Source organism: Kitasatospora sp. NPDC058190 (genome assembly GCF_042883685.1).
Taxonomy (GTDB): Bacteria; Actinomycetota; Actinomycetes; order Streptomycetales; family Streptomycetaceae; genus Kitasatospora.
This window is the reverse complement of record NZ_JBHVVI010000028.1, coordinates 1-57,082: the sequence shown is the minus strand read 5'-3', so window position 1 is coordinate 57,082 and position 57,082 is coordinate 1. Positions and strand designations below refer to the sequence as shown.

Here is a 57,082-nt window from a genome sequence, read left to right as displayed (position 1 = left end):
GCACCGACCTCGGCCCGGTCGCCGAGATCGCCGCCGGGCACCGCCCGCCCGACCTTCCGGGACAGGTGCAGTCCGCCGGGCTGCGCTGGGCCGGCCCGGTGCACAGCGCCGTGGTCAGCGCCAAGCCCTCCCCGCACGCCGTCCTGGCCGGGGCCGGAGTGCTCCGCTGGGACCTGGAGGTCCAGCCCGGCGCCCGCTGGTCGGTCGAGCTGCGTGCCGAACTGGAGAGCGCCCCCGGTGGCCCGCGCCCGCCGGGTGGGCGCGGCACCGGCGTCCCGCTGCCCTGGGCCGAACCGGAGGTGCGCAGCGACGACGTCCGGGCCGCCCTGCTGGTCTCCCGTTCGCTGGACGCCCTCGGCGGGCTGCTGTTCGCCGACCCGGACCGCCCGACGGACCTCTACCCGGCTTCCGGGGCGCCCTGGCGCTTCGGCCTCGCCCCGGCCGACGCGCTCTGGGCCGCCCGGCTGACCCTCCCGCTCGGCACCCGGCTCGCCGCCGGCACCCTGCGCGCGCTGGCCCGCCGTCAGCAGCTCGCCCCTGCTCCCGGGCGGGTCGAGGGCCTGCTGCCCGGCGCCCTGCGACACGGCGGCCCGGAGCTGCCGCCCACTTGCACCGCCACCGAGGCCACCCTGCTGTTCGTCACCGTGCTGGCCGAGGCCTGGCGCTGGGGGCTGCCCCGAGGGGAGGTCGCCGACCTGCTCCCGGCCGCCGAGCGGGCCCTGGCCACCCTGCGCGAGGGGCTGGTCGACGGCTTCGTCACCGACCTGAGCCGCCCGGTGGAGGACCGCGCCGCCCACCCGGTGGCCGCGCGCGCGGAGGTCCAGGCGCAGGCCCACCGCGCCGCCCTGCACGGGGCCGAGCTCCTGGAGGCCTTCGGCCGCACGGGCGCCGAGGACTGGCGGAACTGGGCCGCCGGGCTGCGCGTCCGCTTCCGCGAGCGGTTCTGGATCGACGACCTCTCCGGCGGCCGCCCCGCCGCCGGACTGGCCCCGGGCGGTCAGCCGCTGCCGGCCGTCGCGTCCTCCCTGGTGCACCTGCTCGACACAGGCCTCGCCGACGACGGCGGGCGGCACGAGAGCCTGCTGGACCGCGAGCAGACCAGGCTGCTCGCCCAGCGTCTGGTCGCGCCGGAGCTCGACAGCGGCTGGGGCCTGCGCACCCTCAGCGCCAAGTCCCCCCGCTTCAACCCGCTGGGCCATCGTGGCGGCGCGGTGCGGATCCACGAGACGGCGCTGGCGATCGCCGGACTCGCCGAGGCCGGCCACGAGAACGAGGCCGGCACTCTGCTGGAGGGCCTGCTCGCAGCGTCCGCCCACCTCGAGGGTCGGCTGCCGGAGATGTACGCGGGGGAGCAGCGCACCCCCGGCTGCCCGCCGGTGCCGCACCCCGCCGCCTGCCGTCCGGCGGCGGTCTCCGCGGCCGGAGCCGCACACGCGGTGTTCGCGCTCGCCGGGGTCCGGCCCGACGTTCCGGGCGGCCGCGTGCTGGTCCGCCCGGCCAGCACCGCTCCGCTCGGCGAACTGGAGCTGACCGGTCTGCGGGTGGCGGGTGAGCCCTTCTCGGTCAGGGTCAGCCGGATCGGCGTGGCGATGGTGGAGGAGGCCTCAGCGGACCTTCAGCTGGTGGCCCGCTGACACCGGGCCCGACCGCGCGGGCCTGTCGGCCCCGGGCCTGCCTGTCGGCGCCGTGCCCGCCCCGCCAGCACCGCGCCCGCCCGTGCGCGAACCGTGTCCGGGCGGGCGCGGTCGACGGCGCTGCGCAGCCCGTGTACGGGCCTGTGCTTATCGTCAGAGAGACGACTATGATCGTCGGCATGTCGCGTTACGATCCGTCGGCCTTTCCCCCATTCGCTGTCACGGTTGACCTGGTGGTGCTGACGGTGCGCGACCACTCGCTCTGCGCCCTGCTGGTCAGACGGGGCGAGCCGCCCTACCAGGGGTACTGGGCGCTGCCCGGCGGCTTCGTCCGCCCGGACGAGGGCCTGGCCGAAGCCGCCTCCCGTGAGCTGGCCGAGGAGACCGGCCTGCGCGCCCACTCCGCCCCCGGCCACGACGCGGTCGGCCCCGGTGCGGCCGGCGCCCACCTGGAGCAGCTCGCCACCTACGGCCACCCGCAGCGCGACCCCCGGATGCGCGTGGTCAGCGTCGCCTACCTGGTGCTCGCCCCCGACCTCCCGACACCCCGGGCCGGCGGTGACGCCAGCAGCGCCCGCTGGGCCCCAGTCGGCGAACTCCTCGGCGAGAGCCCGGTCGACGGCGTCCCGCTCGCCTTCGACCACGGCCTGATCCTGGCCGACGGCGTGGAACGCGCCCGCTCCAAGATCGAGTACTCCTCGCTCGCGACCGCCTTCTGCCCGACCGAGTTCACCGTCGGCGAGCTGCGCCGCGTCTACGAGGCCGTCTGGGGTGTGGTCCTCGACCCGCGCAACTTCCACCGCAAGGTCACCGGCACCCCCGGCTTCCTGCTCCCCTCGGGAGGCACGACGACCCGTCAGGGCGGCCGCCCGGCCCAGCTCTTCACGGCGGGCGGCGCGACCGTCCTCAACCCGCCCATGCTCCGCCCGGAGTCCTGAGCACCCTGGGGCCCCGGAGCCGTCTCCGCGCGGGGCCGCCGAACGGCCCCGGTCCGGAGGCCGATGCGGTGCCGCCGACGCACAGTGTCGGTGGACGCTTCGGTCGCCGGACCGGAGGACTTTGGACCCAGGGAGCCCCGTGATGGCCGCCGAGGATATCTGTGCCAGACAGCGAGCAGGCATCGAGAGTTTGGTGGCGGACCGCAAGAGTCTCATCGCGACCACCAGCAGAACCGAGCGGCAGCTGGCCGCCCTGAAGGCCGCGCATGCCGATCCGGCGACGATCGCCTCCGTGCAGGAGACGCTGAACGCCGAGCAGGAGCAGTTGGCCGAGATCGCCGTCGCGGGCAAGGCCGCCGTCGAGGAGTACCAGGGGGAGTGCCTCGACCAGCCGCTCCCGACGGGAGCCTCGGACTTCCTGTGACGGCCACGGCCACGGCCACCGGCCGGGGCGCCGACGGCCGCGGCCCCCGGAACACGCGCGCCCGTGAATCGCAGGATCGGATTGTCCCCTGATCGGGTGAGGCGGGCGGCCGGTGGGCCCGTGGCGGTTCGGTAATGCCCGGAATCGGCGGTGCTGACCCCTAATGTGCTGGCGTCGAGCAGGTCGGCCGAGGGCATGGGAGCAGCCAGCGATGATCCAGATCACCGGACTGACCAGGGTGTATCGCAAGGGCTCCCCGCCCGCCGTACTCGATCTGACCTTCGACGCCCGGCCCGGCATGGTGACCGTTCTGCTGGGTGACGAGGGGGCGGGCAAGTCCACGGCCCTGCGGCTGATGCTCGAACTGGAACGCGGCCAGGGCATCACGCTCTTCAACGGCCGCCCCTACCGGCGGATCCGCCGTCCCGAGCGCGAGGTCGGCGTGCTGCTGCCCGGGCCGGGGGAGGGGGCCGCCGCAGTGGCCGGGCACCCGGGGCGCAAGGCGTCCGGCCACCTGCGGATGCTGGCCGCGGCCGTCGGTGTCCCCGCGCGACGCGCCGACGAGCTGCTGGAGCAGACCCGGCTGGCCGCCGTCGCCGGGCGGCGGCTGCGTATCTTCTCGCCTGGCATGCACCGCCGGCTCGCCTTGGCCGCCGCGCTGCTCGGCGATCCCGGCACACTGCTGCTGGACGCGCCGACCGAGGGCCTGTCGCCGCGCAACGTCGAGTGGTTCCACTCCTTCCTGCGCTCCTTCGCGGTCGCGGGCGGGACGGTCCTGGTGACCACCCGAACCCCGCAGGAGGCCGCGCGGCTGGCGGACCGGGTGGTCACCCTGGACCGCGGCCGTCTGGTGGCCGACCAGCCGGTCTCGGAGTTCTGCCGGACCAGGCTCAGCCCCGAAGTCGCCGTCCGGGGTCCGCAGATGGCGCGGCTGGCCGATCTGCTGGTCAGTCACGGCGCCGAGGTGCGCCGGGACGGCGGCGCGGGCCTCGCGGTGGCGGGCATCGAGCGTACCGAGATCGGTGAACTCGCCTACCGCCACGGGATCCTGCTGCACGAGTTGGCCGACCGGGTGGTCGAGCAGCTGGCGCCCCGAGCCGCCCTGCCGGCCCCCTCCGGGCGCTCCGGCCGGCTCCGCCTCCGGCAGACGGCCGAACCTGCCCCCGAAGCGGAGCCGAGCCCCGAGCCCAGTGCGGACCGGCACCCGGAGCCGCACCCCGACCCGCATGCTGAGTCGCACTCGGACCCGCACCCCGACCCGCATGCTGAGTCGCACTCGGACCCGCACCCCGAGCCGACCCACCACCCCGAGGTCGCCGAGCCCGCTACTCGGGGCCGCTCCCGGGACGACGCCTCCCTGCCCACCCGCGCGCTGCCCGTCGCCGCTGTGACGGCCGCCCTCCCGACCCTCGGCGCGGTCGCCGCCGACCGGGCCGACCCCGCCCCCACCGTCGCCCTGGACCGGCTCGTCCGCGACCAGCCCGCCCCGGCGCCGGACCCCGCCCGGGCGAGCACCGCCGCCCCGACAAACGCCACCGCCCGGGCGAGCACCGCCGTCCCGGCAAACGCCACCGCCCGGGCGAGCACCGCCGCCCCGGCAAACGCCACCGCCCGGGCGAGCACCGCCGTCCCGGCAAACGCCACCGCCCGGGCGAGCACCGCCGTCCCGGCAAACGCCACCGCCCAGGCGAGCACCACCGCCCCGACCGGCACCACCGCCTGGTCAGACGACTCCGCCCGCATCGAGGCCCAGCCCTCGCGCCGGCGCCAGAGCGCCGCCGACCTGCTCACCGACGACACCGTCCGCCTCGGCCGCCTCACCACCGGCAAGGCCCCCACCACCCCCGACGACCACCGGAGCGAGTGAACCGTGCGTGTCCTGGCCTACGAGCTGCGCCGCCTGCGCGGCCTGCGTTCCACCTGGCTGCTGCTCGCCGCCGTACTGCTCTGCGACGCCGTCGTGGCCGCCGTCCTGGCGAGCCAGGCCCCGCCCGGCCAGCTGGCCGGGCGGGCCGGGGTGCGGCTGCTGACCGCCGCCGTCCCGCTGATCCCGCTGCCCTTCGCGGCGCTCGGAGCCGGCGTGCTGGGCGCGCTCTCGTACGGCCACGAGGTGCGCCACCCGGGGCTGGCGGCCTCGCAGGTGGCGTACTCGCGCCGGGTGCGGCTGCTGCTGGCCAAGCTGCTGGTGGTCGCCCCGGTGGCTGCGCTGTTGGCGCTGGCCACCCTGCTGCTCGACACGGTGGCCGTGCACCTCGCGCTGCCGGCCGGGGTGACGGTGGCGGCCTGGTCGGACCCGGCCGCGCTCTCCGGGCACGCGTCCGGGGCGTTGGCCGCCGCCGGGCTGAACGCCCTCGGTGACCTGCCGGGGGTGTTCGCCCCGTTGGCACTGTTGGCCGGGCACGGGGTGCCGGCCGCGCTGCTGGCCTTCGTCCTGCTGACCGTGGTGGCGGGCTGGACCGGTGTGCTGACCGCCTCGTTGACCCGCAGCGCCGCCGCCGGGGTGCTGCTGCTGTGCGCGCTGCCGCCGCTGCTGGAGTCCGGCGTGGTCCTGCTGCTGCGTTGGACCGGTCGCCCGTGGCCGGGCCGGGGGGCCGAGCTGCTGCCGTTCCAGTCCGGCATCGAGTGGGCCTACGGCTTGGTGTACGGGGCAGCGCGCGGGGCGGCGGTCGGCAGCCCGGTGTTGACGGACCCGGTGTTTCTCGCGGCGGTCGTGGCCCCGCTGGCGGCCCTGCTGCTCGCTGCCCTGATCGTCCAGGCCCGCCGCCGCGCGCTGTAGCGCCCGCAGCGGGACCGCAGGCGGCGCAGGCACCGTGGGCAACCGGCCGACCGCCCCGAACCACCAAGATCGACCAGCAGTGACCGCAATGTGCGGTTCTTCCTGATAAGAAGTCAATTATCCAGTCACGGTCGATCACCCTTTCGTGTGCTTTTCACGAGAATTCTCAAGCTGCGCCTGCCGATCGCCGACAAAGGAGGCGTGAGTACCCTTGCGCACCCCACCATGACCCCCGCCCGTTCCGCCGAAGGGCCCATCCCCGGCTCCGGCGACCTGGACCGCTTCTCGTACGCCGACCGGCCGACGCCGCCGGCGCCCCGCTGGGAGGGCGCCGAGTCCGACATCGCCCGGGTCGGCCGCAAGACCACCAGCAGTCGCGGTCGCGGCCTGCACGGCCAGCTGGTCCAGCAGCTCGGCCAGATGATCGTCTCCGGCGACCTCGGTGCCGACCGTCCGCTCGTGCCCGAGGAGATCGGCCAGCGGTTCGAGGTGTCCCGGACCGTCGTCCGCGAGTCGCTGCGCGTACTGGAGGCCAAGGGCCTGGTCAGCGCCCGTCCGAACGTCGGCACCCGGGTCCGCCCGGTCAGCGACTGGAACCTGCTGGACCCGGACATCATCGAGTGGCGCGCCTTCGGCCCGCAGCGCGACGAGCAGCGCCGGGAGCTGTTCGAGCTCCGCTGGGCGATCGAGCCGCTGGCCGCCCGGCTCGCGGCCGGCCACGGCCGGGAGGACGTCCAGCAGCGGCTGGTCGAGCTGGTCGAGATCATGGGCCACGCCGCCGCCCAGGCCGACCTGTCCACCTACACCCGGGCCGACGCCGAGCTGCACGGCCTGGTCCTGCAGATGGCCGGCAACCGGATGCTGGAGCACCTGTCCGGGATCGTCTCCTGCGCCCTGCAGGTCTCGGGCGGCCCGGCGATCTCCTGTGAGCGGCCCTCCGAGTCCTCGGTCAGCCTGCACGCCCGGCTGGTCGACGCGCTGGGCGCCGGCGACGGCACCGCCGGCGAGGCCACGATGCGGGCGCTGCTCACCGTCCACCCCGAGATGGAGCCCTCCGTCCCCGCGCCCCGGGAGCACTGAGCGGGCTGTTCTCGACGAGCGGGCACGCCGGGCGCGGCCCGCTCCTCCAGGGCCCTCCGGCCGCACCGTGCGGCGCAGCCGGAGGGCTTCTGCGCAGCGGTGGCGGTCCGAGGGCCCGCGACGGTCACCCGGCCCCGGCCTCGCCGTCCGGGCCCGCGGGACGACGGCCCGGTCCCGCGCCGTCGCAGCCCTCCGACCACATGCCCCGTCCATGACAATCAACTGCGGAGCGAGTGCGCGATGATGGATCCAGGCCCCCGGGCCGTGGGCGCCGAGCGGTGTGACCCGCGACACGAAGGCCATGCGTAACACTTGACGAGTAGCAGCGATGTGTCCTGAGCGGAAGCAGCTCCGGAATACTCCAACATGTCAGAATGCTGTGTTGGTCCGCGGCGCTGCTGCCGTCCTGCAAACCCAGTCCTCAAGCCCGAGTCGGTCGGAATCGACACCGCGCGTCCGGCGCGCGATCTCCTTCCCCGCCCGCTCGGGCGGCCGGTACGGGTTCGAGTCCACTCATCGTCCGAGAGGTTGTTCGTGTCGGCCAGCACATCCCGTTCGCTTCCCCCCGAGATCGCCGAGTCCGCGGCTCTGCTGGCGCTCATCGAGCGGGGCAAGGCCCAGGGGCAGATCGCCGGTGACGACGTGCGCCAGGCGTTCGAGGCGGACCAGATCCCGGTCACCAAGTGGAAGAACGTCATGCGCAGCCTCAACCAGGTGCTGATTGAGGAGGGGGTGGACCTCATGGTCAGCGCGGCCGAGCCGGCCGGCGCCAAGCGCAAGAGCGTTGCTGCCAAGAGCCCCACCAAGCGCACCGCCACCAAGGCTGTCACCACCCGGACCCCGGCCGCCCCGTCGGCCCCGACCAAGCCGCCCGTGCGGATCGCCCCCGGCGCGCCCGTCGCGGCTCCGGCTGTCGCGGCCGCCGCCGCGGCCCCCGCCCCCACGGTCTCCGCCGAGATCACCGTCGACGAGGCGACCGGTTCGGTCACCGAGGTGAAGGCGGCTCCGGCGAAGAAGGCCGTCCCGGCCAAGAAGACCGTGGCCAAGAAGACCGCCGCGCCGGCCAAGAAGGTCGCCGCCAAGAAGACCACCACGGCCAAGGCCGGCAAGGGCGGCGACGAGGAGCTGCTCGGCGACGAGGAGCTGCTCGAGGAGGTCGCGCTGCCGGGCGACAAGGCCGAGGCCGAGGGCCCGGAGGAGGAGTCGGAGGGCTTCGTCCTCTCCGACGACGACGAGGACGACGCGCCGGCCCAGCAGGTCGCCGTCGCCGGTGCCACCGCCGACCCGGTCAAGGACTACCTGAAGCAGATCGGCAAGGTCCCGCTGCTCAACGCCGAGCAGGAGGTCGAGCTCGCCAAGCGCATCGAGGCCGGCCTGTTCGCCGAGGACAAGCTCTCGGCCGCCGACAAGCTCGCCCCGAAGCTCAAGCGCGAGCTGGAGATCATCGCCGAGGACGGCCGCCGGGCCAAGAACCACCTGCTGGAGGCCAACCTCCGCCTGGTGGTCTCGCTGGCCAAGCGCTACACCGGTCGCGGCATGCTCTTCCTGGACCTGATCCAGGAAGGCAACCTCGGTCTGATCCGTGCGGTCGAGAAGTTCGACTACACCAAGGGCTACAAGTTCTCGACGTACGCCACCTGGTGGATCCGTCAGGCGATCACCCGCGCCATGGCCGACCAGGCCCGCACCATCCGCATCCCGGTGCACATGGTCGAGGTCATCAACAAGCTGGCCCGCGTCCAGCGCCAGATGCTCCAGGACCTGGGCCGCGAGCCCACCCCGGAGGAGCTGGCCAAGGAGCTCGACATGACCCCTGAGAAGGTCATCGAGGTCCAGAAGTACGGCCGTGAGCCGATCTCGCTGCACACCCCGCTGGGCGAGGACGGCGACAGCGAGTTCGGTGACCTGATCGAGGACTCCGAGGCGGTCGTCCCGGCCGACGCGGTCTCCTTCACCCTGCTCCAGGAGCAGCTGCACTCGGTGCTGGACACCCTCTCCGAGCGCGAGGCCGGCGTGGTCTCGATGCGCTTCGGCCTGACGGACGGTCAGCCGAAGACGCTCGACGAGATCGGCAAGGTGTACGGGGTCACCCGTGAGCGCATCCGCCAGATCGAGTCGAAGACCATGTCGAAGCTGCGCCACCCGTCGCGTTCCCAGGTGCTGCGCGACTACCTGGACTGATCGGCCGTACGACGGCGCTCGCCCACGGCAGGCGGAGCGAGCGCCGCGAGCACAGCGCGCAACGAAGGCCCGGGGCCGCACGGTTCCGGGCCTTCGGGCTGTTCGGCGCCGGCTTCGTCAGCGTCCGAGTGGTGCTTGTCGCTCGTCCGGGTGGCGGCGTCACCGGAAGCGGTCGCGTACCGTAGTCGGTCACCTACGCTGTGCCGGTTGCCTGCTGCCGAGCCTTCTGGAGTCACGGTGCTGACCGACCCGGACCGCGCTGATCTGCCGACCCCCGCCCCGCCCCGGGCCGACCCGGCCGCCGCCCGGACGGGCCGTCGCCGCCGACGGGCCGCCGCGCTGGCGCTGCTCGCCACCGTGCCCGTCCCGCTGGTCGCCCTCGGTGCGGCCGGCCCGGCCGAGGCGCAGCGCCGGGTGGTCGGCGGCAGCACCGTGAGCACCGCCGACCATCCGTGGATCGTGGCGCTGGCCAGCCGCCAGCAGTTCGGCAGCGGGCGCTCCGGCCAGTTCTGCGGGGGAGCGCTGGTCACCCCGACCAAGGTGGTGACGGCGGCGCACTGCTTCTACGACGAGGCCAAGGGGCGGGTGGACCGGCCAGGGCTCAAGGTGATCGTCGGCCGGGACGACATGCGCGGCTCGGCCGGCCACGAGGTGGCCGTCCAGTCGGTCTGGGTCCACCCCGACTACAACTTCGCGGCGAACATGAACGACATCGCGGTGATCACCCTCGCCGACTCCCAGGGCGCCCGGCCGGTGGTCGAGCTGGTCGGCCAGGGCGAGAGCGCGCCGTACGCGGCCGGGACCAGGGCGCAGGTGTACGGCTGGGGCGACACCAGCGGGCGGGGCGACTACTCGCCGGTGCTGCGCGGGGTGGACGTGCCGATGGTCCCGGACCAGACCTGTGCGCACGCCTACCCGGGCGGGCCGGACGGCAAGTTCGACGCCCGCGGCATGGTGTGCGCGGGCGAGGAGAAGGGCGGCAAGGACGCCTGCCAGGGCGACAGCGGCGGCCCGCTGATCGTCGGCGGCAGGCTGGTCGGCCTGGTGTCCTGGGGGACGGGCTGCGCCGAGGCGGGCCACCCCGGCGTCTACACCCGGGTGTCCTCGGTCACGGACGCGGTGCGCTCGGCGCTGTGAGCGTCGCCGCGAGTGATGGCGCGGTGACGTTCTGACGCCGTTTCGGGTCCGGCCGACTCCGCGGCGGTGCTCCGGGGGCGAACGCGGGAGAAGCGTCCGGAGAACAGCTGAGCCGGGTGGCCGACCCCCGAAGGGTCCGGCCACCCGGCTCACCGGTCGCGCGCGGTGCGCGATCGGACACAGCTCGACGCTGGCTGCTGGTTACGGCGCCTGGGATCAGCGCTCGTCTTCTGCGGCCGTGGCGGTAGTGCTGGTGAGACGGCCGCTCTCGTCCTGTATCTCCACGGCGATCTTCTTGAGCTCGGGCTCGAACTTCCGGCCGTGGTGGGCACAGAAGAGCAGCTCTCCGCCGCTCGCGAGTACGACGCGCAGGTAGGCCTGGGCGCCGCAGCGGTCGCAGCGGTCAGCCGCGGTGAGCGGGCTCGCAGGTGTCAGAACAGTAGTCACGTCGCCTCTTCTCTAGCTCGACGAGCTGTCGTACCAGGGTCAACATCCAACCAGGCCGAAAACGTTCCCGCTCGTGGCTTTTCTTCTCTGAGGATTCTGCTGTGTTGATGAGGACGTGCCCCGGGCGTCGGTGGTTCATGCGTGCCGAATCCCGGGATCCGCCCGTCGCTCGAACGCCCGATCGGGATCGGGTCCGAGGTCCGCGTAGCATAATCCTCTGCCGGGTTGGAGCATAAGCCCCGTCCCGGGCCCCGGTAGCCTGCATAACGGCAGTTCCGGAGGCTGCGCCGGACCCCACGATCCGCCAGGACCGGTGGTACCGGGAGGAGATGGCGCCCCCGGGGCCCACACCCGGGCGCGGTCCTTGTTCGCGCAGCGCGTACAAGCTGCGCGGGACCGGCCCGCCGTGCTGTGCACCCGGCGCAGGGGTGTGAGCACACAGAGCGACGACTGTCGGTGCGGCGTGCTGCACTGGCGGTTGGTCCGGATGCGTCCGGATGTGACCGATGAGACAGAACTTCACCGAGGAGAGTGCCGCGTGAGTGCCGAAACGACCGTGCCGTCCGCGCTGCTGGCCGGCGACGACGGTTCCAACTACACCGCGCGGCACCTGCTCGTCCTGGAGGGCCTGGAGGCGGTCCGCAAGCGCCCCGGCATGTACATCGGCTCGACCGACAGCCGCGGCCTGATGCACTGCCTCTGGGAGATCATCGACAACTCCGTGGACGAGGCGCTGGGCGGCCACTGCGACCACATCGAGGTCGTGCTGCACCCGGACTCCTCGGTCGAGGTCCGCGACAACGGCCGCGGTATCCCGGTCGACGTCGAGCCCAAGACCGGGCTGTCCGGCGTCGAGGTCGTGATGACCAAGCTGCACGCCGGCGGCAAGTTCGGCGGCGGCTCCTACGCGGCCTCCGGCGGTCTGCACGGTGTCGGCGCCTCCGTCGTCAACGCGCTCTCCGCCCGCCTGGACGTCGAGGTCGACCGCAGCGGCCACACCCACGCGATCAGCTTCCGCCGCGGCACCCCCGGCATCTTCACCGAGGCCGGTCCGGACTCGCCCTTCGAGCCGGCCAACGGCCTCAGCAAGAGCCGCAAGGTGCCGAAGACCCGCACCGGCACCCGGATCCGCTACTGGGCCGACCGGCAGATCTTCCTCAAGGACGCCAAGCTCTCCCTGGAGAACCTGCACAACCGCGCCCGGCAGACCGCCTTCCTGGTCCCCGGCCTGACCATCGTCGTGCGTGACGAGCGGCTCACCGAGAGCGAGCAGGTCGAGGAGTCGGTCTTCCACTACGACGGCGGCATCGCCGAGTTCTGCGAGTTCCTGGCCCCCGACAAGCCGGTCTCCGACGTGCTGCGGCTGCACGGCGAGGGCACCTTCAAGGAGACCGTGCCCGTCCTGGACGAGCTCGGCCACATGACCCCCACCGAGGTCACCCGCCACCTCGGGGTGGACATCGCGCTGCGCTGGGGCACCGGTTACGACACCACCCTGCGTTCCTTCGTCAACATCATCGCCACCCCCAAGGGCGGCACCCACGTCACCGGCTTCGAGCGCTCGCTGGCCAAGACCGTCAACGAGGTGCTGCGCGCCAGCAAGCTGCTGCGCGTCGCCGAGGACGACATCACCAAGGACGACGCCACCGAGGGCCTCACCGCGGTGGTCACCGTCCGGCTCGCCGAGCCGCAGTTCGAGGGCCAGACCAAGGAGGTGCTCGGCACCTCGGCGGCCAACCGGATCGTCGCCGCCGTCGTCGCCAAGGAGCTCAAGGCCTTCCTCACCTCGGCCAAGAAGGACCAGAAGCTGCAGGCCCGGGCCGTGCTGGAGAAGGTGGTCGCGGCCGCCCGCACCCGGGTCGCCGCCCGCCAGCACAAGGAGGCCCAGCGCCGGAAGACCGCGCTGGAGACCAGCTCGCTGCCGGCCAAGCTGGCCGACTGCCGCAGCGACGACGTCGAACGCAGCGAACTGTTCATCGTCGAGGGCGACTCCGCGCTCGGCACCGCCAAGCTCGCCCGCAACTCCGAGTTCCAGGCGCTGCTGCCGATCCGCGGCAAGATCCTCAACGTGCAGAAGGCCTCGGTGAGCGACATGCTCAAGAACGCCGAGTGCGCCGCGATCATCCAGGTCATAGGAGCCGGCTCGGGCCGCACCTTCGACATCGACCAGGCCCGCTACGGCCGGGTCATCTTCATGGCCGACGCCGATGTCGACGGCTCGCACATCCGCACCCTGCTGCTGACCCTCTTCCACCGCTACATGCGGCCGATGGTCGAGCAGGGCCGGGTCTTCGCCGCGGTGCCGCCGCTGCACCGGATCGAGCTCACCAACCCCAAGCGCGGCCAGGAGAAGTACCACTACACCTACTCCGACGCCGAACTGCGCTCCACCCTGCTGGAGTTCCAGCGCAAGGGGATGCGCTGGAAGGAGCCGGTGCAGCGCTACAAGGGTCTGGGCGAGATGGACGCCGACCAGCTGGCCGAGACCACCATGGACCCGCGCCACCGCACGCTGCGCCGGATCAACCTGGGCGACCTGGAGCAGGCCGAGAGGATCTTCGACCTGCTGATGGGCAACGACGTCGCCCCGCGCAAGGAGTTCATCGTGGACTCGGCGGCCACCCTGGACCGCTCGCGCATCGACGCCTGATCCCGGGCAGTGCGCGAGGGCCCTCCACCCACGGGTGGAGGGCCCTCGCGTTCCGGGTTCCACCCGGGGTCCACCCCGGCTCCGATCAGCGGGAACCGTCGGATCCGTAGCGTCGGAGAGGTCAGCAACAAGCCTCTCCTCGGGACGGAGAACTCCGATGAGCTCCCTCGCCAACCTCCTCGTGATCGCCGCGGTGGTGGTCCTGGTGGTCCAGCGCCAGATGCGCGTCCAACGCCTGGACACCGAGCGCCGGTTCTGGCTGCTGCCGCTGATCCTGGGCGTGCTCGCGCTGCGCGATCCGCAGATCATCGACCACCAGCACACCGTGCTGTCGGCCGCCCTGCTGGCCGTCGGGCTGGTCGCCGTGCTCGCGATGGGCACCGTCTGGGGCTGGACCGTCCGGATCTGGCGGGCCGCGGACGGTGCCGTCCTGGTCAAGGGCACCAAGGTCACCCTGGCCGCCTGGGGCGGGATGATCGCCATCCGGATCGGCCTGTACGCGATCGGCTCGGCGCTGGGCGTCCACCAGGCCGGCAGCTCGCTGATGCTCGGCATGGCGGTCCTGCTGCTGGTCCGTTCGCTCGTGGTCAACTGGAGGGCCCGGACGCTGGAGCCCGCGCAGGTGACCGCCGTCCTGCACTGATCCACCGCCGTGAGCACCGAGGAGGAACCCTTGCCCGGGTGGTACTGGACCCGCTGGCAGTCCCGCGAAGGGCTGGAGCGCGAGGCCGAGAGCCGGCCGCGGCGGGTCCTCGCGATGTTCGGCCGGACCGTCCTGCTGGTCGTCATCGGCTGGGGCACCTTCTCCGGTGGCAAGTACTCCGGCTGGGCGGTGGCGGCCGCGGCGGCCGGACTCGCCGCGGCCGTCGCACTCTGTGCGCTGTACCTGCGGGCAACCCGGGAGCAGCGCCCGGCAGCCTCGTACCTGCTGGCCGTCGCCCTGGTCGGAGCCGCCTGGCTCGCCAACTGGGGACTGGCCTACACGCTGGCCGACACCCTCTGGATCGGGCTGGCCGTGACGGCCCTGATCCGGCTGCCGCCCGCGCCCGCGCTGCTCGCCGCGGCGGCCGCGCTGGGCTCCTACGCGATGGCTTCCCCGGCGAGCTGGCTCAGCATCTCCGCCACCGTCGGCGGTTCTGTCCTGGTCGGCTTCCTGCTGCGGTTGGACATCGAGGCGCGCGGCACCGCCCGCAGGCTGCTCGCCCAGGAGCGCGCCGCGCGGGCCGCCGAGGCGGAGAGCGCGGCGCTCGCCGAACGGGCCAGGATCGCCCGGGAGATCCACGACGTGCTCGCCCACAGCCTCTCCGCGCAGCTGGTCCACCTGGAGGCGGCCCGGCTGATGCTGGACGCCGGGACCGACCGCGAGCAGATCCGCGAACGGGTCGTCGCCGCCCGGCGGATGGCGCAGGACGGCCTGGCCGAGACCCGGCAGGCGCTGTCCGCGCTGCGCGGGGAGTTCACTGCGGTCGGCGAGTTCCTGGTGGAGCTGACCGAGCGCGAGCGGGCCGTGCTCACCGTCAGCGGTACGCCCCGGCCGCTGGCCGCCGAGGCCGGACTGGCGGTGCGGCGCACCGCGCAGGAGGCGGTGACCAACGTCCGCAAGCACGCGCCCGGTGCCCGGTGCACCGTCGAACTGCGCTACCTGGACGGGGCGGTGGAGCTGGAGGTGCGCAACACCCGGGCGCCGCGCGGCGAGTCCTCCGGAGAGCTGGCCGACAGCGGCAGCGGGTACGGTCTGCTGGGGATGCGCGAACGCGCGGAACTGCTCGGCGGCACCCTGCTGGCGGGCCCGGAGGACGGAGGATGGCGCGTGCTGTTGCGGGTGCCGGAATGAGTGAGCGCGGCGAACCCATCATCGGGAGGTGCGGATTCCGCGATGCGACCGCCGGGCGCTGTGAGGTGGGCGCGTGAGCGAGCGTAGCGAGGTGGGCGCATGAGCGGGACGGTCACCAGGGTGCTGGTGGCGGACGACCAGACCGTGGTGCGCGAGGGCATCGTGATGCTGCTGGGGCTGCTGCCCGGCATCGAGGTGGTCGGCGCGGCGGCGGACGGGGAGGAGGCCGTGGCCCTGGTGGAGCGTCATCACCCGCACGTGGTGCTGATGGACCTCCGGATGCCGCGGGTGGACGGTGTCGAGGCGACGAGGCGGATCCGGGCCGCCCACCCGGAGACCGAGGTCGTGGTGCTCACCACCTACGCCGACGACGACTCGCTGTTCCCGGCTCTGCAGGCCGGTGCGCGCGGCTACCTCACCAAGGACGCCGGCGGTGAGGAGATCGCCAAGGCCATCGCGGACGTCCGCGCGGGTGCGGCCGGTCTCTCCCCACAGGTCCAACTCCGCTTGCTGGAACGGCTTTCCGAGAAGCCGGCCCAGCCCGCGCCGACCGCCGAGCGGCCCGCCGCCAGGTCCGGGGAGCGGCCCGCCGCCCGGTCCGGGGAGCTGCCGGACGGGCTGACCGTGCGGGAGGCCGAAGTGCTCGCGCTGATCGCCGAGGGGCTCTCCAACACCGAGATCGCCCAGCGGTTGTTCGTCAGCCAGGCCACCGTGAAGACGCACATCAACAACCTGTTCGCCAAGACGGCGGTGCGGGACCGGGCGCAGGCCGTCGCGTACGCCTTCCGCCACGGAATCACCGGTATGCAGCAGTAGTCGGATGAGCGTCCGTCAGATGATCGACCACCTCATCGGGTGAACGTATCTGCGATGGTCAGGGGCGGTGTCCGGTGGCCTCCATGATGGTTCGGGTCAGAACGCCCGGCCCGGCCCAGGAGCAGCAGTGCCACAGCAGCAGACCAGCAGTCCCGGCCAGGGGCAGCGAACCGACTGGTGGGCCGCTCCGGCCGCCGCCACCGCGTCCGAGTCGGCTGCCGCACCCCGCCGAACGGCCGTACCGGCCCAGCCGGTGCCCACCCGTACGGCCGCCGCCCAGTCGGCCGCCGCCCCCGAGTCGGTGGCCCCGCCGCTCGCCCCGGCCGTCGTGCCGCAGGGTCCGTCGGCGCCACCGAGCACCACCGACAGCACCGAGGTCTACCGGTCGGTCCAGGCCAGCGCGGCCTTCCAGGACATCCGGCGCAGCTACCGGGTGTTCGTCTTCCCGGTCAGCGGCGCATTCCTCGGCTGGTACCTGGTGTACGTCGCCGCCGAGGCCGTCGCCCCCGGCGTGATGCGCAGCCGGGTGGTCGGCCCGCTCAACGTGGCCTGGCTGCTCGGTCTGCTGCAGTTCGCCACCACCTTCCTGCTCACCTGGCTCTACGCCCGCAACGCCCGGACCAAGCGCGACCGCGCCGCCCTGGGCCTGCGCTGGGACACCCAGGACCAGCTGCGATGACGACCCTGATGAACGCGGTGACGACAGCCGCCACCCCGCCGCCCGTCGCCCCCACCGGCGACCACCACGACCTGGCGATCGTGCTGTTCGCCGTCATCGTCCTGGTCACCCTGGGCATCACCCTCTGGGTCGGCCGCCAGGGCAACGCCGCCGAGGACTTCTACGTCGGCGGCCGCGACTTCACCCCGCTGCAGAACGGCTTCGCCCTCTCCGGCGACTACCTCTCCGCCGCCTCCTTCCTCGGCGTCGCCGGACTGATCGCCCTGTACGGGTACGACGGCGTGCTCTACAGCATCGGGTTCCTGGTCGCCTGGCTGGTCGTGCTGATGCTGGTCGCCGAACTCGTCCGCAACGCCGGCCGGTACACCCTCGCCGACGTGCTCGCGTTGCGGCTGCGCCGCCGCAGGGTGCGCGCGGCCGCCGGCGGTGCCAGCGTCGTGGTCACCCTGCTCTACCTGGTCGCCCAGATGGTCGGCGCCGGCTCGCTGGTCGCCCTGCTGCTCGGCACCAACAGCTCGCAGGCCCGGACCTGGACCATCATCGCCGTCGGCGCCCTGATGATCGTCTACGTCACGGTCGGCGGGATGCGGGCCACCACCTGGATCCAGATCGTCAAGGCCTTCCTGCTGATCGCCGGCTCGGTGCTGCTCACCGTGCTGCTGGTGGTCCGCTTCCACGGCGACCTGTTCGAGCTGATGCGCCAGGCCGCCCAGCACAGCGGCGCCGGGCACCGCTACCTCGAACCGGGCCTGAAGTACGGCGCCACCTTCACCAGCCGGCTGGACTTCTTCAGTCTGGGCCTGGCACTGGTGCTGGGCACCGCCGGCCTGCCGCACATCCTGTCCCGCTTCTACACCGTGCCCACCGCGCGGGCCGCCCGCCGCTCCACGATGTGGGCGATCGGGCTGGTCGGCGGCTTCTACCTGATGGCCATCGCGCTCGGCCTCGGTGCCTCCGCACTGGTCGGCTCGGCCGAGGTGCGGCACGCCAACCCGGCCGGGAACACCGCCGTCCCGCTGCTCGCCCTGGTGCTCGGCGGTGGCAACGGCAGCACCGGCGGGGTGGTGCTGTTCGCACTGATCTCGGCGATCGCCTTCGCCACCATCCTCGCCGTGGTCGCCGGGCTGACCCTGGCCTCCTCGGCGGCCTTCGCCCACGACATCTGGGCGGGCGCCTGGCGCGGCCACCCGCGTCGCGGCCGTGCGGCCGAGGTCACGGAGAAGCCCAGCGAGCAGCAGGAGGTGGTGGTCGCCCGGTTCGCCGCCGCCGGGATCGGCGCGGTCGCGATCGTGATCAGCCTGTATGCCCAGCAGATGAACGTCGCCTTCCTGGTCGGTCTGGCCTTCGCGGTGGCCGCCTCCTCCAACCTGCCGGTGCTGCTGTACAGCCTGTTCTGGTCGCGGTTCACCGCCCGGGGCGCGGTCTGGTCGGTGTACGGCGGTCTGGTCCCGGCGATCGTGCTGGTGTTCTTCTCGCCGGTGGTCTCCGGTTCCACGGCGGCGCTGTTCCCAGGCGTCGACTTCCACTGGTTCCCGCTGGAGAACCCCGGCATCGTCTCCATCCCGCTCGGCTTCCTGGCCGGCTGGCTCGGGACGCTCACCTCGCCCGAGCCCGCCGACGCGGACCGCTTCGCCGAGCTGGAGGTGCGTGCCCTCACCGGTGCGGGCGCGGCCTAGGGCTTGCCCTGAGCGTCGCGCCCGGGGAACCCCGGCGGGCCTGGGGCCGCCGGGGTTCCCCGGTGTCCGCGTGCCGGGCTACGCCCTGGCGGCCAGTCCGTAGCGGTGCTCCGGGCGGCCGGTGTCGCCGTAGCGGAGGGTCAGCCGCAGCCGGTTGTCCCGTTCCAGCTGCTTGAGGTAGCGCTGCGCCGTCGAGCGGCTGAGCCCGGTGGCGTCGGCGACCTCCTGGGCGGACAACGGCCGGCCCGCCCGGCGCAGCACGCCCAGCACCAGGTCGGTGGTCGGCGCCGAGTGCCCCTTCGGCAGCGCACCGGCCGGGGCGGAGACGCTGCGCAGGGTCGCGAACAGCCGGTCCACCTCGTCCTGGCCGGCCTCCCGGGCCGGTGCGGTCAGCGCGTGCCGCAGCTGGGCGTACGAGACCAGCTTGTCCCGCAGCCCGGCGAAGGTGAACGGCTTGACCAGGTACTGCAGTGCGCCGTGCTGCATCGCGGCGTGGACGGTGGAGACGTCCCGGGCCGCGGTCACCATCATCACGTCGCAGGCCACCTGGCGTTCCCGCAGGCGCCGGACCAGGGCCAGGCCGGTCTCGTCCGGCAGGTGGTGGTCGAGCAGCAGCAGGTCCACCGGGCGGCGCTCCAGCGCGGCCAGCGCCTCCCCGGCCGAGTGCGCGGTGCCCGTGACCCGGAAGCCCGGGACCTTGGCCACGTACGCGGCGTGCACGTCCGCGACCCGGAAGTCGTCGTCCACCACGAGTACGTCGATCATCACGCCTCCACGAGCTGAGTGGTGAGCAGGGCCTCGGGCAGCTCGACGGTGAACCGGGCGCCGCCGAGCGGGCCGGTGTCGAGCACGATCCGGCCGCCGGTGCGTTCGACCAGCCGCCGCACCATCGCCAGGCCCAGCCCGCGCGGACGGTGCGCGGGCGCCTCCTTGCTGGTCCACCCCTCCTCGAAGACCTGCTCGCGCAGCTCCTCCGGTACCCCCGGGCCGCTGTCCGCGACCTGCAGCAGCAGCGTGGAGCCGGCCGCCGCCAGCGTCACCTCCACCTGCCCGCCCCCGGCGGGCGCCAGGGCGTCCACCGCGTTGTCGACCAGGTTGCCGAGCACCGTCACCAGCGCCCGGGCGTCCACCACCGCGTCCGGCAGGTGGGTTGCCGGGGCCAGCACCAGCCGCATCCCGCGCTCGCCGGCCACTGCCGTCTTGCCCGCCAGCAGGGCCGCCACATGGGGGTCCTGCACCTGTTCGGCGATCTTGGCGGCGACCACGGCGTGCGAGCCGGACTGCTCGGAGATGAACGCGACCGCCTGCTCGTGGCGGCCGAGCTCCAGCAGGCCGAGCAGGGTGTGCATCCGGTTGGCGTGCTCGTGGTCCTGGGCGCGCAGCGCCTCGGTCAGGCTGCGGGTGGTGTCCAGCTCGCGGACCAGCGACTCCAGCTCGGTGCGGTCGCGCAGCGTCACCACCGCGCCGCCCTCGGGCCCGCCCGAGGCCGTGGCCATCCGGTTCACCACCAGCACCCGGTCGTCCCGGACGGCCGGCAGGTCGGTGCCGGTGATCCGGCCGGTCAGCACGTCGGTCAGCCGGCCCGGCGGCAGCACCTCGGCGATCGGGCGGCCGGTGCAGTCCTCGGGCAGGCCGAGCAGCCGGACGGCCTCGTCGTTGGCCAGCCGGATCCGGCCGCGCTCGTCCAGCGCCACCATGCCCTCGCGGATGCCGTGCAGCATCGCCTCGCGTTCGACCAGCAGCGCGGAGATGTCGGCGAGCGCGATGTTGTGGGTACGGCGCTTGAGCCGGCGGGCCAGCGCGAGGGTGGCGACGGTGCCGGCGGCCAGGCCCGCGCCGGCGCACAGCAGGATGCCGGTGAGCATCTTCAGCAGACGGCGGCGGATCGAGTCGTCGCTGATGCCGACCGACACCTCGCCGACGATCCGGCCGTCCGCCATCCGCAGCGGCACCTTGCCGCGGGCGGTGCGGCCCAGGGTGCCCTGCTGGATCGCGGTGACGCTGCGGCCGCTGAGGGCGGGCTCCGGGTCGGTGCTGACCCGGTGGCCGATCCGGCCCGGGTCGGTATGCGAGAGGCGGATCCCGTCCAGGTCGGTGACCACCACGAAGCTGGCGCCGGTGGCCAGCCGGATCTGCTCGGCGTTGCGCTGGGCGGTGACCACGTCGCGGGCGGCGGCGGCCCGGGCGATGGTCTCGTCGGTGGCGGTGGCCTGGGCGATGGACAGCGCGCGCTGCATCGCGTCGTGGTCCAGCTCGCTGCTGACCGGGGCCAGGAACAGCCCGGCCGTCACCGTGGTGACGCCGACGGTGACGACGGTCTGGCTCAGCAGCAGTTGCGCGAAGACCCGGCGGGGCCAGCGGGGGAGCTTCATCCGGGCCTCCTCTCGGCGGCTGCGGGTGGTGCGGGCGGGGTTGGGACACCCTATGTTTCCGCCGTGTTTCTGTCAGCCGCGTCCCCGCAGTTGTAGCGGAAGCAAAACGAGCAGAACACCCCTCAATGCGGAGAAGCCGCACTACGCGAAGAAGGCTCCCGCCGGGGCCGGGCCCGCTCCTACCTTTCCGGGGCAAGCACTGACCCGGGAGGCAAAGCATGACCAACACCCCGGCGATCGAGCTGACCGGCGCGACGAAACGCTTCCGCACCCCCTCCGGGGCCCTGCACACCGCCGTCCGCGATCTCGATCTGACCGTCGCCCAAGGCGAGTTCGTCGCCGTCGTCGGCCCCACCGGCTGCGGCAAGTCCACCACGCTGACCCTGGTCAGCGGCCTGGAGGAGCCCACCGAGGGTGAGGTCCGGGTGCACGGCGAGCCCGTGCGCGGGATCCACTCCCAGGTCGGGTTCGTCTTCCAGCAGGACGCCGTCTTCCCCTGGCGCACCGTGCTGTCCAATGTCATGGCCGGCCCGCGCTTCCGCGGCGTGCCGACCGCCGAGGCCAGGGAGCGGGCCCGGGACTGGCTGGGCCGGGTCGGCCTGGCCGCCTTCGAGGACCGCTACCCGCACCAGCTCTCCGGCGGCATGCGCAAGCGGGTCGCGCTCGCCCAGACCTTCGTCAACGACCCGGCGATCCTGCTGATGGACGAGCCGTTCTCGGCGCTGGACGTGCAGACCCGCGCCCTGATGTCCGACCAGCTGCTGGAGCTGTGGGCGGGGACGGGCTCTTCCGGGGACGCAGCCTCCAAGAGCGCGGCCTCGGTCATCTTCGTCACCCACGACCTGGACGAGGCCATCGCGCTCGCCGACCGCGTCGTGGTGATGACCGCCGGGCCGGCCACCGTCAAGGAGGTCTTCACCGTCGACCTGCCACGACCGCGCACCGTGGAGGCCGTCCGGCTGGAACCGAGGTTCGTCCAGCTGTACCGCGAGATCTGGGCCTCGCTCGGCGAAGAGGTGCGCATCACCCGGGAGAGAGGAGCGGGTCGTGCCGCTTGAGAGCGTGTCCGAGACCGCGTCGGCCGTGGCGGGGAAGTCCGCGGCCGTCACGACGAGAACCGAGGCCCGTGAACGGGCCGCCCGCAACCGGAAGTTGGGCGTCTACGGAGCCCGGGTCGGGGTGCTGATCGCCTTCCTCGGACTGTGGGAGGTGTGCGCCCGGACGAACGTCATCGACCCGTTCAACTTCTCACAGCCGTCGAGGATCTGGGACCAGATCCGGCAGTGGGTCACCCACGGCACCGCGCAGGGCTCGCTCGGCGAGCAGATCGGCTACACCCTGTACGAGGCCCTCACCGGCTGGGTGCTGGGCGTCATCGGCGGTGTGCTGCTGGGCATCGCGCTCGGCCGGATCCGCTTCCTGGCCGATGTGTTCGGGCCGTACATCAAGGTGCTCAACGCCATCCCGCGGATCGTGCTCGCCCCGATCTTCCTCATCTGGTTCGGCCTCGGTCCGGCCTCCAAGGTCGCCTCCGCGGTGGTGCTGGTGTTCTTCCCGGTGTTCTTCAACGCCTTCCAGGGCGCCCGCGAGGTGGACCGCAACCTCGTCGCCAACGCCCGCATCCTCGGCGCCGACAACCGCAGGGTCACCCTGCAGGTGGTCATCCCCGCCGCCACCACCTGGATCTTCACCAGCCTGCACGTCAGCTTCGGCTTCGCGCTGATCGGCGCGATCGTCGGCGAGTACATCGGCGCCACCAAGGGCCTGGGCCTGATGGTCGCCGCCGCCCAGGGCACCTTCAACGCGGCCGGGGTGTACGCGGCCATGACCATCCTCGCGGTCGTCGCCCTGGTGACCGAGGGGCTGTTGACCTACGCCGAGAAGAAGCTGTTCCGCTGGAAGCCCGCGGACGCGGGCGACGGCCGCTGACCCCCTTTCCCGTCCGTAAGAGAGGCACCCCCACCCATGCGCCCGAACCCGACAGGCAGAGCGGCGGTCGCCGCCCTCGCCGCCGTGCTGCTCCTCCCGCTCTCCGCCTGCGCCAACGACGCCGCCACCTCCACCCACGGCGCCGCCGCCCCGGCCGGTCGGCAGGTCGACGGACCCAAGGTCAAGATCATGGTCGGTGGCCTGGACAAGGTCATCTACCTGCCCGCGATGCTCACCCAGCGGCTCGGCTACTTCGCCGACGCCGGCGTCAACGTCGAGCTGATGAGCGAGCCGGCCGGCGTCAACGCCACCACCGCCCTGCTGGCCGGCGACGTCCAGGGAGCCGTCGGCTTCTACGACCACACCATCGACCTGCAGGCCAAGGGCAAGCACGTCGAGTCCGTGGTGCAGTTCGCCCAGGCGCCCGGAGAGGTCGAGCTGGTCTCCACCAAGCAGGCCGACGCGATCAGGTCCGGCGCCGACTTCAAGGGCAGGAAGCTCGGTGTCACCAGCATCGGTTCCTCCACCGACTTCCTCACCAAGTACCTCGCGGTCAAGAACGGCGCCGCCGTGAGCGACTTCAGCCCGATCGCGGTCGGCGCCGGCCAGACCTTCATCGCCGCGCTCCAGCAGGGCAGCATCGACGCCGGGATGACCACCGACCCGACCGTCGCCAACGTCCTCGACAAGGGCCTCGGCAAGATCCTCTACGACATGCGCACCCCCGAGGGCTCGCGCCAGGCGCTCGGCGGGCTCTACCCCTCGTCCTCGCTGTACATGAACACCGAGTGGGTGGAGAAGAACCGGGACACCACCCAGAAGCTCACCAACGCCTTCGTGAAGACCCTCAAGTGGATGTCCACCCACACCCCGGAGGAGATCGCCGCGAAGATGCCCGCCGACTACGCGCAGGGCGGCGCCGAGCAGTACGCGGCGGCGATCAAGTCGACCCTGCCGATGTTCACCACCGACGGGGTGATGCCGGCCGACGGCCCCAGGACGGTGCTCGCGGTGCTCGCCGCCTTCCACCCCGACGTCAAGGGCAAGGAGGGGACGGTCGACCTGTCCAAGACCTACACCACGGAGTTCGTCGGCAAGGCCACCGGCTGAGGCCCTGCCGCCGCCGCGGTCCCGCGCTCACCCCCACGGGCGCGGGGCCGCTACACGCCCCGTACGGACAGCACGTCCATCCGCGAGGGCGTCCCCGCCGCCTTGCCGCAGCTCTCCGGACGCGCCGGCTCGCTCACCGTCTCGATCACGTCCACCTCCCAGGCCCGGCCGTCCCGGTGGATCACCCGGACCAGCCAGCGGCCCTCGCCGTCCGGCCGCTGGGCCAGGGTCAGCGCGTCCACCCCGGTCTCGCCGGTCGCCAGCCGCACCGCGTGCTCCGCCGCCTGGCCCGGACGCTCCCAGCCCGAGCAGCCCCGGGCCCACTCCGGCACCATGTGTCCGGCAGCCGTCGCGGCCAGTACCTCCTTGGCGGTCTCCGCCGTCAGCCGCCCGTACGCGTAGCCGTACGGCAGCACCAGCATCGTCGGGGCGAACCGGTGCCCGCCCAGGTGGGTCACCTCCCACACCTCGCTGTGCCCGGCCGCCGCCAGCTCCGCCGCCAGCGGACGGCCCAGCAACGCGCAGCAGCGGTCCCGGCGGCCGTTGGTGCACACCAGCGCCAGCGGGCCGCCGACGTGCTCCACCCCGAAACCCGTGTGGTCGCCGACCCCCAGCGCCGCGAAGTCCAGCTCCAGCAGCTCGGCCGGATCGGCCACCTGCGCCCGGCGCACCCAGCCGCGGCCCGGCACCGTGTGCGCCACGACCACCTCGTGCCGCGTCGTCGGCAGGCAGTCCGCGTGCCGGCCCGGTCGCCGGATCAGCGCGATCCGCACCCCGGTCCCCGCCGTGGCCTCCTCCAGCGCGCGTCCGGTCGCGGGGTCGAGGTGGCTCTCCCGCAGCGCCTTCGCGCCCCACGGGCCGTTCTGCTCCAGCAGCAGCCAGGTGGTCGCCACCGCGGCCGTGGCGGTCAGCGGCTCCGAAAGTTCACGCGACACGGTCGCACAGGTGCTCACCCGCGTAAGGCTACCCTCAGCGGTTCGGCCCGGTCCGGGAGCCCGAGGAGGGCGGGGAGCCCGCAGGCACCCCGCCCTCCTCGGGCTCCCTCCCGCTACGCCGGGCCGGCGACCACGGCGATCGGAGTGGTCACCGGGGTGCCCGAGCCGTCGCGGCGCGGGTCGCGCTCCGGCAGGTCGACCGGGGCGCCCTTGGCCGTGGCGGCGCGGGCCGGAGCGGCGCCGGCCCAGGCGAAGGTCAGGCCGTCCTCGCCGCGCAGGAAGCGCTGGCAGCGGACGCCGCCGGTGGCACGGCCCTTGCGCGGGTACTGCTCGAACGGGGTGACCTTCCAGCTGGTCTGCTCGTCACCGGCGAGGGTGCCCGAAGCCCCCGCCACCGAGACCACCACCGCGTCCGCGGCCGGGTCGACCGCCGTGAACGACAGCACCCGGGCGCCATCCGACAGCTTGATGCCCGCCATGCCACCCGCCGGGCGGCCCTGCGGACGGACCTGGCCCGCCGGGTAGCGCAGCAGCTGGGCGTCCGACGCGATGAAGACCAGGTCCTCCTCGCCGGTGCGCAGTTCGACCGCGCCCACCAGCTCGTCACCCTCCTTGAGAGCGATCACCTCGAACTCGTCCTTGTTCGCCGGCCACTCCGGCACCACCCGCTTCACCACGCCCTGCACCGTGCCCAGCGCCAGGCCCGGCGAGGACTCGTCCAGCGTGGTCAGCCCGAGCACCCGCTCCCCGGCCTCCAGCCGCAGGAACTCGTCCACCGCCGCACCGCCGGCCAGCGTCGGCGACGGCGTGGGCGGCAGCGCCGGCAGGTCGATCACCGGCAGCCGCAGCACCCGGCCCGCCGACGTCACCACGCCCACGTCCGCGCGCGCCGTCGCGTGCACCGCCGACACGATCACATCGTGCTTGGAGCGCTTCTCCGACACCTCGAACGGCTCGCCGTCCGCGGTGCGCGCCAGCAGCCCCGTCGAGGACAGCAGCACCCGGCACGGGTCGTCCGCGACCTCCAGCGGCACGGCCAGCGCCGCCGCCGGGGCCGCCCCCGCCTCCAGCAGGACCGTGCGCCGCTCCGTCCCGAACTGCTTGGCCACCGCGCCCAGTTCGGACGACACCACGCTGCGCAGCCGGGTGTCCGACTCCAGGATCTCGGTCAGCTCCGCGATTTCCGCGGTCAGCTTCGCCTTCTCCTGCTCCAGCTCCACCCGGTCGAACCGGGTCAGCCGCCGCAGCGGGGTGTCCAGGATGTACGCCGTCTGCGTCTCCGACAGCGAGAAGCGCTCCATCAGGCGCTCCTTCGCCTGCTGTGCGTTGTCACTCGACCGGATGATCGCGATGACCTCGTCGATGTCGACGAGCGCCACCAGCAGACCCTCGACCAGGTGCAGCCGCTCCTCGCGCTTGCGCCGGCGGAAGTCGCTGCGCCGGCGCACCACGGTGAAGCGGTGGTCGACGTAGACCTCCAGCAGTTCCTTCAGCCCGAGCGTCAGCGGCTGGCCGTCCACCAGCGCCACGTTGTTGATGCCGAAGGTCTCCTCCATCGGCGTCAGCTTGTACAGCTGCTCCAGGAGCGCCTCCGGCACGAAGCCGTTCTTCACCTCGATCACCAGCCGCAGCCCGTGCTCGCGGTCGGTCAGGTCCTTGACGTCCGCGATGCCCTGCAGCTTCTTCGCGTTGACCAGGTCCTTGATCTTCGAGATGACCTTCTCCGGGCCGACGTTGTACGGCAGCTCGGTCACCACGATGCCCTTGCGGCGGGCCGTCACCGACTCCACCGTCGCCGTCGCCCGGATCTTGAAGGTGCCGCGGCCCGACTCGTACGCGTCCCGGATCCCCGACAGGCCCACGATTCGCCCGCCCGTCGGCAGGTCCGGACCGGGCACGAACCGCATCAGCGTGTCCAGGTCCGCGTTCGGGTGCTTGATCAGGTGCCGGGCCGCAGCCACCACCTCGGACAGGTTGTGCGGCGGCATGTTCGTCGCCATGCCCACCGCGATGCCCGTCGCGCCGTTCACCAGCAGGTTCGGGAACGCGGCCGGCAGCGCCAGCGGCTCCTGCTCACTGCCGTCGTAGTTCGGCCCGAAGTCGACGGTGTCCTCGTGGATCGACTCCACCATCGCCATCGACGCCGCCGTCAGCCGCGACTCGGTGTAGCGCATCGCGGCCGGCGGGTCGTCGTTGCCCAGCGAACCGAAGTTGCCGTGCCCGTCGATCAGCGGCAGCCGCATCGAGAACGGCTGCGCCATGCGCACCACCGAGTCGTAGATCGACGCGTCACCGTGCGGGTGCAGCCGACCCATCACCTCGCCCACCACGCGCGCGCACTTCACGTGCGCGCGGTCCGGGCGCAGGCCCATCTCGTTGGCCTGGTACAGGATCCGGCGGTGCACCGGCTTCAGACCGTCCCGCGCGTCGGGCAGCGCACGCGAGTAGATCACCGAGTAGGCGTACTCCAGGAAGGAGCCCTGCATCTCGTCCACGACGTCGACATCGAGGATCCGCTCCTCGAAGTCTCCGGGCGGCGGGGTCTGCGAACTGCGGCGGGCCATCGCGGCGGGGCTCCCTTACGTGTCGCTGGCTGTGTCGTCGGTCGATCGTCGGCCGTCGTCGGTCGGTCGGACGGGCGTCGCCGTCCTGCTCCCCGCCCTGTCGTCGGACCCGTCAACCGGGCGCCGTCAACAGGGGACGGCGCCCCCATTGTGGACCCTCGCGCCGACACTCCCGGTCAGCGGCCCTCTTCCGCCCCTGGCGAACGCCCCGTCCGCGCGGACACAAACACACCTTCCGCGCGTTGCACCACAATGGGGGACGCCACACGAACCCCGACATCGACGACGGGAAGGACCCGAGCGCATGGCCAACCCGGCCCCCGCCTCCAGCCGAGGCATCGCCATCACCGAGCACCGCCTGGCCAACGGCCTGCGGGTCGTCCTCTCCGAGGACCACCTCACCCCGGTCGCCGCGGTCTGCCTCTGGTACGACGTGGGCTCCCGGCACGAGGTCAAGGGGCGTACCGGCCTCGCCCACCTCTTCGAGCACCTGATGTTCCAGGGCTCGGCCAACGTCTCCAACAACGGCCACTTCGAACTCGTCCAGGGCGCCGGCGGCTCGCTCAACGGCACCACGAGCTTCGAGCGCACCAACTACTTCGAGACCATGCCCGCCCACCAGCTGGAGCTCGCCCTCTGGCTGGAGGCCGACCGGATGGGCTCGCTGCTCGCCGCCCTCGACGAGACGTCCATGGAGAACCAGCGCGACGTCGTCAAGAACGAGCGCCGCCAGCGCTACGACAACGTCCCGTACGGCACCGCCTTCGAGAAGCTCACCGCGCTGTCCTTCCCCGACGGCCACCCGTACCACCACACCCCGATCGGCTCCATGGCCGACCTGGACGCGGCCACCCTGGAGGACGCCCGCGCGTTCTTCCGCACCTACTACGCGCCCAACAACGCCGTGCTGTCCGTCGTCGGCGACATCGACCCCGAGCAGACCATCGCCTGGGTCGAGAAGTACTTCGGCTCCATCCCCGGCCACGACGGCAAGCAGCCCCCGCGCTCCGGCGAACTCCCCGACACCATCGGCCGCGAACTGCGCGAGGAGATCCACGAGGACGTCCCTTCCCGCGCCCTGATGGCCGCCTACCGCCTGCCGCACGACGGCACCCGGGAGGCCGACGCCGCCGACCTCGCGCTCACCATCCTCGGCAGCGGCGAGTCCAGCCGCCTCTACAACCGGCTCGTCCGCCGCGACCGCACCGCCGTCGCCGCCGGCTTCGGCCTGCTGCGCCTCGCCGGCGCCCCCAGCCTCGGCTGGCTCGACGTCAAGACCTCCGGCGACGCCACCATCCAGCAGATCGACGCCGCCGTGGACGAGGAGCTCGCCCGCTTCGCCGCCGAGGGCCCCACCCCGGAGGAGCTCGAGCGTGCCCAGGCCCAGATCGAGCGCGAGTGGCTCGACCGGCTCACCACCGTCGCCGGCCGCGCCGACGAACTCTGCCGCTACGCCGTCCTGTTCGGCGACCCCAAGCTGCTGAACGACGCCCTCCCCAAGGTCCTCGACGTCACCGCCGAAGAGGTCCAGGCCGTCGCCAAGGCCCGGCTCCACCCCGACAACCGGGCCGTCCTCGTCTACGAGCCGACCGCCGCCGCTTCCGACGCCGCTTCCGAAGAGGAGGGTGCCGCCGTATGAGCACCGACTACGTCCCCGCGATGACCTTCCACCCCCAGCCCCAGCCGGGCACCCCCAGCCCGTGGGCGTTCCCCGCCCCCGAGCGCTCCGCCCTCGGCAACGGCATCACCGTCCTGCACTGCCACCGGCCCGGCCAGCAGCTGGTCGCCGTCGAGGTCCTCCTCGACGCCCCGCTCGCCGCCGAACCCGAGGGCCTCGACGGCATCGCCGCCATCCTCGCCCGCGCCCTCAACGAGGGCACCGACACCCTCACCGCCGAGGAGTTCGCCGCCGAACTCGAGCGCGCCGGTGCCACCCTCGACGCCCACGCCGACCACCCGTGCATCCGGGTCTCCCTGGAGGTCCCCGCCTCCCGGCTCCAGCGCGGCCTCACCCTGCTCGCCGACGCCCTGCGCGCCCCCGCCCTCCCCGCGGAGGAGATCGAGCGGCTGGTCGCCAACCGTCTGGACGAGATCGTCCACGAGCAGGCCAACCCCGCCCGACGCGCCGCCAAGGCCCTCTACGCCGAGCTCTTCGACGCCGCCGACCGCCTCTCCCGGCCCCGCAGCGGCACCGCCGAGACCGTCAAGCCGATCGACCGCGCCGCCGTCAAGGCCTTCTACGAGGCCCACGTGCGCCCGGCCACCAGCACCGTCGTCGTGGTCGGCGACCTCACCGGCGTCGAGCTGCCCGCCCTGCTGGAGAGCACCCTCGGCACCTGGACCGGCTCCGCCGCCGAGCCCTCCGCGCACGCCCCCGTCACCGGCGACGACCGCGGCCGCGTCGTCATCGTCGACCGCCCCGGCTCCGTCCAGACCCAGCTGCTCATCGGCCGGATCGGGCCCGACCGCCACGACCCGGTCTGGGCAGCCCAGATCCTCGGCACCTACTGCCTCGGCGGTACCCTCACCTCCCGCCTCGACCGCGTCCTGCGCGAGGAGAAGGGCTACACCTACGGCGTGCGGGCCTTCGCCCAGCCGCTGCGCTCCGCCGCCGACGCCAGCGGGCGCGCGCTGCTGGCCATCAGCGGCTCGGTGGACACCGCCTCCACCGCGCCCGCGCTCGCCGACACCTGGACCATCCTGCGCACCCTCGCCGCCGAGGGCCTCACCGACGCCGAGCGCGACGAGGCCGTGCAGTTCCTGGTCGGCGTCGCGCCGCTGAAGTACGAGACCGCAGGCTCGGTCGCCGGCACCCTGGCCGACCAGGTCGAGCAGCAGCTCGCCGACGACTACCAGGCCGAGGTCTACCGGCAGCTCGCCGAACTGCCCACCACCGCGGCCACCGAGGCCGTGGTCGCGGCCTTCCCGCCGGACCGCCTGGTCACCGTCCTGGTCGGCGACGCCGCCGCGATCGAGGCGGACGTGCGGGCGCTCGGGATCGGCGAGGTCACCGTCGTCAGCTGACGCCCGCTGTCGTTGTCGTCCGGCCCGGTGGAGCGCACTCGCTCCGCCGGGCCGGACGCGTTTTTAAATCCGTTGCGGGCCCAGCCCGTTCCATGGATAGATGTTCCCCGACGCACAACACGTGCGAACTGCGACGAACGAAGGGAGGCGGTCACCATGCGGGTCGAGCGAGCCATACGACGACGCTCCCCAAGGCCGTATCTCCCCTGTTCCGCTCCGGCTGCCTGAGCGCACCCGCTTCTGAACTTCCCCGAGCCACGCCGGGATTCTTCGCGCGGCACTCTCATCTCTCCTGAACCACCCGACCCATGGAGGTCGTTCAACCATGACGTACACCGAGGTGCCCGGGATCCGGGTGCCGATCCGGATGTGGACCGACCCGGCGACGGTCGAGGGCGCGGCCATGCAGCAGCTGCGCAACATCAGCTCCCTGCCCTGGCTGCACGGCCTCGCCGTGATGCCCGACGTCCACCTGGGCAAGGGCGCGACCGTCGGCTCCGTCATCGCCATGAAGGGCGCGGTCTGCCCGGCGGCCGTCGGCGTCGACATCGGCTGCGGGATGAGCGCGGTGAAGACCTCGCTCACCGCCAAGGACCTCCCGGACGACCTGTCCCGCCTGCGCTCCAAGATCGAGCAGGCCATCCCGGTCGGCCGGGGCCTCCACACCGACCCGGTCGACCCGACCAAGCTGCACGGCTTCCGCGCGGCGGGCTGGGACGACTTCTGGCAGCGCTTCGACGGGGTGGCGGAGGACGTCAAGTGGCGCCGTGAGCGGGCGATGCAGCAGATGGCGACGCTCGGCGGAGGAAATCACTTCATCGAGCTGTGCGTTGATACGACTGGCGTGGTCTGGCTGATGCTGCACTCCGGCTCCCGGAACATCGGCAAGGAGCTGGCGGAGCACCACATGGGCGTCGCCCGCTCGCTGCCGCACAACCAGGGGCTGATCGACCAGGACCTCGCGGTGTTCATCGCGGACACCCCGCAGATGGCGGCCTACCGCCAGGACCTCTTCTGGGCACAGGAGTACGCCAAGCACAACCGCGCCCTGATGATGGCGCTCTTCCAGGACGTCGTCCGCCGCGAGTTCGCCAAGGCGAAGGTCGGCTTCGACGAGGTCATCAGCTGCCACCACAACTACGTCTCGGAGGAGACGTACGACGGCGTCGAACTGCTCGTGACCCGCAAGGGCGCGATCAAGGCGGGCAGTGGCGACTACGGGATCATCCCCGGCTCCATGGGGACGGGCTCCTACATCGTCCGCGGCCTGGGCAACGAGGCGGCGTTCAACTCCGCCTCGCACGGCGCCGGCCGCAAGATGAGCCGCAACGCGGCGAAGAAGCGGTTCACCACGCGCGACCTGATCGAGCAGACCAAGGGCGTGGAGTGCCGCAAGGACAGCGGCGTGGTGGACGAGATCCCCGGCGCGTACAAGTCGATCGAGAAGGTGATCGAGCAGCAGAAGGACCTCGTCGAGGTGGTCGCCCACCTGAAGCAGGTCGTCTGCGTCAAAGGTTGACGACCGGCGAAAGGCTCTGACGAACGCGGCTCGGTGAGCTCCCTCCCTGATCATCGGGAGGGGGCTCGCCGATTTCGCGTTTCGGCCCGGCATTTGGTACACGCCAATTCGCGGGGTTTTGGAGCACCCCCGGGCCTGCCGCGCCCGCGGTACCACATGGTGTCGCTGTGCGTATCGAACTTCGGCATATTCATAGAAGAATTTGATATTCGTGTTAAACGGCGCGGCGCGCTTTTAATTCGATGCCCCCATTTGTCCGGGTTGGCTGGTTTGTGGAACTTGCCCCTCCATTGAAGTTGTCGTGGGCAGGACTGAATAGCGGTGGTGGTTTCATCGTCATAGGGAGAAGCGCTAGGGCTTCGAACGCGAGAAACTGAAGAGGAGCCTACCGTGCGTTACAACGACTGAAATTCCAGATGCCGATTGGGCCGGCATCCCTCGCGTCCGTAATTGTCTGTCCGCGCCAATGGCGGGACCATTTGAATCAGGTGGATTCTCATGCGCTACAACGACTAATTTTATCGGCCGCAACCGCAGCGCAGCTCGGTACCGGCGGCGAGAATTGGGCGCCGGACCCGGCAGGTCCGGGTCCGGCGCACTCTCTTCGACCCAAAAGAGAGCCTAGGCCTCATAGGCCTCATAGGCCTCATAGATCGGTTCAAGAACCCTAGGAATTGTCCATGGAACTCCCGGTCCGGTACGACCCCCTCGACAGTGCGACTCTTCTCGACCCCTACCCGGTCTACGCCGGGCTCCGCGCGTCGGAACCCGTGCACTGGCACGAGAAGATGCAGAGCTGGGTGCTGACCCGGTACCGCGACTGCCAGGCTGTGTTGCAGAACCCCGGGGTGTTCGCGACGGACTGGCGGCGCGCCGGGGAGTCGGTTTCCGAGCCGTGGCTGAGCCTGCAGACCCTGGACCCGCCGGACCACGGTCCACTCCGCAGCCTGTTCATGAACGCCCTGCGCGCACAGGACCTGGAGGCCATCGGCAAGCGCGGCGAGACGCTCGTCGGAGCGCTGCTCGACGGTGTCGAAGGCAAGGCGGAATTCGATCTCATGTCGGAGGTGGTCGAGCCGCTCGCGCTGGCGACCATTTCGGAACTCATGGGAATCGATTCCCCCGACGTCCGGACCTTCGCCTCGATTTCAGATGCCATTGTGCGGAGCATGGATGCCGGCCTCGCGCCCGAGACGCCGCGGACGGTGTCGAGTCGGCTGCCGAACTCAGGCGGCTGGGAATCGAGGCGCGCGGCCAGCTGAGTGAAATGGTCGAGTCGTGGTTCACGGCCAATCCGCGTCCCGGCCTGCTGGCCCATGTGGCTGGCAACCGTGACAATGTGGAGGTCGCCGACTCCTTCGTTCGGAACACGGTTCGGGTGGTGTTCCAGCCCGGGTACAGCTCGATCGTCGCGGGCGCCGGAAACGCCATGCTGGCGCTGCTGCAGAACCCTGAGAAATTCGAGGAGATGCGCGACCCGGAGCTGCTGTCGAGTGGTTTCGACGAGCTCATGAGGTATGACGCCTCGGTGCAGGGGACCAGCCGCATCGTCACCGAATCCACCACCATCGGCGGTGTCCCGCTCAAGCGCGGAGACGTCGTTGTGGTGCTTTTCGGTGCGGCCAACCGCGATCCCGACAAGTTCCCCCGGCCGGACGAACTCACTCTGGACCGGACACCGAATCAGCACATGGCCCTCCCCGCCCTGGTCGCCGTGATCGCTTCGGCCGAGGAGCGGGTGACCTCGCACGCCACCGGCCAGTACCAGGGAGTCCTGGCCATCGGCCGTGGAGCCACCAACGTGGCCGGGCCGGTGGCGCTGGTCGCGGTCGTCGGGGCGGGCCAGTTCGGGTGGGCGGCACTCGCGCTGGTCTTCTTCGCGGCCGGGCTGGCGATGCCCGTGGCGACGCGGCTGCCGGTCGATGAGGGCGCGGCCCCGGCGGCGTGATCGGCAGTGGCGCCCGGTCGCGGCGGCCGCCCACCTGGAACCGGTCGTCCGCGTCCGAAACCGGTCATCCGCCGCAAGGACCGAACACCACGACAGGGGGTGTGCTGCCGGGCGGCACACCCCCTGTCGTCACCGGAAGGCTCAGGCCGCGGCGGGGAGCTCGTCGAGGCCTTCCTGGACGAGCTTGGCGAGGCGGTCGAGGGCCTCGTCGGCGTCGGGGGCGTCGGAGGCGAGGATGACCTCGTCACCGCCCTGGGCGCCCAGGGCGAGGAGGCCGAGCATGGAGGCGGCGTTGACCGGGTTGCCGCCCGGCTTGGCGATGGTGATCGGCACGCCGGTGGCCGTGACGGCCCGGACGAAGACGGAGGCGGGACGGGCGTGCAGGCCCTCGGCCCAACCGATGGTGACGCGGCGCTCGGCCATGAGACGTGCCTTTCCGGTGAAGCTGGTCACGGCCGTGCTCGGGGAGCGGGGGAAACGACCGTGTTGTCTAGACCAGTGTTGCACGCAGGCAAGCCCTCCGAGCCGCCCCGTTCGGGAGTTGTGATTGTTTCTTTTCGGGGCATAAGGACCGGCCGGTGGCCCCGTCCACCCTGCCGCGAGCACACGACCGGCGCCATTCGGCCCGCCGCCGGATAACCTGACGACTGTGGAAGACCCCGCGGTGGCGAACCCCGCGCAACCCGACTATCCGCAGCACTGGGAAGCCGACGTCCTGCTGCGCGACGGCGGCACGGCCCGGATCCGGCCGATCACCCCCGCCGACGCCGGGCGGCTGGTGGAGTTCTACGAGCAGGTCTCGGACCAGTCCAAGTACTTCCGGTTCTTCGCCCCCTACCCGCGCCTGTCCGACAAGGACGTCCGCCGCTTCACCCACCACGACTTCGTGAACCGGGTCGGCCTCGCCGTAGTGGTCCGGGACCACTTCATTGCCACCGTCCGCTACGACCGGATCGACGCCGACGGCCGCCCCTCCGACCACGGGACGGACGCCGAGGTCGCCTTCCTGGTCCAGGACGCCCACCAGGGCCGTGGTGTGGCCTCCGCCCTGCTGGAGCACATCGCGGCCGTCGCCCAGGAGCGCGGCATCCGCCGCTTCCAGGCCGAGGTGCTGCCGGAGAACCGCAAGATGGTGAAGGTCTTCACCGACGCCGGCTACACCCAGCACCGCAGCTTCGCCGACGGCGTGGTGCACCTGGAGTTCGATCTCGAACAGACCGACCGCTCGCTCGCCGTGATGCGCGCCCGCGAGCACCGCGCCGAGGCCCGCTCGGTGCAGCGACTGCTGACCCCGCGCTCGGTGGCCGTGGTCGGGGTCTCCCGTCACCCGCAGACCGTCGGTCGGGCCATCCTGCGCGACCTGCTGGGCGGCTTCGACACGGAGTTCGAGAGCCGGTACGAGCCCAAGTGCGAGCCGCGCGCCGTCCACGCGGTGAACCGCAACGCCCCGCCCGGCACCGAGCTGGACGGCATCCCGGTGCACCGTTCGATTCTGGACATTCCCGGGCCGGTCGACCTCGCGGTGATCGCCGTCCCCGAGGGCGCCGTCCCGGCGGCCGTCGCCGAGTGCGGCGTGCGCGGGGTGCAGGGCCTGGTGGTGGTCACCGCCGGCTACGCGGAGACCGGCCCGGAGGGCCGGGACCGCCAGCGCGCCCTGGTCCGCCAGGCCCGTGCGGCGGGCATGCGGGTGGTCGGCCCGAACGCCTTCGGCCTGATCAACACCGACCCCGAGCACCCGCTGAACGCCTCGCTCGCCCCGCACCTGCCCGACCGCGGCGGCTTCGGGATCTTCTGCCAGTCCGGTGCGATCGGCGTGGCCCTGCTGGAGGCCGCCCACAAGCGCGGTCTCGGCGTCTCCTCCTTCGCCTCGGTCGGCAACCGCGCGGACGTCTCCGGCAACGACTTCCTCCAGTACTGGGCCGAGGACGAGGCCACCGAGGTGGTGCTGCTCTACCTGGAGTCCTTCGGCAACCCCCGCAAGTTCACCCGGATCGCCCGCCGCCTGGCCGCCGTCAAGCCGGTCGTCGTGGTCAAGGGCGCCCGGCACACCGGCAGCCTGCCGCCCGGCCACGCCGTTCCCGCCACCGCCACCGGCCTGCGCGACGCCACCGTGGACGCGTTGTTCGAACAGGCCGGGGTGACCAGGGTGGCGACCATCACCGAGCTCTTCGACACCGGCGAACTGCTCGCCCAGCAGCCGCTGCCACCCGGCGACCGGGTCGCCGTGGTCGGCAACTCCGACTCGCTCGGCCTGCTCACCTACGACGCGTGCCTGAGCGCCGGCCTGCGCCCGCGCACGCCGGTCGACCTCACCACGGCCGCGACCGGCGAGAACTTCCGGATCGCGCTGGACGTCGCGCTCAGCGACCCCGCCGTGGACGCCGTGATCGCCGTCGCCATCCCGCCGATCGGCACCTCCGCGCACGCCTTCATGGGCGGCCGACTGACCGGCCCGGACGACCCCGAGATGGGCTCGGACGACCCGGAGATCGCCGCCGCCCTGCTCGAGGCGGGCACGCGCGCACGGGGATTGGACAAGCCCCTGGTGCTGGCCCACCTGGCCCTGACCGATCTGCCGGCCCGGCTGCGCCCCGGCGGCATCCCGGCCTACGCGGCGCCCGAGCGCGCCGTGCGCGCCCTGGCGCACGCCGTGCACTACGCCCAGTGGCGCCACCGCACCGCCGAGGCGGAGGAGACCGCGCGCGTCCCCGAGCTGGACCGGATCGACGAGCCCGGCGCCCGCGCCCTGGTGGAGGCGGCGCTGAGCACCCGCGCCGCGGTGTCCCGCCCGTCGCCCACCACCACCCTTGTTCGAGGCGCTACACGCCGCTCCTTCTCGTTGCGCACCCAGGCCGGCGGCGCCCGGATCACCCTGAGCGAGGCCGAGACCCACGAGCTGCTGGAGCGCTACGGCATCGACGTCTCGACCACGCTGCCCGCCCCGGACGAGGAGAGCGCCGTCAAGGCCGCCGAGCAGCTCGGCTACCCGGTGGCCCTGAAGGCGACCGCCCCGCACCTTCGCCACCGCCCCGACCTGGGCAGCGTCCGCCTCGACCTGACCGGCGAGCCGGGCCTGCGCCGTGCCCACCGCGAGCTGGACGCCCTGCTCGGCGGCGCGGCCGGGGCCGAGCTGGTGGTGCAGCGGATGGCCCCGCGCGGCGTGGACACCGTGATCGGCGCCACGGTGGACCCGGCCGTCGGCGCGATCCTCTCCTTCGGCCTGGCCGGCGCCCCGGCCGAACTGCTGGGTGACGTGGCCCACCGCCTGGTCCCGGCCACCGACCAGGACGTCGCGGGCCTGATCCGGGAGGTCCGGGCGGCGCCGCTGCTGTTCGGCTGGCGCGGGGCCGAGGCGGTGGACACCGCAGCCCTGGAGGAGCTGCTGCTGCGGGTGTCGCAGCTGGTGGACGACGTGCCGGAGATCGCCTCGGTGGACCTCGAACCGGTGGTCGTCGCCCCGCACGGACTGGCGATCCTGGGGGCGCGGGTGCGGGTCGCACCACTGCCCGTCCGCAGCGATCTGGGCCCGCGCGCGATGAGCACGCTGTAACCTTCCTTGGTTGCGCCTGCCCGTGGGCGCTGATGTCCGAAGCTCGGCGCCGCGCCGCCCGCTTCGTCGGCGGACCATGCCAGGATGGAGTTATGGCGAAGACCGGTACCACCACCACTCAGGACCTGCGCTCGGCGATCGAGCGCAGCGGCTACTACCCGGCCCTGGTGTCCGAGGCGGTGGAGTCCGCGGTGGGCCCGGAGCCGATCAGCTCCTACCTGGTGCACCAGGAGACGACCTTCGACTCCAACGAGGTGCGCCGGCACGTGACGGTGCTGGTGCTGACCGCGACCCGGTTCGTGGTGAGCCACACCGACGAACAGTCGGGGGCCGAGGGCAGCCCCGCGGTGCCGTTCGCGACGACCTCGACGGAGAGCGTCCGGCTGGACCGGATCGGCTCGGTCGTGGTGAGTCGGATGGTGGCCAACCCGGAGACGTACACCCCGGGGACGCTGCCCCGCGAGGTGGTGCTGACGATCGGCTGGGGTGCGGTGCAGCGCTTGGACCTGGAGCCAGCCGGCTGCTCGGACCCGAACTGTGAGGCCGACCACGGCTACACCGGTTCGGCGACGGCTGACGACCTCTCACTGCGGGTGAGCGAGGCCGGCGACGGCCCGGAGACGGTGGCCCAGGCGCTGGTGTTCGCCCGGGCGCTGTCCGACGCGACGATCAACAACGGCCCGCGGCCCTAGGGCGCGTCCCGCGGATCCCCGCCGGGTCCGCCGACGAGATCCGCCAGGCCCGCGCTGAGCTCCGCAGCTTCCGACCGCTACGAATCCGGTTCCATGTCCTTCGCACCCTCCGACGGCTACGACGCCTTCGAGATCCTCGACCCGGCCGCGGCCCCCGCGCCCCCGTACGGCAGCGGCTCGCTCTGCGACCTGCTCCCCTCGGTGGCGGCGGGCCTGGGCGTCCCCGGGTTCACCGCGACGCTGCCGATCGCCCCGGCCGACCGGGCGGTGGTGTTCCTGGTGGACGGCCTGGGCTGGGAGCTGCTGCTGCGCCACCCGGAGTACGCGCCCTTCCTGTCCTCGCTGGCCGGGAGCTCGCTGGGCGGCACCGGCCGTCCGCTGACCGCGGGCTTCCCGTCCACCACCGCGACCTCGCTGGCCTCGGTCGGCACCGGCACCCCGCCGGGCCTGCACGGGCTGGCCGGGTACACGGTGGCGGTGCCGGGCGCCGACTACCTGATGAACCAGCTGCGCTGGCAGCCGCACACCGACCCGCAGGCCTGGCAGCCGTACCCGACGGTCTTCGAGCGCACCCACCGGGCCGGGGTGGCGACCGCCCAGGTGTCCTCCCCGCTCTTCGCCCAGACCCCGCTGACCAAGGTGGCGCTCTCCGGCGGCACCTTCCTCGGCCGCACCACCGGCGAGGAGCGGATGGACCTGGCCGCCTCCTGGCTGGCCGAGCACGACCGGGCGCTGGTGTACACGTACGTCAGCGAGCTGGACGGCGCGGGCCACCGCTTCGGCGTGGACTCCGACGAGTGGCGGATGACGCTGGACGCGGTGGACCGGCTGGCCCGCCGACTGGCGGAGCAGCTGCCGCCGCGCTCGGCGATGTACGTGACCGCGGACCACGGCATGATCGACATCGCGCCGGAGGACCGGATCGACTTCGACGAGGACTGGGAGCTCGGCGCGGGCGTCGCCCTGCTCGGCGGCGAGGGCCGGGCCCGGCACGTGTACGCCGTACCGGGCGCCGCGGCCGATGTGCACGCGGTCTGGAGCGAGGTGCTGGGCGACCGGATGTGGGTGGCCACCCGGGACCAGGCGATCGCGGCGGGCTGGTTCGGCCCGACCGTGGACGAGCGGGTGTACCGGCGGATCGGCGACGTGGTCGCCGCGGCCCGCGACGACATCGCGATCACCGCCTCCCGCAACGAACCCGGCGAGTCCGCGATGATCGGCCTGCACGGCTCGATGACCCCGGTCGAGCAGTTCGTGCCGCTGCTCGAAGTCCGCGGCTGAGCCGGTCCCTTGACCTCCCTGTGCCCGAACCCCCTTGATGTGAAAGGCCCTTGCTCCACCCATGGCTGAACTGGTGTTCTTCTCGGGCACGATGGACTGCGGCAAGTCGACGCTGGCGCTGCAGATGGACCACAACCACACCGCGCGCGGTCGGCAGGGCGTCATCCTGACCCGCAACGACCGCGCGGGCGCGGCGACCATCTCCAGCCGCCTCGGCCTGCGCGCCGACGCGGTCGAGGTGACGGACGACTTCGACTTCCACGCGCACGTGGTGCAGCGGCTGTCGGCGGGCGGCCGGGTGGACTACCTGATCTGCGACGAGGCGCAGTTCTTCGCCGCCGAGCAGGTCGACCAACTGGCCCGGGTGGTGGACGAGCTGGACATCGACGTCTACACCTTCGGCATCACGACCGACTTCCGCACCCGGCTGTTCCCCGGTTCGCAGCGGCTGATCGAGCTGGCCGACCGGGTGGAGGTGCTCCAGGTCGAGGCCCTGTGCTGGTGCGGCGCCCGGGCGACCCACAACGCCCGGACGGTCGGCGGGGTGATGGTCGTCGAGGGCGCCCAGGTGGTGATCGGCGACATCTCGGTGAAGGAGGACGAGGTCGGCTACGAGGTGCTGTGCCGCCGCCACCACCGCCGCCGGCTGACCGCCGCGACCGCCCGCGCCTCGGTGCTCTCCCCGGACGTGCTGCCCTTCGAGGAGCAGCAGGCCTGACGCGCGAGCGGGCGAGTCCCCGCCCCGAGCGCCCTGGAGCCGAGTGGGCGAATCACAGCGGGGCGCGTCACAGCGTTTCGAGCACCGAGAAGTGCCCGCCCTGTGGGTCGGCGAGCCGAGCGGCCCGGCCGCGGGCGGTGTCGTGCGGTTCGACCAGGACACGGCCGCCGAGTTCGACGGCGTGATGGACGGTCAGCGCGGTGTCCCGGACGGCGAAGTGGGTGCGCCAGCGCGGCGGGTGGCCGCGCAGGTCGGCGTGGTGGCGGATGCCCGCGACCGGGCGTCCGCGCACCATCAGCGCGGACTCGCCGTCGGTGGGCCGGACCGGGCGGTCGAGCACGGTGGCGTAGAAGACGGCGGCGCCGTCCGCGTCCGGGGTGAGCAGTTCGGCCCAGGCGGGCCCGCCGGGTTCCGGCCCGGCCTCGCGGCCGAGGTGCTCCTCGCCCTGCCAGAGGCCGAAGACGGCGCCGGAGACGTCGGCGGCGATCGCCACCCGCCCGGCGCGTTCGGCCTGCAGCGGCCCGACGGCGACGGTGCCGCCGCACTCGCGCACCAGCTGGGTGGTGCGGTCGGCGTCGTCCACGGCGAAGTAGGTGGTCCACTGCACCGGGAAGCCGGTGGCGGTGGAGACGCCGAGGCCGGCGACGGGCTCCCCGTCGAGCTCGGCCCGGACGTAGGCGCCGAGTTGACCCGGCCCGGGGGAGTACGTCCAGCCGAGCAGCTCACCGTAGAAGGCGCGGGCGCCGGGCAGGTCGTCGGTCAGCAGGCTGACCCAGCAGGGCGTGCCCTGGGCCAGTCGGAGTTCCACCGCGGGCAATGCGGGCCTCCTCGTGGGTGGTTGGCGCACGGGAATCCTCGCGCGCGAGGGTGATGCTTCCACTCTGGCGCGCGCCCAACCCTCGGGCCGCGCGGAAAATCCGGCAAAGAGCGCACAAAGAGCGGTGGTTCGGGCGTGTCGGTGGATCTTGTCCGATCGGGCCCGGCGCCGCGGGCCCGGCAGGGATTTGCCGGACCCGCCCCGGGGTGCGTTGCGCGACAATGGCCGGCATGACCACCAACAACGAGGGTTCCCCGCTGATCTCCGCGGCCGAGCTGCGGGAGGCGCTCGCCTCCGCGCGCCCGCCGGTGCTGCTGGACGTGCGCTACCAGCTGGTCGGCGCCGTGCCGGGCGGCCCGACCGCGGCCGAGGAGTACCGGGCGGGGCACCTGCCCGGTGCCCACTTCGTCGAGCTGGACCGGGACCTCGCCGCCGTGCCCGGCGCCCCCGGCCGGGGCGGGCGCCACCCGCTGCCGGACCCGGAGGAGTTCGGCGCCGCGATGCGCCGCTTCGGGGTGAGTGAGGAGCGTCCGGTCGTGGTGTACGACGGCGCGGCCTCGATGGCGGCGGCCCGGGCCTGGTGGCTGCTGCGCTGGGCCGGGCACCGGGACGTCCGGGTGCTGGACGGCGGCTTCGCGGCCTGGCAGGCGGCCGGTCTGCCGGTGACGGCGGAGTTGCCGGAGCCGGGGGAGGGCGACTTCGAGCCGGCCCCGGGGCAGCTGCCGACGGTGGACGGGGACGGCGCCGCGGCCTGGGCGCGTTCCGGTCTGCTGCTGGACGCCCGGTCGGGGGAGCGCTACCGGGGCGAGACCGAGCCGGTGGACCCGCGGGCCGGTCATATCCCGGGCGCGGTGTCGGCGCCGACGGCGGAGAACGTGGGCCCGGACGGGCGGTTCCGGCCGGCCGCGGAGCTGGCGGCCCGGTTCCGGGAGCTGGGCGCGGGCGAGCGGGAGACCGCGGTGTACTGCGGTTCGGGCGTGACAGCGGCGCACCAGATCCTGGCGCTGGAGGTGGCGGGCCTGAACGCCACGCTGTACCCGGGTTCGTGGAGCGAGTGGTCGAGCGACGAGAGCCGCCCGGTCGCGGTGACGGACCAGCCGGGCTGATTCCGGATGCGCCGAAGGGGCGGGAGGCCGAGCCTCCCGCCCCTTCGGCGTCGTCCTACTCCTGCTTCTTGCGCCGGCTGCCGAAGACGATCTCGTCCCAGCTGGGCACGGTGGCCCGGCGACCGGGCCGGACGCCGTCCGCCTCGGCCTGCCGGTCGGTGGTGCCGACCAGGCGCTCGCGGTGCGGGGCGACGGCCCGCGGCATCAGGATGTCGGCGTAGGCCGAGCCCGCACCGACCGCCGGGGCGGCGGCCGCGGCCGACTCCTCGCTCTCCTCGGCGACCTCGGCGGGCACCGGTTCGATCGGGGTGGGGCCGCTGACGGCGAGGTCGCCGCGGAAGGCGGGGACCACGTCGAGCAGGCTGGTCAGCGAGTCCCGGGACTCGGCGCTGGCCTCCCGTGACTCGCGGACCTCGCGGGCCGACATGATGCGGTCGGCGGAGGGACGGTCGATCATCGGGCGGGGCGGCCGGTCCTGGGGGAGCCGGGCGATCCGCGGGATGAACGGGAAGACCGAGTCCTCCTCGCGCTCGACGGTCTCGCCGATCAGCGCGCGGGCCTCGTCGTCGTTGGGCTGGACCAGGCGCCGGGGCGGGTCGTACGTCCACGACGCGCTGCGGCCCTCGCCGTCGGCCCGGTAGGAGAGGATGACCTCCCAGGTGCCGTCGTCGCGCCGCCAGGAGTCCCAGCGCTCGGTGTCCTTCTCGGCGCCGCGCAGCGCGAGCCGCTCGGCCACGGCCTCACCGAGCTGCGGCCCGGGGGACTCGCCGTTGCGACGGATGGCGGTCTTGCGGGCGCGCTCGGCCATGAAGGCGCGCTCGGCGAGGACCGGACCCTCGAAGCGGCGGACGCGGTCGACGGAGATCCCGGCGGCCTGGGCGACCTCCTCGGCGGAGGCACCGGCTCGTATCCGGGCCTGGATGTCCCGGGGCCGCAGATGGCTCTCGACCTCGATCTCGATCTGGCCGAGACGCGGCCGGTCGCCGCGGATGGCGGCGCGCAGCCGCTCGTCGATGGGGAGGGTGTACTCCGTGCTGTCGGCAGCCTTGAGCACCAGCCGTGTGCCGTCGTTGCTGACGGCCACAACCCGCAGTTCGGGCACGGTTACCTCCCGGGTGGTGCCTGCCGACGTCACCTGCGTCGCTGCTCCCGTACTGAGTGTGGCCTGCCCACTCGCGACTGGCCACAACCTTGCTGAGTTCCCCGGCGTGTCGGGCTCACGCCCGGCCACGCCGCTGTGGCACGGTTGCCTTTTTGCCACGTCATCCGTCGACGTCGCGCCTGGGTGTCCCGGCCGTCCTCGCACGAGCAGAGATCGCGACGATCCGGGACCGGCGTCGCCGTGCGTGTCCGTTCCGTGGCTCTTCGTCAAGCTGCCGGTGTAGGCACAGTCGACAAGTCGACCCAAGGCTCGGGCTTTACGAACAGTACTCCATTCGTGGCATCCGGAGGGGCGGCTCGCCGCTCAAGTCTCCCGCGATTCACGGGAATCTCAAGAGCGCGCACCCCCAATGGCGGACCACCGGCGGATGAACGGTGATCATCTTCACACAATCCGGGAGTGCAGAACCGCATTTTCGTCCCTTGTGTCCTTCTTTGGGCAAGATAGAGAGGCTTGTTCGAGAAGCAGTCGTACGGACCGAGGGATGTTGATGCCGGAGTGGAGCCCCGCCGAGGAGGGCGGCAAGGAGGAGCGCAAGCGGATCGATCTGAGTGTGGCTCAGGTCGTGGCGAGTGCGCTGGCCGCGGTGGTGGGCGCGCTGCTCGCCTCCGAACTCGGCGTCTACGGCACGATCATGGGCGCGGCCGTGGTGAGCATCGGAGCCACCACCGGCGGTGCGGTGTTCCAGCACATCTTCCGGCGGACGGGCGAGCAGCTGCGCGAGGCGGTGGACCGGGGGCCGAACCAGGCCGTGAACACGCTGCGCCAGGTACCGGTGGAGCCGGAGCATCCGGCTCAGCCCGCGGAGCGGCCGGACGGGCCGCCGATGATCACCTCGGAGTGGAACGAGCCCCAGGTGGTGCGGGCGCGCCGGCGGTGGACCTGGAAGACCTACGCGGCGGTGTCCGGGCTGGTGTTCGTCCTGGCGATGACGCCGATCGTGGCGTTCGAGCTGGCCACCGGGCAGCCGGTGTCGGCGACGGTGAAGGGCGAGTCCGGCAACGGGACGTCGTTCGGCGGCGGGGTGACGCCCAAGACCTCGACGCCGCAGGACGCCCCGGCGGAGCGGCCGTCCTCCGGGAGCGGCGGGCGCGACTCGCAGGCCACGCCGTCCGGCGGCGCCTCGGCCCCGGCGACGACCCGGCCGAGCCGGGAGCCGAGCGCCACCCCGAGCAGCGGCGCCGGCGGGCAGGGCGGGAGCGCCTCGCCCTCGGCGGGCCCGAGCTCGAGTCCGTCGGCCGGTTCCTCGCCGTCGGCGGGCGGTGGCGGGAAGCCCACCGGTGGGGTCACGTCGCAGCCGCCCGCACCGAGCAACGCCCCGGCGGACGCGACGGTCGCCCCGCCGCTGTCCGCCGAGACCCCCGCGGGCTAGGCCCCCAGCACCCGCCGCAGGTAGTCGTTGCCGAAGACGCGCTGCGGGTCGACCTCGTCGCGCAGCGCGGTGAAGTCGCCGAAGTGGGGGTAGACGCCGGCCAGGTACTCGGCGTCGCGGGTGTGCAGCTTGCCCCAGTGCGGGCGGCCCTGATGGGCGGTCATCAGCTGTTCGACACCGGTGAAGTACCCCTGGTCGGCGGTGCCCCGGTAGAGGTGGACGGCGATGTAGGCGCTGTCCCGGCCGGAGGCGGTGGAGAGCCAGAGGTCGTCGGCGGGGGCGAAGCGGACCTCGACGGGGAAGCTGACCTTCCAGTCGGAGCGTTCGAGCAGGGCCTTCAGCTCGCGCAGCACCTCGGCGACGGCCGCGCGCGGGACGGCGTACTCCATCTCCACGAAGCGGACCTTGCGCGGGCTGGTGAACACCTTGTACGCGGTGTCCGTGTAGCTGCGGTCGGACCAGGCGCGGCTGGCGAGCGCGGCGATCGAGGGGATGGACCGGGGGAAGCGCCGGCCGATCCGGCAGGCGCCCTCCCAGACGGTGTTGGAGAGGAAGTCGTCCTCCAGCCACTCCTTGAACCGGGGCAGCGGGGCGGTCGGGCCCTGGCTGCGGTTGTTGCGCTTGGTGGCGCAGCGGTCGGTGTGCGGGAACCAGTAGAACTCGAAGTGCTCGTTGACGGCGGTGAGGTCGTCGAGGCGTTCCAGCACCTCGTCGAAGGCCATCGGCTGTTCGTGCGCGCTGAGCAGGAAGGCCGGTTCGACGCCGAAGGTGAGCGCGGTGATCACGCCGAGGGCGCCGAGGCCGAGGCGGGCGCCCTGGAAGAGCCGGGGGTTCTCGGTGGGGGAGCAGCGCTCGACGGTGCCGTCGGCGAGGACGATCTCCAGTGCGCGGATCTGGGCGGCGAGCGAGCCGGAGTCGCGGCCGGTGCCGTGGGTGCCGGTGCTGGTGGCGCCGGCGACGGTCTGGACCTCGATGTCGCCCATGTTGGTGAGGGAGAGGCCCTCGGCGGCGAGGAGCCGGTTGAGGCGGTTCAGCGGGAGGCCGGATTCGACGGTGACGGTGCCGGCCGCGCGGTCGATCCCGCGGACGGCGGTGAGCGCGTGCGGGCGGATCAGCAGGCCGTCGCCGGCCGAGGCGATCGCGGTGAAGGAGTGGCCGGAGCCGACGGCCTTGACGGTGCGGCCCTGGTCGGAGGCGCGCAGGATCTCCTTGGCCAGTTCCTCCGCGGTGCCGGGGGTGGCGGTCCGGCTGGGGAGGGCGCTCTGGTTCCCGGCCCAGTTGGTCCACCGGGTGCGGGTCGCGGTACTGGCCTGGGGCATGGCGCTGCCTCCTGCTCCGTGGCCGAACGGGTCGGCGCGGTCCGGGGGCGGTGGGCCGCCCTACCCGTGGGTAGGGCCACAGGTAGGGCGAGATTAGTCAGTTCACCGTTCGACGTCTACGGGTCGTTCGACCGCTTCCGCGGGCTCGTTCGCGGCGACTCCGGCGCGCAGGCGGCCGAGCCCGGTCAGCGCGACGAGCACTCCGAGGGCACCGGCTGTCAGTGGGACCCAGTAGCCGGCCGAGGCGCCGGAGGCGTCGACCACCCAGCCGCCGACCGAGGAGCCGAAGGCCACGCCGAGGGCGAGCCCGGTGGTGGTCCAGGCCATGCCCTCGGTGAGCTTCGCGGCCGGGACGAGCCGTTCGACCAGGGCCATCGCGGAGATGAGGGTGGGGGAGATGGCGACGCCGGCGATCAGCAGGGCGGCGCCCGCCGCGACCAGCCCGCCGACGCCGTGCAGGGTGGAGGCGACGAGCAGGATGGGGATCATGCTGAGCGCCATCATCACCACGCCGACGAAGAAGCGGGTGGACAGCGGGCTCCTGGGCTTGAGCGCCCCGTAGACGGCGCCGGCCAGGCCGGAGCCGACGGCCCAGACGGCCAGGACGACGCTGGAGAGCCCCTTGTGTCCCTGGGCGTCGGCGAAGGCGACGGTGACGATCTCGACCGAGCCGAAGATCGCGCCGGAGGCGACGAAGGTCAGCACCAGGACGATCAGGCCGCCGTTGAGGATGGCGCTGCCGCTACCGTCGGCCGAGGCCGGATGGACCGGCGGTTCGGTGCGGCGCTGGGCGGTGAACAGGGCGATGCCGACGGCGAGCGCGATGACGGCCACGAGGACGCCGGACTCGGGGAACACGTTGGTGGCCAGGCCGATGGCGAGGATCGGGCCGACGATGAAGCAGATCTCGTCGACGACGGCCTCGAAGGAGTACGCGGTGTGCAGCTTGGCGGCGTCGTCGCGGTAGAGGTGGGCCCAGCGGGCACGGACCATGGCGCCGGCGCTGGGCATGACGCCGAGGCCGACGGCGAAGAGGAACAGCGTCCAGGACGGTGCGCGGAAGTGGGCGCAGAGCAGGAGCCCGGTCGCGGCGGCGACGGTGAGCGCGGTGGCCGGGACGGCGATGCGGCGTTGCCCGCGGCGGTCGACCAGCCACGAGACCGCCGGGCCGAGCGCCGCGGCGGCGATCGCCATCGTCGCCGAGACCGCACCCGCGAGCCCGTACGACCCCGTCAGCTGGGAGAGCATGGTCACGATGCCGATGCCGGCCATGGAGATCGGCAGACGGGCTATGAACCCGGCGGAGGAGAAGGCCGCGGTGCCAGGGGAGGCGAATATTCGGCGGTAGCTGGACAGCACGGGAGCTCCGGACAGGGGGTAAGGAACAAGGCTGGCGAACACAGCTTACGCGGGTTGGCAAACGGTATTTTCCGGACACCCGCGCGGCCCCGGCGCCGGGCCCCGTCCCCTCAGTGGCAGGATCGGTGCCATGTCCGACGCGCGCAAACCCTCCCCCTCCGGCGCCGCCCCGTACGACGCCCTGCTGCTGCTCTCCTTCGGCGGGCCCGAGGCCCCCGAGGACGTCGTCCCGTTCCTGGAGAACGTCACCCGCGGCCGCGGCATCCCCAAGGAGCGCCTGAAGGAGGTGGGCAAGCACTACTTCATGTTCGGCGGGGTCAGTCCGATCAACGAGCAGAACCGCGAGCTGCTCGCCGCCCTGCGGAAGGACTTCGCCGAGCACGGGCTGGACCTGCCGGTCTACTGGGGCAACCGGAACTGGGCGCCCTACCTGGTGGACACCCTGCGGGAGCTGGCCGCCGACGGCCACCGCCGGATCGCCGTGCTCGCCACCAGCGCCTACGCCGGCTACTCGGGCTGCCGCCAGTACCGGGAGAACCTGGCCGACGCGCTCGCCACCCTCGCCGAGGAGGGCCGCCCGGCGCTGACCGTCGACAAGCTGCGGCACTTCTACAACCACCCCGGCTTCGTCGAGCCGATGATCGACGCCGCCCTGGCCGCCCTGGAGCAGCTGCCCGAGGACGTCCGCCCCGGCGCCCGGCTGGCCTTCACCACCCACTCCATCCCGGACGCGATGGCCGAGACCTCCGGCGCCCCGGAGGACCCGGCCCGCGGCACCCCCGGCGGCGCGTACGTCGCCCAGCACCTGGATGTGGCCCGACTGATCGCCGCGGCCGTCGCCGAGCGCACCGGCGTGGCCGACCGGCCGTGGCGGCTGGTGTTCCAGAGCCGCAGCGGCGCCCCGCACATCCCGTGGCTGGAACCCGACATCTGTGACCACCTGGAGGCCCAGCACGCCGACGGCGCGCCGGCCGTGGTGATGGTGCCGATCGGCTTCGTCTCCGACCACATGGAGGTCAAGTACGACCTCGACACCGAGGCCGTCGCCAAGGCAGCCGAACTCGGCCTGCGGGTGGTCCGCGCCGCCACCGTCGGCGCCGACCCGCGGTTCACCGCCGCCGTGCGCGAACTGGTCCTGGAACGGGCCGCCACCGAGCGCGGCGAGACCGTGACCCGCTGCGCCCTGGGCGCCCTCGGCCCCAGCCACGACGTGTGCGCGGTGGCCTGCTGCCCCAACCCGCGCGCCCCCCGCCCGGCCGCCGCCGAGCGCTGACCCCCTCCGGAGGAGAATCCCGTGTCCACCCCCGCCCCGCCCGACGACCGGCTCCTCGACGACCTGCTCGACGTCGCCCTGGACGCGGCCCGGCAGGCCGGCGCCCTGCTGCGCGACGGCCGTCCCGCCGACCTCGGCGTGGCCGGCACCAAGAGCAGCCCGGTCGACGTGGTTACCGAGATGGACCTCGCCTCCGAGAAGCTCCTCCTGGAGCTGATCGCCGACCGCCGTCCCGAGGACGGCTACCTCGGCGAGGAGGGCGCCGAGCGCCCCGGCACCAGCGGGGTGCGCTGGGTCGTCGACCCGCTCGACGGCACGGTCAACTACCTGTACGGGCTGCCCTCCTGGGCGGTCAGCGTGGCCGCGGAGGTGGACGGCCGCGCCGTCGTCGGGGTCGTCCACGCCCCGGCGCGCGGCGAGCTGTTCCACGCCGTCCTCGGCCGCGGCGCCCGCCTCAACGGCCGTCCGCTCTCGGCCCGCCCGGCCCCGCCCTGGGGCCAGGCGCTGATCGGCACCGGCTTCAACTACGTCCAGTCGGTGCGGGTGCGCCAGGCCGAGGTGCTGCTCGCCCTGATGCCCGAGGTGCGGGACGTCCGCCGGGGCGGGGCGGCCGCGGTGGACCTGTGCGACGTGGCCGCCGGGCGGCTGGACGGCTACTACGAACGCGGCCTCGCCCCCTGGGACCACGCGGCCGGCTGCCTGATCGCCGCCGAGGCCGGCGCGCTGGTCGGCGGCCGTCCCGGGCACGGCCCGGACAGCCGGCTGACCGTGGCCGCCGCGCCGGGCGTGTACGAGCCGCTGCAGGAGCGCCTGGCCGCGCTGCGCGCCTGGGCGGACTGACCGGGCGACCGCGGCGCCGGCCGCCTCGGAGCCCCGGGACGAAACCCCTCCGGAGATGCGAAGAGCCCTGGCACACGGGGGATGCCAGGGCTTGGGGTTTCGCACGGCCCCCGTAGGACCGCAGGTGCCGGAGGACCGGCGTCGGGTCAGGCGGCGGTGCGGTGGCGCTCCAGCACGGTGTCCACACCGTGCTCGGCGGCCAGACGACGCAGGTCGTCCAGCTCGGACTGCTCCACCTCGGCGAGGAACTCGTCCCCGGCCTCGATCGCGCGGTGCAGATCCTGCTCGGCGTTGGCTATGCGCTGCAGGATTCCGGCCTTGAAGGCGTCCATACGGGCCCCCTTACTTTGTCGGACGTGCACGGTCGTACGTTCTCCGCCCCGAGGAGGTCTGGCCAGCGAAAGCGTCCGGGCCGGCAGGTGGTGGATCTCCGGTCGGGCGCGGAGACGGCCTTCGGCCGCTCCCGGTGACATCCCAGCCCCAGGGCCGGCGCGGATGAACGCACGGCGGGTGGGTGCGATCGGCCAACAGCCAGATCGCGGGTGTGCAGCTGTCCTCCCCGCCCGGGGACCGGGGAAACCTCCCGTCGCGAGAAAGTTGCCCGCGTCACAGTCCAAGCGGAGTGGTCCCGGCACGAACGGTCACCGCCGCGGGACCGCACTCCGTGCCTGGGCGGCAGCTTATCGCTGCTTTACCGCAGGACCAGGCAGGATGGAGGCACCGTCGGAGCCGCGCGTCCGCTTCCGGGGCCGGCCTGGAGAAGGGACAACGACCGTGCGGGTTCTCGTCGTCGAGGACGAGCAGCTGCTTGCCGAGGCCGTCGCGACCGGCCTGCGCCGCGAGGCGATGGCCGTGGACGTGGTGTACGACGGGGAGGCCGCGCTCCAGCGCATCGCGGTCAACGACTACGACGTGGTCGTCCTGGACCGCGACCTCCCGCTGGTGCACGGCGACGACGTCTGCCGCAAGGTGGTCGAACAGGGCCTGGCCACCAGGGTGATCATGCTGACCGCCTCCGGCGACATCAGCGACCGGGTCGAGGGCCTGGAGATCGGCGCGGACGACTACCTTCCGAAGCCGTTCGCCTTCAGCGAACTCGTCGCCCGGGTCCGGGCGCTGGGCCGCCGCGCGACCATCCCGCTGCCCCCGGTACTGGAGCGGGCCGGCATCTCGCTCGACCCCGGCCGGCGCGAGGTGATCCGCGAGGGACGCACCGTCCAGCTCGCCCCCAAGGAGTTCGCCGTCCTGGAGGTGCTGATGCGGGCCGGCGGCGCCGTCGTCTCCGCCGAGCAGCTGCTGGAGAAGGCCTGGGACGAGCACACCGACCCGTTCACCAACGTGGTGCGCGTCACCGTGATGACGCTGCGCCGCAAGCTCGGCGACCCGCCGGTGATCGTCACCGTGCCCGGTTCCGGCTACCGGATCTGACTGGAACACGCCCCCGGGAACCCGCCCGAGGACTCCCCGCCGCATCCCGCGCCCGCCCCGGCGGACGCCCCGAGAGGACCATCATGACCACCCCGCCCCCGGCCGGCGGGCCCTCCGGCGCGCCCGCCGGCGGCCCGCGCGCCGTACCGCCCAGGCCCGTCCACCCGCCGCGCCCGGCCCGGCAGAACCAGCACGAGACCTACGTCCCCGGCGACGGCCTGCTCGCCTGGCTCCCCTTCCGCCCGACCATCCGGATGCGGCTCACCCTGCTCTACGGCGGGATGTTCCTGATGGCCGGCGTGGTCCTGCTGCTGGTGATGTACTTCTTCGTCCAGCAGTCGCTCCAGCAGGTCGGCCAGCCGCACCTGGTGCTCAACGGCATCCCCGTGCGGACGCCGGACGGCCAGCTCATCACCAACCAGTCCGCGCTGGACCAGTGGCTGAACGACCAGAGGTCCTTCCAGGCCGGCCAGGCGCTCAACGACCTGCTGCGCAAGCTGCTCACCGTCCTGGTCTGCCTCGCCGTGATCGCCTTCGCGGCCGGCTACGCGATGGCCGGCCGGGTGCTGCGCCCGCTCGGCCGGATCACCCGCACCGCCCGCGACGTCGCCTCCTCCGACCTGCACCGCCGGATCGAGCTGGACGGGCCGGACGACGAGCTCAAGGAGCTCGCCGACACCTTCGACGACATGCTGGACCGGCTGGACCGCTCCTTCGACTCCCAGCGCCGCTTCGTCGCCAACGCCTCGCACGAGCTGCGCACCCCGCTGGCGATCAACCGCACCCTGTTGGAGGTCCAGCTCTCCGACCCGGCCGCCTCGCCCGACCTCCAGCAGCTCGGCAAGACCCTGCTGGCCACCAACGAGCGCAGCGAGCAGCTGGTCGAGGGCCTGCTGCTGCTCGCCCGCAGCGAGAACGAGCTGACCGACCGCCGCCCGGTGGAGCTGTCCGAGGTGGCCACCCGGGCGCTGGAGCAGACCCGGGCCGAGGCGGACAAGCGCGAGGTCGAGCTGCGCTCGAAGCTCGATCCGGCCGCCGTCGGGGGCAACGGCGTGCTGCTGGAGCGGCTCGCGCTCAACCTGCTGCAGAACGCCGTCCGCTACAACACCCCGGGCGGCTGGGTCGAGCTGGCCACCGCCGAGGTGCCGGGCGGGGGCGAGCTGGTGGTCTCCAACACCGGCCCGGTGGTGCCCGGGTACGAACTGGAGCACATTTTCGAGCCGTTCCGCCGGATCAAGGGCGCCGACCGCACCCGCAGCGACAAGGGGGTCGGGCTGGGCCTGTCCATCGTCCGCTCGGTGGTGCGCGCCCACGGGGGCACCATCGAGGCCACCCCGCGCGCCGGCGGCGGCCTCACCATGCGGGTGCGCATCCCGACGCCGTAGCGCCCTCCTGGGCCGTTCCCGAGCCGTAACGGGCCCCCTGGGTCGCCGCGTCCCGTGGGCGACCGTTCCCTGCCGCCCCCGTCAAGCCTGTCAAGACGACATCAGGCCTGACGGGGGCGGCTTGTCATTTGCGGCCCGAGCAACTTACGGTGTCGTAACCTACGCAGCCGTAAGTGCGTCCGCCGGTGGGTTCCACCGACGGCTCCGCACGACGTGTGCCCGCCCTACGCGCCCGTCCCGCGCGTGCCCGTCCCCCGGGAGCAAGACCGTGACCATCGCCCCTGTGCAGAGCAGCACCTCGCTCGGATCGAGCGGCTGGACCGACGCGCGGCTGATCCTGGCCCTCGAAGAGGTCGTGGAGAAGGAGCTCAACCGCCACCTGGGCGTGGCCAAGGAGTGGATGCCGCACGAGTTCGTCCCGTGGAGCCAGGGCCGTGACTTCGACGGCGTACTGGGCGGCGAGGCCTGGAACATCGAGCAGTCGAAGGTGACCCCGCTCGGACGGGTGTCGCTGGTGGTGAACCTGCTGACCGAGGACAACCTCCCCAGCTACCACCACGAGATCGCGACCATGTTCGGCCGCGAGGGCGCCTGGGGCACCTGGGTGCACCGCTGGACCGCCGAGGAGGGCCGGCACGGGATAGCCATCCGCGACTTCCTGCTCGCCACCCGGGCCGTCGACCCGGTGGAGCTGGAGCGGGCCCGGATGAACCACATGTCGGAGGGCTTCGAGTCCGACAACGCGCACAGCATGCTGCACTCGGTCGCCTACGTGGCCTTCCAGGAGCTGGCGACCCGCATCGCGCACCGCAACACGGGCAAGTACGCCGGCGACCCGTTGTGCGAGCAGCTGCTGGCGAAGATCGCCAACGACGAGAACCTGCACATGGTCTTCTACCGGAACCTGCTGAAGGCAGCCCTGGAGATCGCCCCGGACCAGGCCATGCGCGCCATCGCCGACGTGGTCACCGGCTTCCGGATGCCCGGCCACGGGATCCCCGGCTTCGAGCGCGCCGCCGCGCAGATCGCCCTCGGCGGGGTGTACAACCTCCGCATCCACCACGACGACGTGCTGCAGCCGGTGCTGCGCAAGCTGCGCGTGATGGAGATCGGCGGCCTCGGCCCGGAGGGCATGGTGGCGCAGAACGAGCTGGGCGTGTTCCTGGACGGGCTGGACGGCCAGGCGCGCAAGTTCGAGGAGCGCCAGGCCGCGATGCTGGCGCGCCGGGCGGCCCGTCGCAGCGCCGAGTAGGGTGCGGCGACGGCACGTCGTCGAGGGGTCGGAGTGGGTGGATTTTCCGTGATTTGCCCCGGAAGATTCTGAACGTGACCAAGCTCACACTGTGTCGCTCCATGGTGTCGGGTGACCCCGGAGAGTGATCACCCTGTTGGAGGTGCCGATCGCCGTCCGTGACCGGAATCCGGTCTGGCTGCGGCCTGGAGGGTTGGTCGGCATCCCTGGTGGGCAAGGGATTTGGCGGACATCAGTACGGACTTCGCTCACTGAGCGTCGCTGACCCGGCGGGCGTTTGGCGGGTCGGCGATGGCCCAGCGTGAGGCCTCTGGAGGCCCAACGGATCACCCCAACGGAGCCCTGGCTGAGTGTCGATTGAGTAACAGGGCTTGAAGTAAGGCAAAATCTCCGCCTCGGGTCGGGCACAAGACCGACCCCCCATGCGTTACGTGCGCTGGAGATACCGCACACACCGCACAACCCGGAGGGGGAGAGCGAAAAATGGCAACGGACTACGACACCCCACGCAAGACCGACGACGAGCTCAACGAAGACAGCATCGAGGAACTCAAGGCTCGGCGGAACGACAAGGGCGGCAGCTCGGTCGACGTCGACGAGTTCGAGGCCGCCGAGGGCATGGAGCTCCCGGGCGCCGACCTCTCGGGCGAGGAGCTCGCGGTCCGCGTGCTGCCGAAGCAGGCCGACGAGTTCACCTGCATGAGCTGCTTCCTGGTGCACCACCGAAGCCAGCTCTACAGCGAGAAGAACGGCAACCCGATCTGCCGGGACTGCGGCGCCTGAGCACCGCAGCGGACAGCGACCGGTGCCCGTGGCTCCCGCGGGACCGGCACAACGCCCCTTCCGGCCCCGGGCAGCGGGGCCGGACGGCAGGTCCGCGGGCCGTCCGCAGGGACGGTCCCGGGAGGACGGAGTCGTTCGGCGGCGCGTCGGCCAGTACAGCACTGGCAACCATGGCAATAGCCAGTACGGCGTCGGCCAGGACAAAGTCGTAGGGACGGTCCCGCAGCAGCGGAACCGTCCCTCTCGGTTTTCTCGGCCTTCTCGCCCCGGCGCGCCCCTTACGTACGGGTGCCGCGCCGCGCCTCGTCGAGTGCGTCGGCCAGCTTCATCGGCGAGCGGGTCGACAGGTACAGGTAGGGCGTCGGGTCGGCCGGGTCGTCCACCTCGACCCGCAGCGCGGTCGGGACGTAGCTGCGCAGCAGCATGAAGGCGCGGGGGTCGGCCTTCGGGCCGCGCCAGGCCGTGGCCTCGGCGGGGCTCAGCGCGTGCGCGGCGCCCAGCGCTTCCACCGGGATCCGGGCGGGGCCCGCCACCAGCGAGCCCTGGACCACGCGGATCCGGGCCGAGCCGTAGCTGCTGATCGCCACCGCGCCGGCGGCGATGCCGGCGACCAGGCCGACCAGCGCGGCCGGGCCGCTGACCCGGATCAGGATCAGCGCGAGGGTGAGGCCGACTGCGACCGGGAGCAGCCACCAGGAGCGCGGCACCGTGAGGCGTTCGTCGTACATGCCCTCCATTGTGGGTGCCCTGACGCCCGGAGCGGGACGCCACCCCCGGCGGAGGCCTTGCTACCCCTGGGTAGGGTGGGTCGGCGTGACCGGTACGACACCCCCCACCACCCCCACCGACCGGCCGGCGCCCGCGTTGCCGCCGACCCCGACCACCCCGCCGCCGGACGCCGTCCTCCCGCCGCGGGCCCCCGAGGCGCCCGCCCCCGGCACCCGGCTCGGCTCCCACTACGAGCACTGCTTCGGCTGCGGCCCGCAGCACCCCGGCGGCCTGCGGATCGACGCGGTCGCCGGTGAGGGACTCGACGTCACCGCCGAGTTCACCGTCCGGGACGTTCACCAGGGCGGCCCCGGGTTGGCCCACGGCGGCGTGCTGACGACGGCGATGGACGAGACCCTCGGCACGCTCAACTGGCTGCTGCACGCCCCCGCAGTGACCGGCAGGCTGGAGACCGACTTCCTCCGCCCGGTGCCCGTCGACTCGGTGCTGCACCTGCGCGCCTGGGTCACCGGAGTGCACGGTCGCAAGATCTACAGCGCCGCCGAAGCGCGGATCGGCGGCCCGGGCGGACCGGTCGCCGTGCGTGCTCAGGCGCTCTTCATTCAGGTGAAGCTGGAACACTTCACCACGCACGGTCGTCCCGAGGACATCGAGAAGGTCCTCGACGACCCGGATCTGATGAAGCGCGCACGAGCCTTTGAGGTGAACCCTTGAGCGAGACCCCCCGCCCGCCGCTGGACGTCCTGATCAGGCGCGTCGACCCCGAGCTGCCGCTGCCCGAGTACGCGCAGCCCGGGGACGCCGGTGCCGATCTGCGCACCGCTGTCGACGCCGAGCTGGCCCCCGGCGAGCGGGCTGTGCTCCCCACCGGCATCGCCATCGCCCTCCCGGACGGCTACGCGGCCTTCGTCCACCCCCGCTCCGGGCTCGCAGCTCGTTGCGGAGTTGCGCTCGTGAACGCCCCGGGGACGGTCGATGCCGGGTACCGTGGAGAGATCAAGGTGATCGTCGTCAATCTGGACCCGCGCGAGGGGGTCAGCTTCCGCCGAGGGGACCGGATCGCCCAGCTGGTCATCCAGCAGGTCGAGAAGGCCCGCTTCCACGAGGTGGCCGAGCTGCCGGGGTCGGCACGCGCCGAGGGCGGGTTCGGGTCGACCGGTGGCCACGCCGCGGTCTAGCATTCCCGCGGCCTCGCAGGAAGCCGAGCAGGTATTCGCATCGGTCTTGGACCGGGAAGGACAGTGACCGTGTTCCGTCGTCGCCAGAAGAGCGAGGACGCTGTCGAGCAGCTCGCCGACGACGCCATCAGCGCCGACGAGACGGCCGATGACGTCGAAGGTTCCGCCGAGAGCGAGAACGTGACCGAGCTGGACCCGGCCGACAAGTTCGGCCTGCCGCCGGCCCCGCGGCCGGACGGCCCGTGGGACCACTCCGAGCTGGAGAACCCCGAGGAGGGCCGTGTCGACCTCGGGGGACTGCTGGTCCCCGGGGTCGAGGGCATGGAGCTGCGCGTCGAGGTCGCCGGTGACGCGATCGTCGCCGCCACCCTCGTGCTCGGCAACAGCGCCATCCAGCTCCAGGCCTTCGCGGCCCCGAAGTCGGAGGGCATCTGGGGGGAGGTCCGGGAGGAGATCGCCAACGGCATCACCTCGCAGGGCGGAATCGTGGACGAGGAGGAGGGCCCGCTCGGCTGGCACCTCCGCGCCCAGGTCCCGGTGCAGCTCCCGGACGGCACCCAGGGCGTGCAGCTGGTGCGCTTCGTCGGCTGTGACGGTCCGCGCTGGTTCCTGCGCGGCGTGATCTCGGGCCAGGCCGCCGTGCAGCCCGAGATGGCCGGCATCCTGGAGCAGGTCTTCCGCCAGACCGTCGTCGTGCGTGGCGAGAGCCCGATGGCGCCCCGCGACCCGATCGTGCTCAAGCTTCCCGAGGACGCCCAGATGGTTGCCGACGGTGGTGGGGCTGCTGCCGCCGCCGGCGAGGGCGAGAGCCGCTTCGGCGGCACCGCGCTCGACCCGTTCGCTCGCGGCCCGGAGATCACCGAGGTCCGTTGACCGGGGCCGCCTGGTCCGGTTCGCCTGATCCGGATTGTCGGATCTGATCGCCGCCGCATCGCCCCCGCCCGGGACCCCGGGCGGGGGCGATTTGCATGTGGCGGGTCGGTCCCCGTACAGTTCCGGAGTCGCCGCGGGAGACCGGGGTGACAAAGCGGAAAGCAAATCCGATGAATGAAACTCCGGTAAACGGAGCGGAAAACATCTGATAAGCTGGAAACACGAAAGAACGAAGCGCCCGGAGGGCCCGCTGGAAGGCGGTCCGAAGGAAGCGTCCGTTCCTTGAGAACTC

48 protein-coding genes and 1 pseudogene (1 of these 49 cut by a window edge) are annotated in these 57,082 nt (G+C 72.7%); 37 read left to right on the top strand and 12 right to left on the bottom strand.

Going from position 1 to position 57,082, the window contains the following annotated elements; genetic code table 11:
- The 8 genes from ACFVWU_RS15775 to ACFVWU_RS15740 form a co-directional block, all read left to right on the top strand.
- A protein-coding gene (locus tag ACFVWU_RS15775; RefSeq protein ID WP_387620450.1) for a glycogen debranching N-terminal domain-containing protein crosses the window boundary here: on the top strand, positions 1–1,634 show its 3' portion. It extends 490 nt beyond the left edge of the window; 1,634 of the gene's 2,124 nt are visible here — the last part of the coding sequence; the start codon falls outside the window, past its left edge; its stop codon occupies positions 1,632–1,634.
- Positions 1,635–1,813: 179 nt separating this feature from the next.
- Complete coding sequence (locus tag ACFVWU_RS15770) at positions 1,814–2,572, top strand: NUDIX domain-containing protein (protein WP_387620383.1); 759 nt, start codon at positions 1,814–1,816, stop codon at positions 2,570–2,572.
- 142 nt (positions 2,573–2,714) lie between these two features.
- Positions 2,715–2,996 (top strand): hypothetical protein, encoded by a 282-nt coding sequence (locus tag ACFVWU_RS15765; protein ID WP_387620380.1) that lies wholly within the window; start codon positions 2,715–2,717, stop codon positions 2,994–2,996.
- Positions 2,997–3,207: 211 nt separating this feature from the next.
- Positions 3,208–4,863, top strand: coding sequence for an ATP-binding cassette domain-containing protein (locus tag ACFVWU_RS15760; RefSeq protein WP_387620378.1), 1,656 nt, complete (start codon positions 3,208–3,210; stop codon positions 4,861–4,863).
- A 3-nt stretch (positions 4,864–4,866) separates the two neighbouring features.
- Positions 4,867–5,772 (top strand): hypothetical protein, encoded by a 906-nt coding sequence (locus ACFVWU_RS15755; RefSeq protein ID WP_387620375.1) that lies wholly within the window; start codon positions 4,867–4,869, stop codon positions 5,770–5,772.
- A gap of 147 nt (positions 5,773–5,919) precedes the next feature.
- Entirely contained in the window at positions 5,920–6,852 is a 933-nt protein-coding gene (locus ACFVWU_RS15750) for a FadR/GntR family transcriptional regulator (protein ID WP_387620372.1), read from the top strand.
- Positions 6,853–7,386: 534 nt separating this feature from the next.
- On the top strand, positions 7,387–9,033 hold the full coding sequence (locus tag ACFVWU_RS15745) for an RNA polymerase sigma factor (protein ID WP_387620369.1): 1,647 nt from the start codon (positions 7,387–7,389) through the stop codon (positions 9,031–9,033).
- A gap of 339 nt (positions 9,034–9,372) precedes the next feature.
- Positions 9,373–10,170: a S1 family peptidase gene (locus ACFVWU_RS15740; protein ID WP_387620447.1), complete on the top strand. Its 798-nt coding sequence runs from the start codon at positions 9,373–9,375 to the stop codon at positions 10,168–10,170.
- 216 nt (positions 10,171–10,386) lie between these two features.
- On the opposite strand, the gene ACFVWU_RS15735 is transcribed toward ACFVWU_RS15740, so the two are convergent.
- A complete protein-coding gene (locus ACFVWU_RS15735; protein WP_380611973.1) occupies positions 10,387–10,617 on the bottom strand; it encodes a hypothetical protein in 231 nt (76 codons plus the stop codon).
- A gap of 538 nt (positions 10,618–11,155) precedes the next feature.
- On the opposite strand from ACFVWU_RS15735, the gene ACFVWU_RS15730 reads away from it, so the two are divergent.
- The 6 genes from ACFVWU_RS15730 to ACFVWU_RS15705 all read left to right on the top strand — a co-directional run bounded on the left by ACFVWU_RS15730 (position 11,156) and on the right by ACFVWU_RS15705 (position 18,272).
- Positions 11,156–13,267, top strand: coding sequence for a type IIA DNA topoisomerase subunit B (locus ACFVWU_RS15730; protein ID WP_387620366.1), 2,112 nt, complete (start codon positions 11,156–11,158; stop codon positions 13,265–13,267).
- Between the two features lie 157 nt (positions 13,268–13,424).
- Positions 13,425–13,910: a DUF1453 domain-containing protein gene (locus ACFVWU_RS15725; RefSeq protein WP_387620363.1), complete on the top strand. Its 486-nt coding sequence runs from the start codon at positions 13,425–13,427 to the stop codon at positions 13,908–13,910.
- A gap of 30 nt (positions 13,911–13,940) precedes the next feature.
- A complete protein-coding gene (locus tag ACFVWU_RS15720; RefSeq protein ID WP_387620360.1) occupies positions 13,941–15,101 on the top strand; it encodes a sensor histidine kinase in 1,161 nt (386 codons plus the stop codon).
- Positions 15,102–15,200: 99 nt separating this feature from the next.
- Positions 15,201–15,917, top strand: coding sequence for a response regulator (locus ACFVWU_RS15715; RefSeq protein WP_387620357.1), 717 nt, complete (start codon positions 15,201–15,203; stop codon positions 15,915–15,917).
- Between the two features lie 127 nt (positions 15,918–16,044).
- Entirely contained in the window at positions 16,045–16,596 is a 552-nt protein-coding gene (locus ACFVWU_RS15710) for a DUF485 domain-containing protein (protein ID WP_387620354.1), read from the top strand.
- Complete coding sequence (locus ACFVWU_RS15705) at positions 16,593–18,272, top strand: cation acetate symporter (RefSeq protein WP_387620352.1); 1,680 nt, start codon at positions 16,593–16,595, stop codon at positions 18,270–18,272. Before ACFVWU_RS15710 ends, ACFVWU_RS15705 begins: the two co-directional genes overlap by 4 nt.
- Positions 18,273–18,350: 78 nt before the next feature.
- Here ACFVWU_RS15705 and ACFVWU_RS15700 read toward each other — a convergent pair whose 3' ends face one another.
- Both ACFVWU_RS15700 and ACFVWU_RS15695 read right to left on the bottom strand, forming a co-directional pair.
- Positions 18,351–19,037 carry a response regulator gene (locus ACFVWU_RS15700; RefSeq protein WP_387620350.1) on the bottom strand — a complete coding sequence of 229 codons (687 nt, stop codon included), beginning with the start codon at positions 19,035–19,037 and terminating at the stop codon, positions 18,351–18,353.
- On the bottom strand, positions 19,037–20,644 hold the full coding sequence (locus ACFVWU_RS15695) for an ATP-binding protein (protein WP_387620347.1): 1,608 nt from the start codon (positions 20,642–20,644) through the stop codon (positions 19,037–19,039). The genes ACFVWU_RS15700 and ACFVWU_RS15695 overlap by 1 nt, the downstream gene beginning before the upstream one ends.
- 218 nt (positions 20,645–20,862) lie before the next feature.
- Between ACFVWU_RS15695 and ACFVWU_RS15690 the strand changes: the two genes are divergently transcribed.
- The 3 genes from ACFVWU_RS15690 to ACFVWU_RS15680 are packed head-to-tail and all read left to right on the top strand — an operon-like array spanning position 20,863 to position 23,683.
- Complete coding sequence (locus tag ACFVWU_RS15690) at positions 20,863–21,702, top strand: ABC transporter ATP-binding protein (RefSeq protein WP_387620344.1); 840 nt, start codon at positions 20,863–20,865, stop codon at positions 21,700–21,702.
- Between the two features lie 4 nt (positions 21,703–21,706).
- Positions 21,707–22,573 carry an ABC transporter permease gene (locus tag ACFVWU_RS15685; RefSeq protein ID WP_387620444.1) on the top strand — a complete coding sequence of 289 codons (867 nt, stop codon included), beginning with the start codon at positions 21,707–21,709 and terminating at the stop codon, positions 22,571–22,573.
- Positions 22,574–22,609: 36 nt separating this feature from the next.
- A complete protein-coding gene (locus ACFVWU_RS15680) occupies positions 22,610–23,683 on the top strand; it encodes an ABC transporter substrate-binding protein (protein ID WP_387620342.1) in 1,074 nt (357 codons plus the stop codon).
- 50 nt (positions 23,684–23,733) lie between these two features.
- On the opposite strand, the gene ACFVWU_RS15675 is transcribed toward ACFVWU_RS15680, so the two are convergent.
- Both ACFVWU_RS15675 and ACFVWU_RS15670 read right to left on the bottom strand, forming a co-directional pair.
- The gene (locus ACFVWU_RS15675; RefSeq protein WP_387620339.1) at positions 23,734–24,636 is read right to left on the bottom strand and encodes a sucrase ferredoxin; all 903 of its coding nucleotides are present in this window, start codon (positions 24,634–24,636) and stop codon (positions 23,734–23,736) included.
- A gap of 95 nt (positions 24,637–24,731) precedes the next feature.
- The gene (locus ACFVWU_RS15670) at positions 24,732–27,182 is read right to left on the bottom strand and encodes a DNA topoisomerase (ATP-hydrolyzing) subunit A (RefSeq protein ID WP_387620336.1); all 2,451 of its coding nucleotides are present in this window, start codon (positions 27,180–27,182) and stop codon (positions 24,732–24,734) included.
- A gap of 304 nt (positions 27,183–27,486) precedes the next feature.
- Between ACFVWU_RS15670 and ACFVWU_RS15665 the strand changes: the two genes are divergently transcribed.
- The 5 genes from ACFVWU_RS15665 (at position 27,487) to ACFVWU_RS15645 (ending at position 33,673) form a co-directional block, all read left to right on the top strand.
- Positions 27,487–28,821 carry a M16 family metallopeptidase gene (locus ACFVWU_RS15665; RefSeq protein ID WP_387620334.1) on the top strand — a complete coding sequence of 445 codons (1,335 nt, stop codon included), beginning with the start codon at positions 27,487–27,489 and terminating at the stop codon, positions 28,819–28,821.
- A 20-nt stretch (positions 28,822–28,841) separates the two neighbouring features.
- The gene (locus ACFVWU_RS15660) at positions 28,842–30,206 is read left to right on the top strand and encodes a M16 family metallopeptidase (RefSeq protein ID WP_387620441.1); all 1,365 of its coding nucleotides are present in this window, start codon (positions 28,842–28,844) and stop codon (positions 30,204–30,206) included.
- 325 nt (positions 30,207–30,531) lie between these two features.
- Positions 30,532–31,725 (top strand): RtcB family protein, encoded by a 1,194-nt coding sequence (locus tag ACFVWU_RS15655; protein ID WP_387620331.1) that lies wholly within the window; start codon positions 30,532–30,534, stop codon positions 31,723–31,725.
- A 680-nt stretch (positions 31,726–32,405) separates the two neighbouring features.
- On the top strand, positions 32,406–32,987 hold the full coding sequence (locus tag ACFVWU_RS15650; protein WP_387620328.1) for a cytochrome P450: 582 nt from the start codon (positions 32,406–32,408) through the stop codon (positions 32,985–32,987).
- 5 nt (positions 32,988–32,992) lie between these two features.
- Positions 32,993–33,673: a cytochrome P450 gene (locus tag ACFVWU_RS15645; protein ID WP_387620325.1), complete on the top strand. Its 681-nt coding sequence runs from the start codon at positions 32,993–32,995 to the stop codon at positions 33,671–33,673.
- Between the two features lie 141 nt (positions 33,674–33,814).
- Here the strand turns inward: ACFVWU_RS15645 and ACFVWU_RS15640 are convergent, their stop codons facing one another.
- Positions 33,815–34,096 (bottom strand): HPr family phosphocarrier protein, encoded by a 282-nt coding sequence (locus ACFVWU_RS15640; protein ID WP_188306085.1) that lies wholly within the window; start codon positions 34,094–34,096, stop codon positions 33,815–33,817.
- Between the two features lie 226 nt (positions 34,097–34,322).
- Here ACFVWU_RS15640 and ACFVWU_RS15635 point away from each other — a divergent pair, with 226 nt between their 5' ends.
- The 4 genes from ACFVWU_RS15635 (at position 34,323) to ACFVWU_RS15620 (ending at position 39,914) form a co-directional block, all read left to right on the top strand.
- Positions 34,323–37,223, top strand: a complete 2,901-nt coding sequence (locus ACFVWU_RS15635; RefSeq protein WP_387620321.1) for a GNAT family N-acetyltransferase — start codon at positions 34,323–34,325, stop codon at positions 37,221–37,223.
- A gap of 92 nt (positions 37,224–37,315) precedes the next feature.
- Positions 37,316–37,915: a DUF5998 family protein gene (locus ACFVWU_RS15630; RefSeq protein WP_380611992.1), complete on the top strand. Its 600-nt coding sequence runs from the start codon at positions 37,316–37,318 to the stop codon at positions 37,913–37,915.
- Positions 37,916–38,008: 93 nt separating this feature from the next.
- On the top strand, positions 38,009–39,196 hold the full coding sequence (locus tag ACFVWU_RS15625; RefSeq protein ID WP_387620317.1) for an alkaline phosphatase family protein: 1,188 nt from the start codon (positions 38,009–38,011) through the stop codon (positions 39,194–39,196).
- Positions 39,197–39,257: 61 nt separating this feature from the next.
- Complete coding sequence (locus tag ACFVWU_RS15620) at positions 39,258–39,914, top strand: thymidine kinase (protein WP_380611994.1); 657 nt, start codon at positions 39,258–39,260, stop codon at positions 39,912–39,914.
- 67 nt (positions 39,915–39,981) lie between these two features.
- Here ACFVWU_RS15620 and ACFVWU_RS15615 read toward each other — a convergent pair whose 3' ends face one another.
- On the bottom strand, positions 39,982–40,722 hold the full coding sequence (locus tag ACFVWU_RS15615) for a VOC family protein (RefSeq protein ID WP_387620438.1): 741 nt from the start codon (positions 40,720–40,722) through the stop codon (positions 39,982–39,984).
- Positions 40,723–40,961: 239 nt separating this feature from the next.
- Here ACFVWU_RS15615 and ACFVWU_RS15610 point away from each other — a divergent pair, with 239 nt between their 5' ends.
- Entirely contained in the window at positions 40,962–41,837 is an 876-nt protein-coding gene (locus tag ACFVWU_RS15610) for a sulfurtransferase (protein WP_387620314.1), read from the top strand.
- Positions 41,838–41,892: 55 nt separating this feature from the next.
- On the opposite strand, the gene sepH is transcribed toward ACFVWU_RS15610, so the two are convergent.
- Complete coding sequence (sepH, locus tag ACFVWU_RS15605; RefSeq protein WP_387620311.1) at positions 41,893–42,972, bottom strand: septation protein SepH; 1,080 nt, start codon at positions 42,970–42,972, stop codon at positions 41,893–41,895.
- A gap of 517 nt (positions 42,973–43,489) precedes the next feature.
- Here sepH and ACFVWU_RS15600 point away from each other — a divergent pair.
- Positions 43,490–44,371: a hypothetical protein gene (locus tag ACFVWU_RS15600; RefSeq protein ID WP_387620308.1), complete on the top strand. Its 882-nt coding sequence runs from the start codon at positions 43,490–43,492 to the stop codon at positions 44,369–44,371.
- Here the strand turns inward: ACFVWU_RS15600 and ACFVWU_RS15595 are convergent.
- Positions 44,368–45,690 (bottom strand): D-arabinono-1,4-lactone oxidase, encoded by a 1,323-nt coding sequence (locus ACFVWU_RS15595; protein ID WP_387620305.1) that lies wholly within the window; start codon positions 45,688–45,690, stop codon positions 44,368–44,370. The two genes, ACFVWU_RS15600 and ACFVWU_RS15595, sit on opposite strands and share 4 nt — an antisense overlap.
- A gap of 102 nt (positions 45,691–45,792) precedes the next feature.
- A complete protein-coding gene (locus tag ACFVWU_RS15590) occupies positions 45,793–47,049 on the bottom strand; it encodes an MFS transporter (protein WP_387620302.1) in 1,257 nt (418 codons plus the stop codon).
- A 130-nt stretch (positions 47,050–47,179) separates the two neighbouring features.
- On the opposite strand from ACFVWU_RS15590, the gene ACFVWU_RS15585 reads away from it, so the two are divergent.
- Together ACFVWU_RS15585 and ACFVWU_RS15580 are read left to right on the top strand one after the other, a co-directional pair.
- Positions 47,180–48,322, top strand: coding sequence for a ferrochelatase (locus ACFVWU_RS15585; RefSeq protein ID WP_387620299.1), 1,143 nt, complete (start codon positions 47,180–47,182; stop codon positions 48,320–48,322).
- A 21-nt stretch (positions 48,323–48,343) separates the two neighbouring features.
- Positions 48,344–49,162, top strand: a complete 819-nt coding sequence (locus ACFVWU_RS15580) for an inositol monophosphatase family protein (protein ID WP_387620297.1) — start codon at positions 48,344–48,346, stop codon at positions 49,160–49,162.
- Positions 49,163–49,308: 146 nt separating this feature from the next.
- Here the strand turns inward: ACFVWU_RS15580 and ACFVWU_RS15575 are convergent, their stop codons facing one another.
- Complete coding sequence (locus ACFVWU_RS15575) at positions 49,309–49,494, bottom strand: hypothetical protein (RefSeq protein WP_030057688.1); 186 nt, start codon at positions 49,492–49,494, stop codon at positions 49,309–49,311.
- 442 nt (positions 49,495–49,936) lie between these two features.
- On the opposite strand from ACFVWU_RS15575, the gene ACFVWU_RS15570 reads away from it, so the two are divergent.
- From ACFVWU_RS15570 to ACFVWU_RS15555, 4 genes are all read left to right on the top strand, one after another.
- The gene (locus ACFVWU_RS15570) at positions 49,937–50,590 is read left to right on the top strand and encodes a response regulator transcription factor (RefSeq protein WP_030285473.1); all 654 of its coding nucleotides are present in this window, start codon (positions 49,937–49,939) and stop codon (positions 50,588–50,590) included.
- A gap of 83 nt (positions 50,591–50,673) precedes the next feature.
- The gene (locus ACFVWU_RS15565) at positions 50,674–51,975 is read left to right on the top strand and encodes a sensor histidine kinase (protein WP_387620292.1); all 1,302 of its coding nucleotides are present in this window, start codon (positions 50,674–50,676) and stop codon (positions 51,973–51,975) included.
- 268 nt (positions 51,976–52,243) lie between these two features.
- On the top strand, positions 52,244–53,227 hold the full coding sequence (locus ACFVWU_RS15560; protein WP_387620290.1) for an acyl-ACP desaturase: 984 nt from the start codon (positions 52,244–52,246) through the stop codon (positions 53,225–53,227).
- A gap of 483 nt (positions 53,228–53,710) precedes the next feature.
- Entirely contained in the window at positions 53,711–54,010 is a 300-nt protein-coding gene (locus ACFVWU_RS15555; protein ID WP_350745462.1) for a DUF4193 domain-containing protein, read from the top strand.
- 278 nt (positions 54,011–54,288) lie between these two features.
- Here the strand turns inward: ACFVWU_RS15555 and ACFVWU_RS15550 are convergent, their stop codons facing one another.
- Positions 54,289–54,738, bottom strand: coding sequence for a DUF3093 domain-containing protein (locus tag ACFVWU_RS15550; protein WP_387620288.1), 450 nt, complete (start codon positions 54,736–54,738; stop codon positions 54,289–54,291).
- Positions 54,739–54,874: 136 nt separating this feature from the next.
- On the opposite strand from ACFVWU_RS15550, the gene ACFVWU_RS15545 reads away from it, so the two are divergent.
- The 3 genes and pseudogenes from ACFVWU_RS15545 to ACFVWU_RS15535 all read left to right on the top strand — a co-directional run bounded on the left by ACFVWU_RS15545 (position 54,875) and on the right by ACFVWU_RS15535 (position 56,790).
- Positions 54,875–55,453, top strand: a complete 579-nt coding sequence (locus ACFVWU_RS15545; protein WP_387620436.1) for a PaaI family thioesterase — start codon at positions 54,875–54,877, stop codon at positions 55,451–55,453.
- A pseudogene (gene dut, locus ACFVWU_RS15540) lies at positions 55,450–55,984 on the top strand (dUTP diphosphatase). Before ACFVWU_RS15545 ends, dut begins: the two are co-directional and overlap by 4 nt.
- 2 nt (positions 55,985–55,986) lie before the next feature.
- Positions 55,987–56,790, top strand: a complete 804-nt coding sequence (locus ACFVWU_RS15535; RefSeq protein WP_387620285.1) for a DUF3710 domain-containing protein — start codon at positions 55,987–55,989, stop codon at positions 56,788–56,790.
- The last annotated feature ends 292 nt before the right edge of the window (positions 56,791–57,082 follow it).

Excerpts from the sequence above, each read along its gene's own strand:
- ACFVWU_RS15770 (WP_387620383.1), top strand. The coding sequence starts at position 1,814 with ATGTCGCGTTACGATCCGTCGGCCTTTCCCCCATTCGCTGTCACGGTT.
- ACFVWU_RS15765 (WP_387620380.1), top strand. The coding sequence starts at position 2,715 with ATGGCCGCCGAGGATATCTGTGCCAGACAGCGAGCAGGCATCGAGAGT.
- ACFVWU_RS15760 (WP_387620378.1), top strand. The coding sequence starts at position 3,208 with ATGATCCAGATCACCGGACTGACCAGGGTGTATCGCAAGGGCTCCCCG.
- ACFVWU_RS15725 (WP_387620363.1), top strand. The coding sequence starts at position 13,425 with ATGAGCTCCCTCGCCAACCTCCTCGTGATCGCCGCGGTGGTGGTCCTG.
- ACFVWU_RS15715 (WP_387620357.1), top strand. The coding sequence starts at position 15,201 with ATGAGCGGGACGGTCACCAGGGTGCTGGTGGCGGACGACCAGACCGTG.
- ACFVWU_RS15705 (WP_387620352.1), top strand. The coding sequence starts at position 16,593 with ATGACGACCCTGATGAACGCGGTGACGACAGCCGCCACCCCGCCGCCC.
- ACFVWU_RS15700 (WP_387620350.1), bottom strand. The coding sequence starts at position 19,037 with ATGATCGACGTACTCGTGGTGGACGACGACTTCCGGGTCGCGGACGTG.
- ACFVWU_RS15695 (WP_387620347.1), bottom strand. The coding sequence starts at position 20,644 with ATGAAGCTCCCCCGCTGGCCCCGCCGGGTCTTCGCGCAACTGCTGCTG.
- ACFVWU_RS15690 (WP_387620344.1), top strand. The coding sequence starts at position 20,863 with ATGACCAACACCCCGGCGATCGAGCTGACCGGCGCGACGAAACGCTTC.
- ACFVWU_RS15680 (WP_387620342.1), top strand. The coding sequence starts at position 22,610 with ATGCGCCCGAACCCGACAGGCAGAGCGGCGGTCGCCGCCCTCGCCGCC.
- ACFVWU_RS15670 (WP_387620336.1), bottom strand. The coding sequence starts at position 27,182 with ATGGCCCGCCGCAGTTCGCAGACCCCGCCGCCCGGAGACTTCGAGGAG.
- ACFVWU_RS15665 (WP_387620334.1), top strand. The coding sequence starts at position 27,487 with ATGGCCAACCCGGCCCCCGCCTCCAGCCGAGGCATCGCCATCACCGAG.
- ACFVWU_RS15660 (WP_387620441.1), top strand. The coding sequence starts at position 28,842 with ATGACCTTCCACCCCCAGCCCCAGCCGGGCACCCCCAGCCCGTGGGCG.
- ACFVWU_RS15655 (WP_387620331.1), top strand. The coding sequence starts at position 30,532 with ATGACGTACACCGAGGTGCCCGGGATCCGGGTGCCGATCCGGATGTGG.
- ACFVWU_RS15650 (WP_387620328.1), top strand. The coding sequence starts at position 32,406 with ATGGAACTCCCGGTCCGGTACGACCCCCTCGACAGTGCGACTCTTCTC.
- ACFVWU_RS15645 (WP_387620325.1), top strand. The coding sequence starts at position 32,993 with ATGGTCGAGTCGTGGTTCACGGCCAATCCGCGTCCCGGCCTGCTGGCC.
- ACFVWU_RS15640 (WP_188306085.1), bottom strand. The coding sequence starts at position 34,096 with ATGGCCGAGCGCCGCGTCACCATCGGTTGGGCCGAGGGCCTGCACGCC.
- ACFVWU_RS15630 (WP_380611992.1), top strand. The coding sequence starts at position 37,316 with ATGGCGAAGACCGGTACCACCACCACTCAGGACCTGCGCTCGGCGATC.
- ACFVWU_RS15625 (WP_387620317.1), top strand. The coding sequence starts at position 38,009 with ATGTCCTTCGCACCCTCCGACGGCTACGACGCCTTCGAGATCCTCGAC.
- ACFVWU_RS15620 (WP_380611994.1), top strand. The coding sequence starts at position 39,258 with ATGGCTGAACTGGTGTTCTTCTCGGGCACGATGGACTGCGGCAAGTCG.
- ACFVWU_RS15610 (WP_387620314.1), top strand. The coding sequence starts at position 40,962 with ATGACCACCAACAACGAGGGTTCCCCGCTGATCTCCGCGGCCGAGCTG.
- ACFVWU_RS15600 (WP_387620308.1), top strand. The coding sequence starts at position 43,490 with ATGCCGGAGTGGAGCCCCGCCGAGGAGGGCGGCAAGGAGGAGCGCAAG.
- ACFVWU_RS15595 (WP_387620305.1), bottom strand. The coding sequence starts at position 45,690 with ATGCCCCAGGCCAGTACCGCGACCCGCACCCGGTGGACCAACTGGGCC.
- ACFVWU_RS15585 (WP_387620299.1), top strand. The coding sequence starts at position 47,180 with ATGTCCGACGCGCGCAAACCCTCCCCCTCCGGCGCCGCCCCGTACGAC.
- ACFVWU_RS15575 (WP_030057688.1), bottom strand. The coding sequence starts at position 49,494 with ATGGACGCCTTCAAGGCCGGAATCCTGCAGCGCATAGCCAACGCCGAG.
- ACFVWU_RS15565 (WP_387620292.1), top strand. The coding sequence starts at position 50,674 with ATGACCACCCCGCCCCCGGCCGGCGGGCCCTCCGGCGCGCCCGCCGGC.
- ACFVWU_RS15555 (WP_350745462.1), top strand. The coding sequence starts at position 53,711 with ATGGCAACGGACTACGACACCCCACGCAAGACCGACGACGAGCTCAAC.
- ACFVWU_RS15550 (WP_387620288.1), bottom strand. The coding sequence starts at position 54,738 with ATGTACGACGAACGCCTCACGGTGCCGCGCTCCTGGTGGCTGCTCCCG.